This is a genomic window from Verrucomicrobiota bacterium, assembly GCA_019247695.1.
Taxonomy (GTDB): Bacteria; Verrucomicrobiota; Verrucomicrobiia; order Chthoniobacterales; family JAFAMB01; genus JAFBAP01.
Window position 1 is genome coordinate 1 of sequence record JAFBAP010000162.1, and the last position, 44,185, is coordinate 44,185.

General features: G+C 61.6%; 36 protein-coding genes and 1 pseudogene. 27 read left to right on the forward strand and 10 right to left on the reverse strand.

Going from position 1 to position 44,185, the window contains the following annotated elements:
* Positions 1-471 precede the first annotated feature (471 nt).
* The 13 genes from queE (at position 472) to JO015_19705 (ending at position 11,353) form a co-directional block, all read left to right on the forward strand.
* Positions 472-1,134 (forward strand): 7-carboxy-7-deazaguanine synthase QueE, encoded by a 663-nt coding sequence (queE, locus tag JO015_19645; protein ID MBW0001315.1) that lies wholly within the window; start codon positions 472-474, stop codon positions 1,132-1,134.
* The gene (queD, locus tag JO015_19650) at positions 1,131-1,493 is read left to right on the forward strand and encodes a 6-carboxytetrahydropterin synthase QueD (GenBank protein MBW0001316.1); all 363 of its coding nucleotides are present in this window, start codon (positions 1,131-1,133) and stop codon (positions 1,491-1,493) included. The genes queE and queD overlap by 4 nt, the downstream gene beginning before the upstream one ends.
* Positions 1,494-1,544: 51 nt before the next feature.
* Entirely contained in the window at positions 1,545-2,474 is a 930-nt protein-coding gene (locus JO015_19655; protein MBW0001317.1) for a hypothetical protein, read from the forward strand.
* A 114-nt stretch (positions 2,475-2,588) separates the two neighbouring features.
* Complete coding sequence (gene gspG / locus JO015_19660; protein MBW0001318.1) at positions 2,589-2,972, forward strand: type II secretion system major pseudopilin GspG; 384 nt, start codon at positions 2,589-2,591, stop codon at positions 2,970-2,972.
* Between the two features lie 22 nt (positions 2,973-2,994).
* Positions 2,995-3,507, forward strand: a complete 513-nt coding sequence (locus JO015_19665; protein ID MBW0001319.1) for a prepilin-type N-terminal cleavage/methylation domain-containing protein — start codon at positions 2,995-2,997, stop codon at positions 3,505-3,507.
* A 45-nt stretch (positions 3,508-3,552) separates the two neighbouring features.
* Positions 3,553-4,029 (forward strand): hypothetical protein, encoded by a 477-nt coding sequence (locus tag JO015_19670; GenBank protein MBW0001320.1) that lies wholly within the window; start codon positions 3,553-3,555, stop codon positions 4,027-4,029.
* A complete protein-coding gene (locus JO015_19675) occupies positions 4,026-4,670 on the forward strand; it encodes a hypothetical protein (GenBank protein MBW0001321.1) in 645 nt (214 codons plus the stop codon). Before JO015_19670 ends, JO015_19675 begins: the two co-directional genes overlap by 4 nt.
* Complete coding sequence (locus JO015_19680; protein MBW0001322.1) at positions 4,667-5,716, forward strand: hypothetical protein; 1,050 nt, start codon at positions 4,667-4,669, stop codon at positions 5,714-5,716. The genes JO015_19675 and JO015_19680 overlap by 4 nt, the downstream gene beginning before the upstream one ends.
* Positions 5,701-6,936: a hypothetical protein gene (locus JO015_19685; protein MBW0001323.1), complete on the forward strand. Its 1,236-nt coding sequence runs from the start codon at positions 5,701-5,703 to the stop codon at positions 6,934-6,936. The genes JO015_19680 and JO015_19685 overlap by 16 nt, the downstream gene beginning before the upstream one ends.
* Positions 6,920-7,447, forward strand: coding sequence for a hypothetical protein (locus JO015_19690; GenBank protein MBW0001324.1), 528 nt, complete (start codon positions 6,920-6,922; stop codon positions 7,445-7,447). Before JO015_19685 ends, JO015_19690 begins: the two co-directional genes overlap by 17 nt.
* On the forward strand, positions 7,440-8,222 hold the full coding sequence (locus tag JO015_19695; protein MBW0001325.1) for a hypothetical protein: 783 nt from the start codon (positions 7,440-7,442) through the stop codon (positions 8,220-8,222). The genes JO015_19690 and JO015_19695 overlap by 8 nt, the downstream gene beginning before the upstream one ends.
* 46 nt (positions 8,223-8,268) lie before the next feature.
* Entirely contained in the window at positions 8,269-10,557 is a 2,289-nt protein-coding gene (locus JO015_19700) for a hypothetical protein (protein ID MBW0001326.1), read from the forward strand.
* A 28-nt stretch (positions 10,558-10,585) separates the two neighbouring features.
* Positions 10,586-11,353 carry a methyltransferase domain-containing protein gene (locus JO015_19705; GenBank protein ID MBW0001327.1) on the forward strand — a complete coding sequence of 256 codons (768 nt, stop codon included), beginning with the start codon at positions 10,586-10,588 and terminating at the stop codon, positions 11,351-11,353.
* Positions 11,354-12,040: 687 nt separating this feature from the next.
* On the opposite strand, the gene JO015_19710 is transcribed toward JO015_19705, so the two are convergent.
* The 3 genes from JO015_19710 to JO015_19720 form a co-directional block, all read right to left on the reverse strand.
* Complete coding sequence (locus tag JO015_19710) at positions 12,041-14,899, reverse strand: transglutaminase family protein (GenBank protein MBW0001328.1); 2,859 nt, start codon at positions 14,897-14,899, stop codon at positions 12,041-12,043.
* 366 nt (positions 14,900-15,265) lie between these two features.
* The gene (locus JO015_19715) at positions 15,266-16,141 is read right to left on the reverse strand and encodes a transglutaminase family protein (protein MBW0001329.1); all 876 of its coding nucleotides are present in this window, start codon (positions 16,139-16,141) and stop codon (positions 15,266-15,268) included.
* A gap of 106 nt (positions 16,142-16,247) precedes the next feature.
* Positions 16,248-18,704 (reverse strand): circularly permuted type 2 ATP-grasp protein, encoded by a 2,457-nt coding sequence (locus tag JO015_19720; GenBank protein ID MBW0001330.1) that lies wholly within the window; start codon positions 18,702-18,704, stop codon positions 16,248-16,250.
* 186 nt (positions 18,705-18,890) lie between these two features.
* Between JO015_19720 and murJ the strand changes: the two genes are divergently transcribed.
* The 7 genes and pseudogenes from murJ to JO015_19755 all read left to right on the forward strand — a co-directional run bounded on the left by murJ (position 18,891) and on the right by JO015_19755 (position 28,406).
* Positions 18,891-20,483, forward strand: a complete 1,593-nt coding sequence (gene murJ, locus JO015_19725; protein MBW0001331.1) for a murein biosynthesis integral membrane protein MurJ — start codon at positions 18,891-18,893, stop codon at positions 20,481-20,483.
* Positions 20,484-20,514: 31 nt separating this feature from the next.
* Positions 20,515-20,698, forward strand: a pseudogene (locus JO015_19730) (hypothetical protein).
* Between the two features lie 122 nt (positions 20,699-20,820).
* Positions 20,821-24,186 (forward strand): maltose alpha-D-glucosyltransferase, encoded by a 3,366-nt coding sequence (gene treS / locus JO015_19735; GenBank protein MBW0001332.1) that lies wholly within the window; start codon positions 20,821-20,823, stop codon positions 24,184-24,186.
* A 103-nt stretch (positions 24,187-24,289) separates the two neighbouring features.
* Positions 24,290-25,186 (forward strand): pantoate--beta-alanine ligase, encoded by an 897-nt coding sequence (locus JO015_19740; GenBank protein MBW0001333.1) that lies wholly within the window; start codon positions 24,290-24,292, stop codon positions 25,184-25,186.
* A gap of 10 nt (positions 25,187-25,196) precedes the next feature.
* Entirely contained in the window at positions 25,197-26,798 is a 1,602-nt protein-coding gene (gene nadB / locus JO015_19745; protein MBW0001334.1) for an L-aspartate oxidase, read from the forward strand.
* Between the two features lie 110 nt (positions 26,799-26,908).
* Entirely contained in the window at positions 26,909-27,835 is a 927-nt protein-coding gene (locus tag JO015_19750) for a hypothetical protein (protein MBW0001335.1), read from the forward strand.
* Positions 27,836-28,025: 190 nt separating this feature from the next.
* Positions 28,026-28,406: a hypothetical protein gene (locus JO015_19755; protein ID MBW0001336.1), complete on the forward strand. Its 381-nt coding sequence runs from the start codon at positions 28,026-28,028 to the stop codon at positions 28,404-28,406.
* A gap of 449 nt (positions 28,407-28,855) precedes the next feature.
* On the opposite strand, the gene JO015_19760 is transcribed toward JO015_19755, so the two are convergent.
* From JO015_19760 to JO015_19775, 4 genes are all read right to left on the reverse strand, one after another.
* A complete protein-coding gene (locus JO015_19760) occupies positions 28,856-30,124 on the reverse strand; it encodes a permease (protein ID MBW0001337.1) in 1,269 nt (422 codons plus the stop codon).
* Between the two features lie 62 nt (positions 30,125-30,186).
* On the reverse strand, positions 30,187-30,471 hold the full coding sequence (locus JO015_19765) for a metal-sensitive transcriptional regulator (GenBank protein ID MBW0001338.1): 285 nt from the start codon (positions 30,469-30,471) through the stop codon (positions 30,187-30,189).
* Between the two features lie 120 nt (positions 30,472-30,591).
* On the reverse strand, positions 30,592-31,170 hold the full coding sequence (locus JO015_19770; protein ID MBW0001339.1) for a Uma2 family endonuclease: 579 nt from the start codon (positions 31,168-31,170) through the stop codon (positions 30,592-30,594).
* A 130-nt stretch (positions 31,171-31,300) separates the two neighbouring features.
* Positions 31,301-32,665 carry a hypothetical protein gene (locus JO015_19775; GenBank protein ID MBW0001340.1) on the reverse strand — a complete coding sequence of 455 codons (1,365 nt, stop codon included), beginning with the start codon at positions 32,663-32,665 and terminating at the stop codon, positions 31,301-31,303.
* Between the two features lie 2 nt (positions 32,666-32,667).
* Between JO015_19775 and JO015_19780 the strand changes: the two genes are divergently transcribed.
* Positions 32,668-33,204, forward strand: a complete 537-nt coding sequence (locus JO015_19780; protein MBW0001341.1) for a nitroreductase — start codon at positions 32,668-32,670, stop codon at positions 33,202-33,204.
* A gap of 11 nt (positions 33,205-33,215) precedes the next feature.
* On the opposite strand, the gene JO015_19785 is transcribed toward JO015_19780, so the two are convergent.
* Positions 33,216-35,069 carry a threonine--tRNA ligase gene (locus JO015_19785; GenBank protein ID MBW0001342.1) on the reverse strand — a complete coding sequence of 618 codons (1,854 nt, stop codon included), beginning with the start codon at positions 35,067-35,069 and terminating at the stop codon, positions 33,216-33,218.
* A gap of 145 nt (positions 35,070-35,214) precedes the next feature.
* On the opposite strand from JO015_19785, the gene JO015_19790 reads away from it, so the two are divergent.
* A complete protein-coding gene (locus JO015_19790; protein ID MBW0001343.1) occupies positions 35,215-36,456 on the forward strand; it encodes a glycosyltransferase family 9 protein in 1,242 nt (413 codons plus the stop codon).
* 191 nt (positions 36,457-36,647) lie between these two features.
* On the opposite strand, the gene JO015_19795 is transcribed toward JO015_19790, so the two are convergent.
* Both JO015_19795 and JO015_19800 read right to left on the reverse strand, forming a co-directional pair.
* Positions 36,648-36,968 carry a hypothetical protein gene (locus JO015_19795; GenBank protein MBW0001344.1) on the reverse strand — a complete coding sequence of 107 codons (321 nt, stop codon included), beginning with the start codon at positions 36,966-36,968 and terminating at the stop codon, positions 36,648-36,650.
* Between the two features lie 77 nt (positions 36,969-37,045).
* Positions 37,046-38,572 (reverse strand): YifB family Mg chelatase-like AAA ATPase, encoded by a 1,527-nt coding sequence (locus JO015_19800; GenBank protein ID MBW0001345.1) that lies wholly within the window; start codon positions 38,570-38,572, stop codon positions 37,046-37,048.
* Positions 38,573-38,706: 134 nt separating this feature from the next.
* Between JO015_19800 and JO015_19805 the strand changes: the two genes are divergently transcribed.
* The 5 genes from JO015_19805 (at position 38,707) to JO015_19825 (ending at position 44,033) form a co-directional block, all read left to right on the forward strand.
* Positions 38,707-39,813, forward strand: coding sequence for a hypothetical protein (locus JO015_19805; GenBank protein ID MBW0001346.1), 1,107 nt, complete (start codon positions 38,707-38,709; stop codon positions 39,811-39,813).
* The gene (locus JO015_19810; GenBank protein ID MBW0001347.1) at positions 39,803-40,333 is read left to right on the forward strand and encodes a hypothetical protein; all 531 of its coding nucleotides are present in this window, start codon (positions 39,803-39,805) and stop codon (positions 40,331-40,333) included. Before JO015_19805 ends, JO015_19810 begins: the two co-directional genes overlap by 11 nt.
* A gap of 215 nt (positions 40,334-40,548) precedes the next feature.
* Positions 40,549-40,785, forward strand: coding sequence for a hypothetical protein (locus tag JO015_19815; GenBank protein ID MBW0001348.1), 237 nt, complete (start codon positions 40,549-40,551; stop codon positions 40,783-40,785).
* A 401-nt stretch (positions 40,786-41,186) separates the two neighbouring features.
* Positions 41,187-42,974, forward strand: coding sequence for a DEAD/DEAH box helicase (locus JO015_19820; protein MBW0001349.1), 1,788 nt, complete (start codon positions 41,187-41,189; stop codon positions 42,972-42,974).
* Between the two features lie 15 nt (positions 42,975-42,989).
* Positions 42,990-44,033 (forward strand): hypothetical protein, encoded by a 1,044-nt coding sequence (locus tag JO015_19825; protein ID MBW0001350.1) that lies wholly within the window; start codon positions 42,990-42,992, stop codon positions 44,031-44,033.
* Positions 44,034-44,185 lie beyond the last annotated feature (152 nt).

Consider the following 44,185-nt stretch of genomic DNA (forward strand, 5'->3'; position numbering starts at 1 on the left):
AAGAGTTCACACGGTCACACGGCGGGCACAGCGGGGGTGGCGGGCACAACGACAGAGTTCACACGGCGAACACGGCGAACCACGGCGAACACGGCGGGAAGAGGAAAGGGAAAGAGTTCGGAGTTCGGAGTTCGGAGCGGCATCATTGGGGGCGAGTTGCCGGTGTCAAGCTCCTGTTCCGTGGATCCTTTTCTGCGTTCTCTGCGTGTTCGGCGGATGATTCTGTCTTTCCGCGGTGTGAACGTGCCCCTCGGGGGAGATCGGACCTGGCTCTACGACCCCTCCGAACTCCGAACTCCGAACTCCGAACTTCTTCCCCCTCTTCCCGCCGTGTTCGCCGTGGCTCGCCGTGTTCGCCGTGTGAACTCTGTCGTTGTGCCCGCGTTTAGCCGCCGTGGCCGCCGTGTGACGGGCGCCCATCGCTAATCCTTGTGGCATGCTTTCACTTGTGGCATTTGTGGCATTCCTTCTGTGGACGACGCGTTAAACAAGACTTTGACGGTAAACGAGATCTTTCGGTCCATTCAGGGCGAAAGCACCTGGGCCGGCTTGCCCTGCACCTTCGTGCGTCTGACGTTCTGCGACCTGCGTTGTTCCTACTGTGACACGACTTACGCGTTCTACCGCGGCGAGAAAACCTCACTGGCTGCGATTCTGGAACGGGTCCAACGGTTCGGGGTCAGGCTTGTGGAAATCACCGGGGGCGAACCGCTGCTTCAGAAAAACGTGCATCTGCTCATGACTGCGCTCTGCGACCGTGGCTGCCAGGTCTTGCTTGAGACCAGCGGAGCACACGACATTTCCCGTGTCGACGCGCGGGTGCACCGCATCATGGACCTGAAAACCCCGGGGAGCGGGGAGGTCCACCGTAACCGGTTGGACAACATCGCGCACCTCACCCAGCGGGACGAGGTGAAGTTTGTGATTGGTTCACGTGAGGATTACCTGTGGTCCAAACGGATGGTTGAGGAATATACCCTCGCGCAACGCTGCCGGTGCGTGTTGTTCTCGCCTGTTTTTGATCGCATTGAGCCGCGCCGGATCGTTGAATGGCTGCTTGAGGACGGGCTGCCGGTGCGCTTTCAGTTGCAGCTGCACAAGTTCATCTGGGCTCCGGACACACAAGGAGTATGAGAGCGCGGCTTACGAAGATCTTTCATTTCGAAGCGTCACACGTTCTTCCGCAGGTTCCTGCCGGTCACAAATGCGGCAGAATGCACGGCCACAGCTTCAAGGTGGAAGTGAGCATCGAGGGCGCTGTAAACCCTGCGACCGGCTGGATTTACGACCATGCGGTCATTTCCGAGGCGATGAAACCGTTGGTTGAACGGCTCGATCACGCCTGTCTCAATGATATTCCCGGCCTGGAGAATCCCACGATCGAACTGATGGCAGCCTGGTTTTGGGACAAGCTTGCCGGCCCATGCCCCGGGCTCTGCGAGATCGTCATTTACGAAACGCCCGCGGCACGATGCGTGTACCGGGGCGACTAATTGTGGGTTTTAGCTTTGCGGCGGCGCGCCGGCCTGCTAAGAACGGCGCCGATGGCGGTACGGACAGTTCTTTTTGCCCTGGCCACTTTTTGTGGTCTCCTCGCGGTCGCACGAGCCGATTTCTTCAATTTCGACCCGACCTCGACGGGGCACGTTACGTACCCGAGCTGGGTGCCTCGCCGGCCGGTTGCCACCGCCCGGGAACACGCCGAACTCTCCTTTCCCATCCAGCCGGTGCCGAACGATTACGACCTCGTCCTGACGGCAGTGTTCCAGGAGGAACTCGGCGCATTTCTCAGCGTGTACTGGCAGGACCGGGATGGTAACCGTCAACTCCTGTGCTCAAACCTGTTCGAGAACATCAACCTTCTTAATCAGCGAACGCTCCTCATCAGCCGGGCGATCATGGGAGGACCGGGCAAGGTGATCCTTCAGTCCAGCCATCGCGTTCTGAACGTGCTCCGCGTCCGTCTTGAGTGGGCGCGTCCCGGAGTGGTGCGTCTGGTCGACAGCGTTCCAAACGGTGCGCTGATCGCCACGGGCGAAAAATTCTATGCGGCTGAAGAAGTGGACGGCAGCCCGCTCACCGCCGTGGCGGACAACTGGGAGGGTGCCACCCTGACCACGTCGGTTACCGACCAAGCCGAGCGGGTCGAGCAAGGGGTCGTTTTCCCGGTCGGGATTGACGCCAAGGTCAGGCGCGCACGCGTCGAGGTGCTCGTCAACGGCCTGCCGCTGGACGGTTCCATCCGGCTCTGGGTGAACCGTCAGTTGGCCGGGATCTTGTCTGTGGAAGTGCCTAATCTGAACGACCCCGGCTATTCCCCGGACGGTACCTTTGTCGGGTGGCGAAAAGCCGTTCTGTTGCTACCGCCGGGTCTGCTCATCGTCGGCGAAAACACCTTCCAGTTTGAAGGTCCGACCGACCAGCCGCTCGCAATCCGCGATTTCCTCCTGCAGCTTGCGTACGCCCCCAATTGACTTGTACCCATCCCTATTTGGATCTAGTCTCCGGGCGGTTGTATGATAACTCCTTGCTCCTCGTGCCGGGCACATCGGCTCGGTTCCTCTCGCTGGTCCGCAGGTTATACCTTAATGGAAATCATGCTCGTCGTCGCGATTATCGCGGTGATCGCCGGCGGCGTGATCATTAAGATGTCGGGTGCGCTCGACGTCGCGAAAATCCAGCGGGCAGAACAAGACATCGCCAACATTTACAGCGCCTTGAAACTGTACGAGGCCCGCAACAACCAGATGCCGGACCAAGGCCAGGCTCTGGAGGCGTTGGTCAACCCGCCCAGTACCGGCACAGCCCCCCCTAATTGGGTCCGGTTGATGGACAGCCTGCCTGTGGACCCCTGGGGTACGCCTTATCAATACCGCAACCCGGGCAAGAGAGACCCATCCGGGGTAGACGTCTTTTCGTTCGGGCCGGATCGTAAAGAGAGCGGCGACGACATTTATCGCCGCGTGCAATAGCCACCGAAAAAGGCGTCACGCGATGCCGTCTGCCCGCCGCCAACCACTCTCCCGAAGACGTCTGCCGCGAGCCGGATTTACCCTGCTTGAGGTATGCGTGGTGCTGTTCATCGTTGCGGTGATCTTTGTGGTCGCTGCCGTGCCGGCCACCCACCTTTTTAACGAGGAGAAACTTCTCGCGCCGGTTCGCCAGCTCCAAAGCTGCGCCAAGGCCGCCCGGCTGCGGGCGATGACCAGCCACCAGACCTGCGTGATCCTGTTCGGCGACAACGGTTATGAACTCGCGCTGAGTGATCCGGTTACGGCACATCCCACCGTCGTGCGAGGGTACCAGCTGCCGCCCAACGTCGACTTGCGGTGCCAGGCCCCCGCCGATACGGAATTTCATTCGGTCGCCGATCTGCACTGGTACTTCGCCCCGAACGGCCTGTGTGAACCACTCAAGTTCCTGCTCCAGCAAGGCAAAAGCTGGGTTCGCTTTCGTGTTGACCCGCTGACGGCCCGCGTCCAGGATCAGGAAAGCTTTATCGATTAACGACGGGATAGCTTTTCTGCCATCCTCGTTGTGAAACCTGCCCTGATGCCGAGCCGACGCGTTCACTCTCACCTGCACATTTGTCGAACCAACCCTGACGTGCCGCCGTTTCTCCCCGGCCCGGGACGGCGTTCCAGGCCGGGCAAGGCGGCGTTTGTGCTCTGGGAAATGATGCTGGCGTTAATGATTTTCTGCGTGGTTGCCGTCTCGCTCACCACCGCCCTGCGCCAGGCGATCGACACCGTGATCCTCCTGCGTGATGACGCCCAGACCCGGCATGACTTTGAAAACCTGTTGAACGAGGCGGCCGTGATCAGACTGCAACCCGGCAAGGAGGATCTGGTCGTGGGTGACGGCCGCATCCATTACGAGCGTGAGGTGGTGCGGTTGCAACCGAAAACCATCCATGGTGAGTTGGTGCCGAACCTCTACGACGTCACGATTCGCGCCACCTGGCAGGCGGGCGGCCAGACTCGCACGAACCAGGTCCGATCGGTCATTTACCAGCCTGCGTCGGGATGAGGACCGTGCCAGCCATCCACCCATCCCGTCGATCGGCTCCGCAAGCCGGGTACCTGCTGCTCGAGGTCCTGCTCGCGCTCGCCATCCTGACCATAATCACCGCCCTCGTGTTCCGAATCATCCAGACCACGGTGCGCACCACGCGCGAGGTGACCTACCTCGAGTCATTGCAGGAGCGCGTCGACGGCATCAGTGAATTGCTGCGACAGAATTTTACCAATCTGCCTGCCGCAGCGCAGTTTCAGACCAAGACGATTCAGTCGGGAACGGAACTGGTCTTCCAGCACGTCGCGTTTCAGTTTGCGACCACCCCGGGGATTCCCGCCTACGGTACCGTCGCCCTCTGCGCGCGGCCGCAGGCGGACGGCCGTTTGTACCTGGCCTTTTACCAGGAGCCGGAAGACGCTCGCGAACGCCTGATCCAGGCCAATCAGGAGAATGATATCCGCTGGACTCCGATCCTTGGTGACCTCGACCAGGTTGCATGGAGGTTCTTTGACCCCCAAACCCGCGATTGGCGTGCGGACTGGCCTGCCAACGGCTCCCGGCCCGCGCTGGTCGAGTTAACTTTCCGGATCTCCGGACAAAGCCAGGTGCACCGGTCCATTTTTAACTGTCCGACAGCCCCGGTCCTGCCATGAATCATTCCTCTTTGCGCCGACCCTCAGCCCCATCTCGCCGGACTTCCTCCGGGCGCGAGGCGATGATCGACGCGGGACCGTTCCAGGCGCGGAACCAACGCGGCTCGGCGTTGCTCTTGGTCCTTTTTACGATCCTCCTCATCTCGAGCCTCATCATTTCGGCTGTGGAATTTGTGCGTCATGACGTGGACGAATATGCCGTCCTGAACCGGCGCTTTCAGTCCCGGATCCTGGCGCAGAGTGGGGTGGCTTTCGCTTTGCCTCCGCAGGTGCGCAACGAAGATCGGGACCTGTTGGAGCAAACCCGCAAGGACGGCGGAAAGTTCGAGGTGATCATCGCGAGCGAGTCAGCCCACCTGAACATCAACTTTGTCCTGCAAACCAACCGCGACTACCTGCTGCAGGCGGTCTTTCGCAAATGGGGCCTGACCTCGCGCGAGATCGACCCGGCCATCGCCGGCCTGCACCATTACGTTCAGGACCTAAACGACTCCGATGCCAACGCGGGTGGACTCCAGCCTTCACTGGCCCCGAACCCGGCACCCACGCCCGCCCAGAGTGCCGGTCAAAACGGCCCCGGAACGTCCGCGGCCGCCCAGCAGCAGTTCCGGCCGTTCACCGCGGTCGAGGAAATGAGCCTGGTGCCGGAGTTCGCCCCGGTCATGAAACGCCAACCCGACTGGGCGCAATCATTCACAGTCTACGGGGACGGCAAGATCGACGTAAACACGGTTGATCAGGACACCCTTCAGCTTGTCACGGGCGTATCGGCCGCTCAGGCCGACCAGTTCGTGAAGTATCGCTGGGGCCGCGACGGCAAACCGTTCACCGCCGACGACCAGATTTACCGCAGCCTTGAGGACGTCCGGGTACACCTCGGAATGAGCCCGCAACAGTTCCAGGCGGTGCAGGACATGCTGGCGCTGACCAGCGCGGTGGACCGGATTGAAAGCCGTGGTATGATTGCGGATTTCACGACAACTATTACTGCTATTGTAAATCGAAACTCCGTACCGGCTGGGGTCCTGTTATGGCAAGAAAGGTAGATCGCTCTCAAACCTTTCTCGTTCGCGCCGGGCCGGGCGGTGATGATGATTGGGAGCTGTGGACGGCACCCCAGGGTAGAACGCCGCACCTGGTCCAGCGGCTGAAGAGTCCCCGGGAAGCGCCCGGTCCGACGGTGGTGGCCCTGCCCGCGCAGCAGGTGCTGAGTTTTCCTTGCTGGGTATCGACCGATGATCGCGGGCTTGCGGGAGAAGTGTTGCAATTGCGGCTGGAGCAATCGGGCCTGGTGCAGCGAACGTCGACCGGTGTGCCCGCCGATTTCCGGCTGCTCGCAGTCCGGGACGGCCGGTGCCTGGCGGTCGCTACGGTCCTCCAGTCGGACCTGCCCGAGCACCTCGTTTTTGAAAGGGCGGTCCGTTTCGAGCCGTCCGCCTTTACCCTGCCCCTTTCGCAGGACCGGGTTACGCTCTGGCGGGAAGCCGGTCGCCTCACGTTTGCGATCACGCGGGGAGACGACCCGGTGTACCTGCAAACGGCGAGCGGTACGGAGTTGAACGCGGAGTTTCTCCAGGAGCTTAACTGCGTGTTCCTGCAGCTGGAAGGCCAAGGTTTGATCAACCCGTTGGCGGGGGCGGTGCTCTGGGGCGATTTCACCGACGACGAGGTGCAGGTCCTGCGAAAACGCTTCGCATTTCGCGTGACGGTCGAGCCGCTGCCGGCGCCTCGGTTGCCTAAGCCGCGTTCGCGGCTTTTGCCGGCGCAGGTGGAAGCTTTACACGCCCGCAAACGGCGGCGCGACCGGGTGCGCCGGCTCGTGACCGGGGCGCTGATCTTATACCTGGGGTTGGTGGCCTCCCTGATCGGCTACATCTGGTGGGAGCGACTTCAGGTTAAGCAGTTGCAGCTTTCGCTCGCTGCCGGCGCGCCTACCGTTCAGGCCATTGAGGGCACGGCGGATCGTTGGCGTAACCTGCAATGGGCGGTGGATCCGCAGGTTTACCCACTCGAATTGCTCAATCAGATCTCGAGCCTGCTGCCTGCGCAGGGGATGCACCTGGCCTCATTTGAGTTGCACAAAGGCAAAGTGACGATCCGCGGCGAAGCCAGCACGGCCCCGGCCGCGTTCAAGTTCGCGGAGGACGTCAAGGGTAAGTCCGAGTTGCAGATGTTCACGTGGCAGATGCCCAGCCCGAGTCTGCGTCCGGACGGGCGTGCGGAGTTTACCATCGAGGGGGAGCCAAAGTTTGCGAAACCTAACTAAATCCGAGCGCCGGCTGAGCGCCTTCCTGGGCCTGTCCGTTTTCGTGATGCTGAATTTTTACGGGATCAGCTACTTACTGGACGAGCACGCCGGCCTGGCTCAAAAGATCACCGAACTGCAGGGACAGCAACGATCGAATGACCTCTGGTTGCGCGAGCGCGGGCTCTGGCTGGCCCGCAAGGAATGGCTGGATACCAAACAGCCGCACGTCACGACCGGTTCCGCCGCCCAATCGGAGTTGCTCGAGTCGCTGACCAGGTCCGCCAAGGATCACGCCCTGACGATTGACGAACAGAGCTTCGGCGAAACGAAGAACACCGCGGATTACCGCTCGGTGGCGGTCAAGTTGAAACTGACTGGAAAACTCGAGGACGTCGTGAAATGGCTGGTGGCGGTCCAGCAGCCCGAGCAGTTTCAGGCGGTGACGAATTTTGTTTTGAAAAGCACGGATGCGCCCCCTAACGTCAACCTCGAGTTGGAGGTCGCCCGCTGGTATGCCCCGAATGTATGAGTCTCAGTACGCCGTAAAAACCTCGCCCGAATCGGGAGTCCCGAAGGAGCGCGGCACCGGCGTCCGTTCCGGCTGGGTTCTCGCGGTGGTGGCAGCGGCCGCATCGGCGTTGGTGCCCGGGGTGCTCGCAAATGACCAGGTTCCGGCCGGTTTTTCGGCCAGCCGCTACGCCCGGCTCTGGGAACGGAACCCCTTTACGCTGGTCACGCCGGCAGCCCCGCAGGCGACCCCGTCCGTTTTCGAGAAGTTGGCGCTCGTGAGCTGGTTTCGCGCCGGGAAAGACACGGTGGTCTTCGTTCAGAACACCGAGACCAACGAGGTTCAAAAGATCACGACGACTCCTAACGCTCAGGGCCTGCGCCTGGTCGAGATACACCCCAGCTCCAATCCCCAGGGGGCCGAGGTCGTTCTTGCGGATAATGCCCAGCAAGGCACGATCCGGTTCCGGATGGACGCTCAGCCTGCCGTCGGCACTCCGGGGGTGCAGGGTGCGCCGCCCGGCGTGGCCGGGCAACCGGTGCAGCCCGGGGCGCCGGGGCAACCGGGTGTACCGGTGCAGCCGGGACAGGGCCGTAATTTCCCGCCGTACAATGCCGGGGCGGTGGCCAATCAAACCCTCAACACGATGCCTCCGGGTCAGGGAGCCGGCAACCCCGGCGCTTATCCGCGCGGTCCCACGGTTAACGATTACCGGCGCCGGCGCGTCCTGCCCACACCGAATTACAGCGCGCCGAGCCCGCCGCAGGTCAACCCCAATGGCGTCCGGGCACAGTGATCAAAACGTTATCCCGGTCTAAACCCACCCATCCCCCTCTTCACGCATGCTGCTGCCACGCCTGTTCCTCCTGTTGTCCCTCGCTGCCGCCGGTTTGAGTTTTGGTCAGCAGCGAACTCCTTTACAACCGGGCGCACCGGAGGCAGCGGGCGACGAAGCAGCGGCCAACGAGCCGAAAACGTCGTACCAGGCCGTCAATGCCAGCATTGATTCCGTCCTGCAGCAATACGAAATGCTGACCGGCAAGATCTTGATCCGGGACAGCAATCTTGCGGCTAACGCCTTGCCGCTGACCATATCGGTACCGACCCCGGTGCCGCGGGCGGAACTGGCGCGGCTGATCGAAGCCTCGCTGCTTCTGAACAATTACGCCCTCATCCCGGCCTCCGAGCCGAACACGATGAAGGTCATCAACGTTAACACCGGAAAGAACCCGCGTAGCGAGGGCGTTCGCCTCTACTCCAGTCCGGAAGGGCTTCCTGAAGACGATCAGGTGATAAGCTACTATATGAACTTCCGGTACGTGAGCGCCAACGAGGCGCTCACGATCTTTCAGACGCACATTCTGCCCCGGGCGTACACCGCGTTTGTGCCGGTCAGCAGTTCCCAAGCGCTGATCATCACGGAAAGCACGAGCGTGATCCGGCAGTTAATCACCCTCCAGCAGCTCATCGACGTGGCCCCGACCAAGACGGTAACGGAATTCGTTCACCTGGTCCGGGCCGACGCGGAACGGGTCGCCGAAACGCTGAACAAACTGCTGGGCGCGGAAACCGGCCGCCCGGCCGGTGCGGCCCCGGGACCGCAGCAGGGGGCTGGGGTTTCGCCGATCACCAATCCGGAAGGCGGGTTACTCGGTTCGAACGCGCAGCTGATCCCCGACACCCGCACCAATCGCATTCTGATCGTATGCCGGCCGCACAATTTGGCTTACCTGCGTAGGCTGGTGGTTGAATTTGACCAGGCTGCCGTCTCATTTCGCCCGCTCGAGTACCGGCTGCGCTACGTCTCAGCCGGGGAAGTCCTGCCCGTGCTGGCCGATCTGCTGAGCGAAGACCAGGGCAAAAACGGGCAGGGCGTCACTCCGGGCCAGCAGCTTCAGCAGAATCAGTCGCAAGGAGGCCAGAATCGCGGGGCGAATCTGTTTGGGGGCACGACCAACGCCAATTACGGCGGTTATAACCCGGTCAGCGGTTCGGCCGGTTCGGTCGGAGCAGGCCAGGACCTGCTGCAGGAACCCAACGAACAACTCGGCCCGCAGGCAGTCATCGTCGGCAAAACCCGCATCATTTCAGATTCCAAGGATAACAAGATCCTCGTGATCGGCCCGCCTGAAAGCCTGTCAAAAGTCGAAGCGATTCTGACGAGGTTGGATCGGCGGCCGCAGCAGGTGTACCTCGCCACGGTGATCGGCCAGCTGCAGCTGACCAAAGACTTTGAGTTCGGCGTGGATTTCGCCCAGCTCTACCGGCACATCTCCGGGAACGGCACGGGGGTGGCCTCCTCGAATATCAACACCACCGCGGTGTCCAACGGGAACACCATCGTCGAGCCGTCCTCGCTTTCCAATGTAGGCAGCCTGGTGACGAACGCCATCGGCGGCGCCGCATCCGGCCTGGCCATCTACGGCAAGATTTCCGACGCGGTGGCCGTGCTGATCAAAGCACTCGATAACCGGGGCAACTTCAAGGTGCTCGCACGGCCGTCTATTTACACCGCGAACAATAAACGCGCCGTGATCTCGAGCGGGCAACGGGTGCCTGTACCCGAGTCGACCCTGTCGAATGTCAACACCAGCACGGTGACGAACACGAACCAGACCGCCGCGGTCTCCGCCACGATCACGTACGAGGATGTTGAACTCCGGCTGGAAGTGATCCCGCTGATCAATTCCAACGGCGAAGTCACGCTCAAGATCGCCCAGATCAATGACTCGCTGGGTAACACCGTGAATATCTCGGGAAATAACGTGCCTGAGGTTAACAGCCAGCGGCTGACGACCACGGTAACCATCCCGAGCGGTGCGACCGTGGTGCTGGGGGGCTTGATCCAGGAAACTACCCAGAAAAACGACAACGGCATTCCCTACCTGGATCGCATTCCCTACCTGGGGAACCTGTTTAAAACTCATGGCGAGGTACGGAACCGTTCCGAGCTTCTGGTGTTCATCCAGCCTACGGTGGTGAATGACGACACGCAGACGTTGCGCGCGAGTATCAAGGAAGAACGCCGCACCCGCGTCGGCCAGGATACCTATAACCTGGCGCATCCGAGCGATTACGCCGCCGGCCCCGTCGATGAGCCGACGCCGAGACGCAATCTGCGTGGTAAGTGACCAGAAAACTTCACCGGCAAATGGTGTTGTGAGCGGCTGGGATCCGGACCTGTACCTTCGCTTCGAGGCTTACCGCACCCGCGCGGCCGCCGATCTTTTAAGCCGGGTTGAACTTGAGGAACCCCGCTTCGTCGTGGATCTGGGTTGCGGCCCCGGCAACAGCACGGCCCTGCTCGCAAAACGCTGGCCGTCGGCCGCCATCACGGGCGTCGACAACTCGGCTGCGATGCTCGGGCGCGCCCGTGCGGCCTATCCGGGGATTAACTGGATCCAGGCCGACCTCGCCGGCTGGCGCCCGCCGGACCGTCAGGATTTCATTTTCGCAAATGCCTCCCTTCAATGGGTGCCGGATCACCGTCCGCTCCTGCAGGGCTTCTGTAACTCGCTGCGTACCGGCGGCGTCCTCGCTTTCCAGGTGCCTTCCATCCACCACCAACCGGCGGCGGAAGTCTATCACCGGTTGGCCGATACCCCGCCGTGGCGTGCCTTCCGTGTCCCCGATGAACGGCTGACCGTCGAGACCCCCTCCTTCTACCACGACGTTCTGGCATCCTGGTGCCGTCACGTCGAGATCTGGGAAACGGTCTACCACCACCTGCTCGAGAACCATGAGCAGATGGTGCTCTGGTACCGGAGTACCGGCCTGCGCCCCTTCCTGGAGAACCTGCCGGATGAAGCCGCGCGCTCAGCTTTTATCGGCGAACTGGTCAACCGTTACCGTGCACGTTTTCCCGCGCTGGCCGACGGGCAAGTCCTGTTTCCCTTTCACCGCCTCTTTGTGCTCGCCACCCGGTAACGGGTTCGGAGTTCGGAGTTCGGAGTTCGGAGCGGCATCCTGGGGCGTGGATGCGAACGTCAATCTTCGAGTTGCCCAGGTCTTCTTAATCTGTGTCAATCTGTGTAATCTGTGGATGTTTTCTCTTTTCTGCGTCCGTCTGCGTGTTCTGCGGATGATTTAATCTTTCCTCCGTGGTCGCCGTGGCCCGCCGTGTTCGCCGTGTGAACTCTTACGTGGTGCCCGCCACACCCGCTGTGCCCGCCGTGTGATCAGTTTTGTACCAGAACGATTTTGACAATGCCGGCGGCGATGATCAAACTGGCCACCTTTGCAGCGCCAAGGCCGTTTGTGCTTATTGTTTATCCCCCCTACCAGAGGTAATTAAAACTATGTCGCGGATTATCTTTTTGATAGCGTCAGCAATTTCACTGGTCGCGTGCACACACGAGGAAGTCTACAACACCACCCCGCCGCCATCGACCACTACGACCGTCAGGCGCACGACCACCGTAACGCAACCCGCGCCTGCCACGACGACCACCACTGTCGTGGCGCCGCAATAACGGTTTGCTGCTGGAGCGGAGGTGCCCGGTCGCGCCGCCGGAGGCGCACCCGGGGTGGTGTGCCGAATCCTGGCCTGGCGCAGGAACGCCGGGCTGACTTGAGGCTGCGTCGGGGGATAGGGAGGGGGCCAGGCCGCTGTTCTTACCCGAAGAGCGACTCCTCAATCCGCAAGTCGTAAGTGTAAGCCCCGGGTGCAGCCGCTTCCGCCGGCCGCCCGGGCCGGACGGAAGCTTCTTCCGGCGGGACTTCGTGGGCCGCCGAACCGTCGTACCGCCAGGCTTTCACGATCCGTTGGTCTTCGCGAGACACCACCGCCAACTCCAGCGGTAATTGCACGGCCAGACGCATGTGCAAGGAAGGGTAGAGCGCTGACTTGCGGAACCGAAACGCGGCGACCATGTCGCGCGCGTCCAGCTTTCGGAACGCGATTTCACGGTGATTCACATAGAGGACGTGCTGGTTGACCCAGTCGGTTTGAGCCACCGCTTCCCACCGCTCCATTGACCCGTCGACAAAGCGGCTTGTGTTACCCCCTGCAGTCGGAACCTCGGCCAGCAGCGCCCATGCTTCGAGCGCCCTGCGCATCGTCATCGTCGAGTCCGGTTCCAGCAGAATCGGAAAGCGCCACCGCCAGATCTCTCGGAAAATGTGCGGATCAAATGCGATGCCGTACTGGGCAAGGTCGCTCAAGACGCCGGTGAGATCCTGCCACAGGAAGGCGGGCAAGAGGTACTGGTCGTGCAAGCGGTAACCCCAATCTTCCAGCGGCGCCCGGAATGGCCGGTCATGGAGGTAGCAGAAAAGGGCACGCCAAAGCAGGGCGATGGCCGACGACCACTCGGGATGGGGCAGACTTTCCAGGGCACGGAACTCCAGCAGGCCGCGCGCCCCGGACGGAAACTGCCAGAATTTGTCGAAGCTTATCTCGCTTCGATGCGTGTTGCCGGAAAGGTCCGTATGCAGGTGGCGCACCAGTTCGTGAATTTCCTGGCGCCGATCACCGCTTTCCAGGTTTTCGAGCTGGCGGTAGGCGAGTTCCAGGTCCAGCAGCAGCTTTCCGCTTTCGTCGGGACGCGGCGCCTGGGATGAGGGACCGACGTATTGGCCCGTGAACAGGTAAGCTAACGCGGGGTGATGCTGCCAATAACGAAGGATGGAGGCCAGCCAGACCGGCCGCGTAAAGAACGGATTCTCCTCGAGGGAGGGCCCGCCGAAGAGAAGGTGGTTGCCGCCCCCGGTGCCTGCAGGGATGCTGCCCGGGCGTGCCGTCGTCAAACCGAGTTCAACGGCAATTTCCTGCAGCCGTTCCAACCACTGCCGGTACTCAACCCACGTCGGACAGGGCGGCAAATTCACTTCGAGGACGCCGGGATCAGCCGCAAACGAGATGACTGACCAGGAAGCCGGCAGATCGGGAGGTATGTAGCCTTGCCAACGGACCGGGACGGGTGCCGCGCGGCTGATGATTTGTAGCAAGCCCGCAAAAGGTTCGGGCAGCAGCGGGGGCAGAAAAATCGCCAGGCTTCCGCCTTGCGGCTCGATGACCAGGGCACGCTTTCTGATCGTGGAAGGCAAGTCGCCGAAAGGAAGGCGCAACCCTGCCGGTCCATCCGCCGCCGTTAACGTCAGCTTCGGCACACCCCAGTTTTCACCCGTCCACGCGTCGCCGGTGTGATCGAGGGGTAGAACCCAGGCGTGCGGACGGTCGTCCGGCCCGGCGTGCGGATCCACCGCCGGCAGCCAGGGTCCGCTTACGCCCAGGGCATCGCCGATCGTTTGGCGGAACCGCTCGATCTCCTCCTGGGGTAATGCCGGAGACTCCCCGGAACAGGCCCGTTCAGGCAACGATCCTGCGGCCGCCGGATGGTCCATACGGATCACGTTGATCGCCCAACGCGGATTGACCTCGCCCGGGTAAATCTTTCCAGGCGTGTAAAGGACCATCGATTCCGGCCATACCTTCTCCGCGATGATGTTCGCAAACCGGTACGCGTACTCCAACTTTTCCGGTCCGACCGCTGCGTACGACCATTCCGGGCCTTCAGCCTTTTGCGGAATGAAGGTCGGTTCTCCGCCCATGGTAAGTTGAAGGCCGGCCCCTGCGAGGTTGGTCTCGACCCGGTGCGCAAGCGTTGTCAGATTCGATTCGGTAACCAATTGTATGTCCAGTTGGGCATCAAACACGCACGCAACCCGTTCTTGGCCGTAATAACTGCCTTCGATGGCCGCCACATCGATCATATTGACGCCTACCGCGGTCGGAATGAAGCGTTCATCGCAGAAAAATCCATTGGTAGGATCCAGCCCGACCCAGCCTGCGCCCGGCAGGTAGACCTCAATCCAGGCGTGCAGGCCGCGTTCGGCACGCCGGTCGGCCACCTCGACCTCGAATTCGCAAAAAAACCCGCTGACCAGCCGCACCGCCAGGCCCAGTTTGCGGAGCAGCACCGCACAGAGCAGCGCGGTATCCCGGCAGGCCCCGCACCTCAGCTCGAGGACTTCCTTCGGAGACCTGGCCTGCCCCTCGGGACGCACTTCATAGGCGATCCCGCGATGGAACGTACGCAACACGTCCAGCAGCATTTCCACCGTGCCGTGTTTGCCGTTTAACGACCAGATCTCATCCGTGTTGGCGTCGTCCTCCGGCCTGACCGTCCGGAAAGGGCCCAGCACCTGCCTCTCGTCTTCACTGTATTTGAACGGGAACTCAACGGCATGGCCGGCCAGCAGAAAATGAAAAGGATTGCGCGGCCCGATTTCCAGTTCGAGCTGCACACCGATTTCGAGCAATGAACCCGGGCTCTGCAGAACGCATTTCGCGATCAGATTATCAAAGAGATCCCGCCGGTACTGGACGTCGGCAGGCAGGTTCACGATCGTCTGAAGCCGGTGCGTCACGAGCGCCTGGTCCGTCCTTGGCAACAACCGGACGGTTTGCGGTGAAAAACTTACCGCTTTTACGTACCGGTACCGCATCACGTTCGAGATCTGGACTCGCATGGCCGCAATAAGAAGAATGCCGCGAATGCCACAAGCGGAAAAATGCCACGGCAGAAAATGCCACAAATGCCACAAGTGAAAAAACGCCACAAATGAAGAAGCGGCGGGTAACGCGTAACGGGTAACGAATAGGGAGTGGCGGGTGTATCTTGGGGAAGCGCCGCCCATGTCAAGTCTCTCGTTTCTCTTCCCGTGTGCGACGCTAATGCGTGTCAATCTTGATTACCCATAGGATCTGTGGACCTCTTCTCTGCGTATTCTGCAGACATTTTCGCTTTCCCGCCACCCGCCACCCGCCACCCGCTACCCGTTACGCGACACCCGACACTCTCTTCCATTTGTGGCATTTTCCGCCGCGGCATTCCTTCACCGGAACAGCCTTTTCACCTTGACGCGTACCTTCAGCACTTGCCGGCCCGAGCTCTTGAACGTGCCGCGGATCGGCGATGCCTCGCGCGCGTCGCGGCCGAACGACACCGCGATGTGCTGCTCGCCGCACCACCGGTCGTTCGTCGGGTCTAATGCCACCCAGGTCTGGCCCGGGACAAGGATTTCAACCCAGGCGTGCGTGGCGACCGATCCCACCAGCCAGACCCGTCCTTTGGCCGCTTCGCTCGGCGGGGTCGTTTCGATGTAGCCGCACACGTACCGCGACGGAAGCCCCGCGGTCCTCGTCACGCTGAGCATCACGTGTGCAAAATCCTGGCAGACGCCCGCGCGCTGTTTCCAGATCCTGCCGAGGTCGGTCGAAAACTCGGTCGATCCTGAGTGGTACTTGAACTGGGCGTAAATTGCGTGGTTAAGCGCTTCTAACCCTGGGCCGAGCGCGGCGTTACCGCCCAGGTAGCGTCTTGCCCACTGCGTTGCGTCACGACCGATCTTCACCATGCCGGTCGGCTGCAGGTAGTCATACGTGAACGGCAGGGCGTGCGTCAGAATCTGCCGCGCCTCCTGGATCGGGATTTCCAGGCCGGCGGCGGGGAGCCGGGCCGGGAGGGTCTCGACCACGGCTTCGCTCCTCACCGTCAGTCGCGAGTGCCGGTAAGGAACGGAAACCACGCTGGTCTCATTTCCAAAGTAATCCTTGTAACTGGAAGACCTTGCGTCCGGTTGCAGCTGGATCCGGTGGGACTCGAGCCGCTGGTTCTCCCGTTGGGGCGGCGTCAGCCGCAGTTCGAGGTGCGCTTCAGCAACCGGTGCGGTGTATCGATAGTCGGTCACGTGAGTCACCCGAAAGCGCATAAGCGGGCAACATTACCCTATCCGGCCGAAGCGAAAACCCCTAGTTTGGGGTCCGGCCGTGGAAAGGGGGTGCGTGCGCGGCCTCCGGCTTCGCGTTTCGGGGTCTCTAACTGACGATGGTTTCCTGGTTGGCGACCGTGCTTTGGTGGCTCAGGAAGTTATCGGAGATGATCACGTGCAGCTCCCGCACCGAGCTCAGCAGGTCGTAAACTAACTCCCGGAGCTCAGCCAGTTCCGCGCGTCGGGCGACCCGGATCTCGGCCTCCGAACCCTGGGGAAAATAGCGATACCAATCGATCCCGCGGATGCGCTGGACCAGGTTCTCAATGAACTCGAGGGTGACCTGCGCCGCGCGGGAGGCTCGCGGCAAAGAGGCTTCCACCAGGCTGGCGCAACGTTCCAGGCAGAAGATTACTGACTTGGGCATCTCGCGGTTCTGCCAGATTAGTTCCTGCACGGGAGCCGGTTCGGAGCGCAACTGGTAAATGCGCCGGTAGGCGTCACGACACCCGATCAGGCGGAGAAACGCCGACAACTCGATCTCCACGGGGGGCAGGCCGCCCGAGCGCTCCGACCGTTCGGCCAGGGAGCGGACGATGCTGGTGCTTGCGTTGGCGGAAGCCACCGAGCGTTCCACGTACTGCCCGAGTTCGCAAAAACGCCAGCCGTCATCCAGCAGCATCGACTGCTGTGCCGTGGCAAAAAACTGCGGGATCAGCCCGGTCACCGCTTCAGCGGAGCGACGGATGCTCCGCCGCGCCAGTTGCTCACTGGCCCGTTCGCGCCAACGGTTGCGATCCGAGAAAACGCGCAGAGCCACCAAAGGCGACCAAGCCTCAGGGCTGATCACTTCGCGCAGGGTTTCCGCGTTCATCAAGCTTATTCCGACCATCCCGCTGACCGAACCGGCATCGCGGGCGTCGAGCATCATCCGGTAACGTTCGGCCACGTTGCCGATGGTGCGCCGGCCGCGCCGCCCGGGGAGATCGAGCGGCGGCAGGAGCCGGTCCCAAACCGGACGGTAGAGTTTGCGTTCCGCCGAGGTCAGTTCCTCCATCTCGAGCGTTTCGATCACGGTGATGATCCTGGAGACGTCCAAGGCGCGCTCAAGGTAGCGGCCCATCCAGTAGAACGCTTCGGCTACACGGCTGGTTACCAGGCGGCTCGGCAATAGCTTTGACCGGTGAAACGCGCCGGGCCCCAGTTCGGTCGACGGTTCTTCCCGCAAAACCCACGTGTCCTTGCCGCCGCCGCCATGCTCACTTTCCGTGCGGCCGGACTCGCTCGCCGCCACCCGCGTCAGCGCGCCGTCAAAGACGTGGAAGCCGTTCGCAGTCTGGACACCGTAGATCAGGTGATCCTGGCTCCGGCGAACCCGCCGCCCGTTCGCAAAACAGAGCGTCTCGACGGTGTCCATCAGCGGTTGCGCCACGTACAGGTGAGGGGCGCGCCGGACTTCCAGAAGCGTCGTCTCGTGCAGGCTGGGGGTCATGGTCTTCTCGCCGACCAGCGTCCGAACCTGGAACCGATCAAGGTTGTCCAGCACCATTTCCCGCTGGTCCAGGTCGCCCAGCCAATACGTCGACAGGGTGGGGAGGAGCGGCCACTCACCAAGGTAGTAGCGAATAATCGCGTTCGAGAAATGGAGGAAGCCCCGGTCGTCGGCCAACTGCGCCCCGACGCTGTTGATCATCGCCAGGTTGCCTTGCCGAAGGCAATTGACCAGACCGGCCACGCCCGCCCGGCTATCCACCCGAAAGACCAGCGGGTCCAGCCACGGGTCGGCCAGACGGCTGTAGATCACGTCAACGCGTTCCAGCCCGGAAACCGTTTTCAGAAAGAGGGCATCATTAAGCACCACCAGGTCGTTACCCTGCACCAGGGGAATGCCCATGCGGCGCGCCAGGAAGCTGTGCTCGGAGTAGACGGCGCTGCCGGTACCGGGGGTAAGCAGCACGGCTGCAGGATCAGGCCGGGGCGCCACGCTTCGTAGCCGGATCAGGATCTGCGTCGGGACATCCGCGATGGACGCGACCGAGTAATCCTGAAAGAGTTCCGGGACAACTCGCGCGAGCAGGCGCCGGTTCTGGATCATGTAGGAAAGACCCGAGGGATGGCTGAAATAGTGGCTTTTGACGACCAGGCGGCCCTCCTGATCGCGCGCCAGACACAATCCGCTCAGGTGCAGGTAGGCGCCGTGGGTCGGCTTCAAGCCGGTCGCCGCGTGCTGGTAATGCGGGCTGCCGAGCACCAGCGGGATCGGCAGCACGCCTTCGCGCAGAATTTCACGCGGCCCGTAGAGGTCCTGCAACAGCGCCTCAAACGCCCGCACCCGTTGTTGAAACCCGCGCACGATCAGGCCCCACTCCTCTTCGGTGAAGATCTGGGGCAGCAGGTCGCAGAACCACGTATTCTTAAGGCCGCTTCCGGGCACCTCAAACGTCATGCCCAGTTCGCGCATCGTCGCGTCTAACCGGTCCTGGAGTTCCCGCAGGTTGGCGGCGGTGGGCACCCGCTCAAGGAGCAGTTGGTAAACCGCCCGCGGCTTGCCATCTACACCCATCACCTCATTCCAACGTGAATGGTTTGCTACAGCTTTGCCGCCCATTGAACCAGAGGGACCTAACGGGACCGGGCCTTGGATGCAAGTCCGGAGTTGCTTGTTCGGTTGCGGCCGGGTGGGCACGGTCCCTGAGAAATAGTTGATCCGGGGGCCTGTTACCGTTATCAGCTTCCGATGGCAGTGGCGATGCAAGAGCGCCAGTCCGCGACCAAGGCGGCCGGCGTCGTGAGTTTGGCGGTGATGTTAAGCCGGGTGCTTGGGTTGTTGCGGGACCTCCTCTTCGCCGCCCTGTTCGGAGCGGGCCGCAACATGGACGCGTTCATCATCGCGTTTCGTGCGCCCAACCTCCTGCGGGACCTGTTTGCCGAGGGCGCCCTGTCGACGGCCTTTGTCACTACCTTTTCACGCAAGATTGCCACTCAAGGCGACCCCTCCGCCTGGCGTCTGGCGGGCAAAATGGCCACGCTCACCGTCGTTTTCATGAGCCTTATTTCACTCGCCGGGGTGGTTTTTGCCGACCCGTTGATCGGGGTGTTGGCGCCCGGTTTTGATCCGGCCAAGCGCGCGCTTACGGTCCTGTTGGCCCAGATCATGTACCCCTTCATCCTGCTCGTGTCGCTCGCCGCTCTGGTCATGGGCATGCTCAATGCCAAGAATCGTTTCGCCGTGCCGGCCCTGGCCTCCAGTTTCTTCAACCTCGGCTCTATCATCGGCGGGATCAGCCTCGGGTACGCGCTGGATCCCCATTTCGGGAATCGTGCCCTGGTCGGCCTGGCAATCGGCACACTCATCGGCGGCCTGCTGCAGCTCGCGGTTCAGCTGCCCTCCCTCAAGCAGGTCGGGTTCAGCTTCAAACCGGATTTCCGGTGGCGTGATCCCGGCGTCGGCGAGGTGCTTGCGCTGATGGCGCCCGCCGTCATTTCCAGCAGCGCCGTCCAGGTGAACGTCATGATCAACGGCATGTTCGCTTCCCAGCTCGGTGACGGGCCGGTGAGCTGGTTGAACAATGCGTTCCGCCTGGTCCAGTTGCCGATCGGGGTGTTCGGCGTCGCGATCGCCACCGTTACGCTGCCCATGGTTTCGCGCAGCGCCGCCCTGAAGGACAGTGGGGCGTTCCGGGCCACCCTGGCGCGGGCGTTGCGTCTGGCATTCTTTCTGACCATCCCGAGCACCGTCGGTCTCATCGTGCTTGCCCATCCGATCATCCGGCTCCTGTATGAGCGTGGCCGGTTCCTGCCCCACGATACGTTTGAGACGGCATCGGTGCTCCAGTTCTACACGGTCGGACTCGTCGCCTATTCCGGCATCAAGGTGCTGGCGCCCGCCTTCTACGCCATCAACCAGCGCAATACGCCGATGTTTGTCAGCTTTCTGTCCATTGGTGCAAACCTGCTCCTGAACTGGACTTTCACGTTTCGACTCGGGTTCGGCGAGCGCGGCCTCGCCCTTTCCACCGGGTTGGTCGCCGTCACGAATTTTGTGATCTATTACCTGATGATGCGGGCTCATGCGCGCAGCCTCGAGACGGCCCGCCTGTTCCAGAACGTCGTTCGGGTGACCACTGCCGCCCTCGGCATGGGTGCGGTTTGCTGGCTGGGCAACCGCTGCCTGATCTCGGTCGCGCAGGGTAGAATCCTGCAGCTCGGTGCGCTGGCTCTGGTCGTCGCCTCCGGGGTGGCCGTCTTCCTGGGCTTGACCTTCCTGTTTCGGATCGAGGAAATGCACGACATCGTCGCCCTGCTGCGACGCCGCTGGCCCCGCCGGTTACAACGGGCGTAGCGCCCTGCGCGAGTCCCGGCACCACCCCTCGATGGGCGACCAAAGGCGGTACCCGGTTCACCCCGGGCGTGACCATCGGCGCGGTGGCCGCACTCGCTATGCGGATGAGATTGAAATGCGCCCAGGCCGGGGTCCCGGAACGCATCGACGCCAGCTGGAAAATAAATGTTCCGGCCGCCCCCGGCCTTTGGGCGCGCTCCGCTAAAAACTCCTGAAAACTCCTGGATTGGGCTGAGGCCCCACATAGATTCCGTCCGGAGCATCGAACCATGGATTGGCTCAGACACGAAAGTCATCCACGTGTGGTGCCCTAATTTCGCATCAGCTGAACGGCCCTATGCAGATCCAAGCAATAGCAACACAAACCCCGGAAGTCACCAAGCCGGCCGCCCCACTGTGGTACAAGGAAGCCCTCATTTACCAGATCCACGTCAAAACGTTTGCCGACAGCAACAATGATGGGATCGGAGATTTTCAGGGACTTCACAGCAAGCTCGATTACCTGAAGAATCTTGGTATCACGGCCATCTGGGTGATGCCGTTCTATCCTTCGCCGCTCAAAGATGATGGCTACGACATCTCCGACTATTTCAGCGTCAACCCGTCCTACGGTACGGTGGACGATTTCAAAGCGTTCCTGGACGCGGCGCATGCGACGGACCTGAAGGTAATCACCGAACTGGTCCTCAACCACACGAGTGATCAGCATGCCTGGTTCCAGAAATCCCGGCGGGCCGCGCCCGGTGACCATTGGCGCGATTTTTACGTCTGGTCGGAGAATCCGGACCGGTACAAAGAGGCGCGCATCATTTTCAAAGACACGGAAATTTCCAACTGGACCTACGACCCGGTCGCCAAGGCTTATTTCTGGCACCGCTTTTACTCGCACCAGCCCGACCTGAACTACGACAACCCGGTTGTCCGGACCGAGATGCTGAAGGTCGTCGATTTCTGGCTGGAAATGGGCGTCGACGGTTTGCGGCTGGACGCGGTTCCGTACCTCTTCGAGCGGGAACATACCAGCTGCGAAAACCTGGTGGAAACGCACGAGTACCTGCGCCAGCTCCGGACCTACATCGATTCGAAGTACGAAAACCGTATGCTGCTGGCGGAAGCCAACCAGTGGCCGGATGATGCCGTGGCCTATTTCGGACGCGGGGATGAGTGCAACATGGCTTTCCATTTTCCGATCATGCCGCGCATCTACATGTCGCTGCACATGGAAGACCGGTACCCGATCGTGGACATCCTGGATCAGACGCCGAAAATCCCGGACAACTGTCAGTGGGCCATGTTCCTGCGGAACCACGATGAGCTGACCCTGGAGATGGTCACTGAAGAGGAACGCGACTACATGTACCGCGTTTACGCAAGGGACCCGCGGGCCCGGATCAATCTCGGGATCCGCCGCCGGCTTGCGCCCTTGCTCGGAAACAACCGTCGCAAACTCGAACTGATCCACGCCATCCTCCTTTCGATGCCCGGAAGCCCGATCCTGTATTACGGCGACGAGATCGGGATGGGGGACAACATTTACCTCGGCGACCGTAACGGGGTGCGCACGCCGATGCAGTGGAGCGCCGACAAAAACGCCGGGTTCTCACGCGCCAACCCGCACTCCCTTTACCTGCCGGTCAACATCGACCCCGAATTCCATTACGAGGCCGTCAACGTTGAGGTTCAGGAAACCAACCTTTCCTCACTCCTCTGGTGGATGCGCCGCATCATCTCGATCCGAAAGCGGTTTCCGGCGTTCGGGCATGGCGACTTTCAGATGTTGGCGCCGGCCAACTACAAGGTGTTGGCGTTTACCCGCACCTATGAAAGCCAGACCGTCCTGGTTGTCATCAACCTGTCGCGCTTTTCCCAATCCGTGGAGCTCGACCTCCATCAATGGGCCGGGTGGACCCCTGAGGACACGTTCGGACACGGGCGTTTCCCGGTCATCCGCGACACCCTCTACCCGATCACGCTCGGGCCCAACACCTTTTTCTGGTTGGTCCTGACCCCGCCGGCAACCCAGGTCGCCGACAAGGAATGGCTGGTGCCCACCATCGGTTACCGCGGCCAGCCTGACTGGTGGGTCACGCCGGCCGGCCAAAGGTATATTGAAACCGATCTGACCCGGTACATTCGCGGGACCCGCTGGTTCCGGAGCAAGAGCCGCCAGATTCTCAACAGCGCGCTCGTCGACGTGGTGCAGATATCCGAACAGAACCGGACGCAGTTGCTTCTGATCGCCATCAATTATTCGGAAGGGGCGCGCGACCTCTACGCGTTGCCGACTAAACTGGTCTCCGGAGAAGAGGCGCGTAAGGTTCAGGTGGAATACCCGATCGCCGTCATGGCCAGACTGGGCTCCGAAAATGACCTGCTCGTCGATGCCATCGCCGCCCCGAGTTTCCACCGGGAATTGCTCGACCTGGTAGCGCTTACCACGTCCTTGAAATGCCGCTCCGGCCGGCTGGTGCCTACCGCCTCGCAGCGGCTGCGGGCGCTGCTCGACGAATCGCCCGTTCAAACTTCCCGCACCTTGAGGGTAGAACAGAGTAATAGTTCTATCATCTACGACGACAAAATCTACCTCAAGCTGTTCCGCAAATTGGACGAGGGCCTCAACCCGGACCTGGAGGTAACTAAACAACTCACCGAGAAGTGCGGGTTCGAGCACGTCCCGCCCTACCTCGGCGACTTGCAGTACGTCGCCTCGGGCCAGGAACCGGCAGCCCTGGTCATGCTTCAGAAGTTCACGCCCAACGAACAGGATGGGTGGTCCCATACGTTGGAAGCGGTGAACCGGTACTTCGAGCGGGTCCTGGGCGAACCGACTTTGCCGCCGCCGCCGGCCTTGGGAATCTGGGACCAGATTCCGACTGAACAGCTCCATGTTCTGGAAGGCGTTTACCTTGAAACGGTGCGGCTCTTGGGACAACGCACGGCCGAAATGCACCTCGCCCTCGCTTCCGATACCGAGTCGCCGGAATTCAGGCCGGAGCCGTTCACCCTTCAGCACCAGCGTTCAGTGTTTCAGTCGATTCGGAGCGAGACGAAACACACGATGACGATGCTTGGACGTGCGCTGCCCGGTTTGGACGAGCATGCCCGCCAGCTCGCGGACCTGGTGCTCACCCGCTCGGCGGACCTGGCCGGTTTTCACGACTACCTGCTGCAGCAGGAGCCGATCGAGATCTACAAAATCCGCATCCATGGGGATTACCACTTGGGCCAGGTGCTCTACACCGGCAAAGACTTCATCATGCTGGATTTCGAAGGCGAACCGGCTCGAACCCTGGGTGAGCGCCGGTTGAAACGGTCAGGCTTGATCGACGTCGCGGGAATGCTGCGTTCGTTCCATTACGCGGCGCATTATGGCCTCGTCGAGTCGCGCACGATCCGCCCCAACGACCGCGGGATTTTGGAAGGTTACGCCGACCTGTGGTCCGCCCGGGCCGGCCAGGTCTTCCTGGGCGCCTACCTCGATCGGGCGGGTGACGCGGTCTTTGTGCCCGGAGACCGTGCCGATTTGAAAGCTCTGCTGCGCAGCTATCTCGCTCTTAAGGCGATGTACGAGCTGCGTTACGAGTTGAATAACCGGCCGAAATGGGTAGCCATTCCGCTCCGGGGCCTGCTTAACGTCCTCGAAGAAAGCGCCGGGACCGTGCCCCCGGCCGCACCGGTCGGCGAACCCGTTTCGCAGACCTGAACCGGCTGCCTGCAGAGCCCTCACTGAGGCCGGGCCGCTTGCCCCGGCCAAACGATGGAGGAGCGAGCGGGCGCCGCCCCCTGCCGGCGGCCCGCTTGCTTCCATGCAGGATTTGCGCCCCCGTGGTTCCTGCGCATGTTTGGCTGGTCCAGTGCGCCTCATCAATTCTCCCGCTGACCTTCAGCACCTTGTCCGCGGTCTGCCGCGTCCGCTTGCGTTCGTGCCCACAATGGGCGCTCTTCATGACGGTCACCTTGCCCTAATTACCCGCGCAAAAGAAGTTGCGGCCGGCCGAGGTACGACGATCGTAAGCATCTTCGTCAATCCTATCCAGTTCGCGCCTGACGAGGATTTCCAACGTTATCCCAGACCCTTCGAGCAAGACTGGGAAAAGTTAGTCCGGATCGGGTGCGACCTGGTGTTCGCGCCTCCGGCCGACGCCATGTATCGGCCGAATGCGTCCGTCTCCATCCATGAAACTTCCTTGAGCCGGACCATGTGCGGCGCATCCCGGCCGGGACATTTTGACGGGGTCTGCACCGTGGTCACCAAACTGTTCCACCTTGTCCAGCCGGATTTCGCCGTCTTCGGTCAGAAGGATTTTCAGCAGCTCGCCATCATCCGCCGCCTCGTGCGAGACCTTGATTTTCCGGTCCGGATCATCAGCCTGCCCACCGTGCGCGAGGCGGATGGTCTGGCCATGAGCTCCCGCAACGCCTACCTCTCCCCGGAAGAACGTGCCCAGGCGCCGAGCCTGCATCAGGTCCTCGAGGCTGCCGCGGCCCGGGTTCGAGAGAAAACGGTTCTCAGCCCGGATCAGCTCATTAAATGGATGCGCACGGCCTTGGAAACCGCAGCACCCCTCGCCAAAATCGATTATATCGCCGTTGCCGACCCCGCAACGCTCGAGCCCAGGCAGGACCTCGACGGCCCCCTCGTTCTGGCCCTGGCCGTTTACCTCGGCCGAACCCGCCTGATCGACAATACCCTGCTGGAGTGAATCAATGTCAATGCAGGACTACGACTTCATCATCATCGGCAGCGGCATCGCCGGCCTGACCCTTGCCCTGAAGGTCGCTGCGCATGGACGGGTGGCCATCCTGACCAAACGCCGGCGATCCGACAGCAGCACCGCATGGGCCCAGGGGGGCGTCGCCGCCGTCACCAGCATTGAGGACTCCTTTGAGCTGCACGTCCAGGATACCCTGATCGCCGGTGCCGGGCTCTGCGACGAGAAAGCTGTAAAAACAATTGTAAGTCACGGTCCCGCAGCGATTCGCGACCTCATGGCACTCGGAGTTACGTTTAATGAGCGCGTCCTGGAAAGCGGCAGCCGTGAACTCGACCTCGGCAAAGAGGGCGGCCATTCCAAACGCCGCATCCTGCACCATGCGGATGCTACCGGGCGCGAAATCGAGGACAGGCTGCTGGCGGCGGTCGACCGCCACCCGGCCATCGAGATCCTCGAGAACCACATGGCCATCGACCTGATCACGACCGGCAAACTCGGGTACACGGCCGAAGATCGGGTGGTGGGCGTTTACGCTCTCGAAGAGTTGACCGGCAAGGTCAAAACCCTCCGCAGCAACCGGATCATACTCGCCACCGGCGGATGCGGGAAGGTGTATCTCTACACGACCAACCCCGCCATCGCCACCGGTGACGGGGTCGCGATGGCATGGCGGACCGGCGCCGCGATCGCCAACATGGAATTCATCCAGTTTCATCCTACCTGCCTTTTTCACCCTCAGGGTAAATCGTTTCTCATCAGCGAAGCGGTCCGCGGCGAGGGGGGAAAACTGGTTGACGCGCACGGCCGTGAATTCATGCACAACTACCACGGAAAGGGCGCATTAGCCCCGCGTGACATCGTCGCAAGGGCCATTGACGCCGAGATGAAACGAACGGGTGCCCCGTGCATGTACATCGACATCACCCACCAGCCTGCCGGCTTCGTCAAAAAACGGTTTCCGACGATCTACGACACCTGCTTGCAGGTTGGCATCGACATAACCCGGGACCCGATCCCGGTCGTGCCCGCGGCCCATTACCAATGCGGGGGCGTAAGGACCGATCTTGAGGGCGCGACGACCCTGCGCGGTCTTTTTGCCGTCGGTGAAGTGGCGTGCACCGGCCTCCACGGCGCGAACCGGCTGGCCAGCAATTCGCTGCTTGAAGCGGTGGTGATGGCGGGCCGTTGTGCCGGTGCGGTGCTGCACCCCCGCCACGCCGGCTATCAACAGGACTTCGACCTGCCCGCATGGGAATCGGGGCGCGCCCAGGACGTGGACGAATTGGTCGTGATCTACCACAACTGGGATGAAATCCGGCGCCTGATGTGGGATTACGTCGGCATCGTCCGTACCACCAAACGCCTGCAACGCGCCAGTACCCGGTTGCGTAACCTTCGACGCGAGATCCAGGAATTTTACTGGGACTTCAAGCCCAGCACTGACCTGCTCGAATTGAGAAACCTGTGTACGGTGGCCAGCCTGATCGTGGATTGCGCGCTGGCGCGGCGGGAGAGCCGGGGATTGCATTTCACCCTCGATTACCCCGAACTGAGGGACGACCGGTTTCTGCGTGATACCATCATCCGCCGTTACGGATAACGAATTTATGCCGTGATATTCTCCGGATTTACGACCTTTCCGATTCCACGCGTCCGGATATTGCGCTTTTCGGTAATTGAGCGCAAAAATCGCTTGCTGAAAGGGAGCCTATGCCCGTAAAAGGCAAGGAATCCAACCCCATGCGGCGGCTATTCTTACTCTCGGCGGTGACGGTTTTGTGTGGCGTAGTTGAAGCGTCTGGCCAGACTCAATACGAGAGCAGCACCGATTTCGCGAAGTACGCCATGAAATTGCGGGAGAATGCCCTCTTGAAGATCGAGCCGAAGGTCATCATGTCTCCCACCAAAACCGTGTTCAACGGGTCCGGCCCGCGCTACCTCACCGGCCCTTCCCTCATGGGCCGCGGCGTCCTGAGCCTAAGTCCCGGCCGGTACCCGTGGAAAACCGGTATCGTCACAACCATTTTCTGGATCGGCGAACACCCGACCGTCAATAACCCCGTTCCGAACGACAAGAGCTCCTGGGACAAATTCTGGACCGCAAACTACGGCGGCTACGACAATCCGGAACCATCGGCCCGGCGCAATTACGTTCCGGTCAGCTTTGTGCCTCGTCAGAACCCATTCTACGTTGCACTGCCGTACAATGATATTGAGGGCAGCCACACCAAGCCGGAAGCTGCATCCGTCATTCCCTGGTTTAAGGAAGCATTCGTCAGGGATGGCCAGACGACGCTTAAAGGTCGCTGGGTGGCCATCCGGCACGGAAGCCGGGTCTGTTACGCGCAATGGGAGGATTGCGGGCCGTTCCGGACGGATCACTGGCAGTACGTGTTTGGAAATGAGCGCCCGCGTCCGAACCTCAACCAAGGCGCCGGCCTGGATGTATCACCAGCCATTCGCGATTACCTGGGATTGGGCAACAAGGACATTTGCGACTGGAAGTTCGTCGAATTCCGCGAGGTTCCAGCGGCGGGTCCATGGGCGCTTTACGGGGACAACAACACGTTTGTGATCCTTCGACATCAAAGTGTCGACCGGTTCGCCCGCCAAACCGCGTTGCGCGGTGATGAGTAGGCGGGCACAGCGGGTGCGTCCGCCGTGTGCCCTTAATCTGTGTCAATCTGTGTAATCTGTGGATGCTTTCCCCTTTTCTGCGTTTTTCTGCGTGTTCTGCGGATGATTTAATTTCTCGGCCGTGACCCCGTACGACGACCGGGAACGAGCCTAACCTTGCCAAGTTACGCCCCGGCTCATAGAAGGAGAAATGCACGCACTCAAAGCCTTAATCCTGATCCTGGCAGCGGCAGCAGCCCCTGTCGCTCTGCAAGCGCAAGACGTGACCCCGAGCCCGAGTCCGGCCAATGGGCCTTCGCCGGCCAAGCGGTTGCACCTGCGCACGGCGGCCCAGACGGCGAGTCCAACGCCCGCGGCCTCCGGGGCGTCGACCAAGAGTTCCCATCGGGCCCCCGCTCCTCAGGCCAGCCAAGCCCCCGGCGGCGGCAACGGCCAAGTCTGGGCTAATTCCGAAACCCGCGTCTATCACAAGGAAGGGTCAAAGTGGTACGGCCGCACCAAGCACGGCAAATATCTGAGTGAAGCCGAAGCCCGGAAAGAGGGTTATAAGGCGGCCAAAGACGAGAAGTAAGCGCCGGCGTTGCACCTATCAGACCGTATAAACGGTCTAGGCCCAACGGGCCGGGAGAACATAGCCCAGGGTTTACCCTGGGAAGGCATTCTCCCCCCGACCTAGCCCTGAAAGGGCGGCAGAACCCTCGAGCGACGCCTTCTGCCACCCCTTCAGCAAATCCAACCCGGCGGGGCGGGCGTTTGTTAGGGAGGGTGTACAGGCCTGACGCCTTAGGAGGGCTCGATCGTGATTTGACGGTTACCCAGGGGGTAAAGCCCTGGGCTATGTTCTTCCGGCCCGTTGGGCCTAAAAACCGGCCCGTTGGGCCTAAAGCGGATTCAACCAGCTAGGGAGCATCCTCCGGCGCCGGCACCCCCAGGCCCGTTTGGTTCAATGGGAGGGCGGCGGCCCGCGCTCAGATTCGTCGTACCGGCTGGGGAGAATGGATGAGTGTGGATGACGGGCTTTCAGTGCCGCGAAGGCAACCGGGGCTCGGGCAAAGGGGATGGCTCGTGACCGTGGCCATGGCGATTGTGCCCAGAGGCATCCTGACCCTGCGAGCCGCGCCGGTGCAGGTACAGCAGGAATGCCCCGAGCGCGATCGCCAACAGGTTCAGCCAGGCAGTATGATTCCATGCAAACGTCGCGTCGGTCGCAGCGCTCGCGGGACGCGGACCCGCCGGCACCAGGTGCAAGGCGTGAAAGAGCGCATCCACCGAAAGACCCGCCAGGACCATCGCCAGGAACAGAACCACGGTAATTCGCAGGGCCGGCCCGTTGCCATAGTACTTACGGTAGATGAGCAACAGCGGGATAACGATCAGGTCACCGTAAATGAAGGACGCAACGCCGCCGAAGCTGATCCCGCCGCTCCAGAGCACGCTGGCTAGAGGAATATTGCCGACCGAGCACACAAAGCTGGCCATGGCGATCAGCGGGCCCACGAATGCATTCTCGACCGCTTGGAGCCACGCCGGGCCGCCCTGCAGGAACAAGCCTTTCCACCAATCTTGCGGTACGAGCGTAGCCAGAAATCCGGCGATCAGGAAACCGATCGCCATTTCTTTCCACAGCATGGACCAGTCCATGACAAAGGCGTGGGCGACAGCTTCGAGCCGGCCGCGCCAATCCGGCCCGGCCGCACCCGCCGGGTGATGATGATGTTGATGGTCATGGCTTTCGCCTTCATCGTGCCCGTGCCCCTGTGCCTGTCCCTGTCCCTGTCCGTGGTCATGCACGTGGTCATGCACGTGGTGGTGGCAGCAATGCCCGTTTGACTCCTCCGCATTCTCAGCGTGCTCCCGTGCCGCCCGCTCCACTTTTGGCGTCAGGAGCCACTTGCCCAGCAGCCAGACCCAACCGACCAGAAAGAGCGCGCCGGCCACCTCGGCCGCCACGAAAAGCGGGCCCATCCACAGCCACAACACTGCGCCCAGCTCGACTACCAGGTTAGTCGAGGCAAACATGAACGCCAGGGCGGGAATTAGCGCCGCACCCTGCCGGAATGCGCTGCGGGCCGCGGCCGTCGCGGCGTACGAGCACGAACTGCTGGCGGCCCCGAGCCCGGTGGCCAGGGCCATCGAGCGCAGGTTAGTCCGGCCAAACCAGCGCGACATGTTTTCTTTACTTACCAGCACCTGCAGGACGCCGGAGACGGCGAAGCCGAACACCAGCGCCCACGCGGTTTCCCAAAACATTGCGGCCGCGTGGTACAGACTCATCCATAACCAGTTCATCGTCTGTTATTCCTTCCCTTCAGTTCTTGAATGAAAACGGGCTCGGTCCGGGGTGAACGAATTCAGCGCAGAAAACGGTCCAGGGCCGTGCGCAGTTCGGCCGTGAGTTGCTCGGTCGACATGGCTTTGGCTTGCGGGTGCGCCTCCGGGCCGCCGGTGACGCAATGCTCAACGTGATTGGACAGCAATTCGACGCCCAGCGCGTCCAGGGCGGAGCGCACCGCCGCGATCTGACTCAACACGTCGAGGCAGTAGCGGTCTTCGTCGATCATGCGCTGGATGCCTTGGAGCTGGCCGCTGACCCGCTTAAGCCGGGCCTGGATTTTGCGTCGGGAACCGGCGTCCATGTCCCCATATATACCCCCCAGGGGTATAATGCAAGGCGAAAGACGTGCGTTGCCCGCTCGGGGAGTTCAGCCGTCCGGGGTCAGGCGTTCGCGTCGATCCGGCAAGCTGCATAACCGTGGTTAGCGGGCGTGAAACACGGAATCCAGGTCAATGGTGACGTCCGGAAATGCCTTCGGCGACGCGCTGCCTCGCTCGAGGAGCGTTTCTTTGTAGCCGCCTTCTTCCAGGCGAAAGACGTGCAGGCAATCTTTCTTGAGGTCGACGACCCAATACTCCGGGATTCCAGCGCTCCGGTAAATTCCCGCTTTTTTGATGAGGTCACGCCGGCGGGTGCTCTTGGCAACCTCCGCCACTAAGAATACGTCCGCCGGCCGCACGTGGTGCTCATCTGTGGCAGCGCCGGTTCGATAAAGCATCAGGTCGGGCTGGGGCTCATTGTGGTTCGGGATCGGCAACGGCGTAGCCTTGTCGGTCTCAAAACGCCCGCGGTCCTGGCGCTCGAAAGCGCGGCGCAGCTGTCTTACTACCCGTTCGTGCCTGGGCCCGATTGGAGACATGGGAACGATCCGGCCGTCCAGCAGTTCGACCCGGGCGTCCTCCTCCAGGAGACCCTCTTCCACCAGCCGGTGATACTCCTCGATCGTGTAGCGGTGTACCGCGTCGAAAGCGAACAGACGGGGTTGGAGATCAGTGGCCATGCCGGCATTCTCTGGCGTGCAGGGTACCACAGCTTTGCAGACCGGCCCAAAGAAGATTACATTTCGCGCCGACGGGACCGAGTTTTCAGCCCTGAAGGGGCGGGGACGGAGGCCACGCCCGGCAAAGCGGCTACTTTCGAACTGCGAGGATCAAAAGCGCGTTCTTCGGGTTCCATTGGTAACCAAAGCTGAACGTCAGCGGTTTTGGCGTGCTCGTGGCATAATACTGGCGAAGGTCGGGTTGATAGTAGTTTTTGAACAGATCGATGGGACCGTTGTACGAACCGAAAAACCGGATGGTCCACTTGTCCGGACCAAAGCTGTGAAGCGGGATACCGGAGTCATCCTGGAGAATCGACGCGCTGGCCTGCAACAGGTAGTTCCGGGCCGCATTAAAGCTGTTACCGTGGAGGAGGTAGGAAGCGGCCTTTAGGAAACTATTGGCCGGGCCGAAGTGATCGCAGAAACGGAGCAGGCCCGAATTTCGCTTCAGCCCTTCGTCCGATAGATCCGCGGTGATGTAATATAACACCTTACGAGCACCCGTTGCGCCATCAACGAATGAGATCCTGGCGCCGCGATTACCGCCGAGCGAGGTGTAATCCAGGTTCAGAATTTCTTTGCCGGAGCGGGCAAGAAAAACAAAGATGATCGGCAGCACGCCTTTGAGGGCGGACTGTTGCGAATAGGCGCGCAATTCCTTCGTCTCGAAGAAGCCGAACTGCAGGAACGTGTTCAGCGCGATTTCGAGGTTTTGAAGCGAATTCTGCAAAGCGTCGGGCGGCAGGGATTGCAGTTGCGGGATGGAGTCGGCCGTTTCCAGGCTGACCAGGATGTAGGCGGTGCAATCCGGATAAAACGCGTCCGGCAGGAGGAAGTCCGGGCCGCTGAAGAAATAGAGGCAGGTCCGGCTTGACCTGGTGGCGGGCGCGAGGAAGTCGGCTTGCCAGTTGCGAATGTTGCTGAGTTGCCGCTGGTCGAGGCGGGCGAACGCGGCGTCCATGGCGTTGCTGTGCGCGATCCAGCGCGGGTCTCTGGTCAATCCAGCCAAGGGCGAATCCGGCGACACCGGCATTCCGGCGAGGAATCGAGCGGCGTCGTTGGCGCTGGATGGCCGGGTGACCGGCCGCGGCGCGGGCGGTTGAGCAGACAAACCCGGAGGTGCCTGAGCCGGCATCGCCCGCAGCACCCGGGGTGATGATGACGAGGGCGGAGCGGCCACCTGCGCCTGGACGGCGCCCACGACCCCGATGCCGATGATCAAAGCCAGGCTTCGAAGGACGAAACGCGCCGCTTTGCCGAAGCGAGTCCGGGCATACGGTAGACGCACAGGTTGCATAAGATAGTTTGTTTCAGGCGGGCGGGGTTCGGGTTTATCCCCGGCGTATTCGTGCGATTTGAGCATGATGATGGGCGGCAGGACGGCGGCGGCCCGGTGAGTGCCCCGAACGCGCAAAAATTCCTGACGGGTCACACCGCCTGCGGTATTCCTCACCTGTGAACATCGAGGACGCAATTTTTTCCCGGCGCACCATCCATCGGTTCAAGCCTGAGGTGATCGAGCCCGGGTTGCTTGAAGAGATCCTCGCCGCCGGGTTGTGGGCGCAGAATCACCGTTTAACGCAACCGTGGCGATTCACCGTGGTCGGGCCGGAGACGCAGCGCGCGCTGGCCGGCCTCTACGCCGCGTTCAAACCCGGCGCGAACCCGGAGGCCGCTTCGGAAAAAATCATGTCGAAGCCGCTCCTGGTGGCCGTGTCCGTCACCCTGGCGGGGGATGCCCAACAGCGGCGCGAAGATTATGGCGCTGCCTGCTGCGCGATTCAGATCATCCAATTGATGGCCTGGAGCCGCGGGATCGGGATGCAGTGGAGCACCAGCCCCTTTACGCGGCTTCCGGAAACGTATGACCTTCTTCATTGCGATCGCGAGAAGGAAGACCTGATCGGCATCCTCTTTTTCGGTTATCCCGCCGAGATTCCCGCCCCGCCGGGCCGCAAACCCCTCCCCGAGGTATTGCGGCGCGTGCCGTGAGGCGGTTCCCTTCACGGGAGACGTTCCCGGATCGAGGTCAGAATGTCAGTCACGGCGGCCTCTCGGGGCCGGGCACCGAGATTTCCTTTCCCGTGAACGCGTACGCTGATCGAGTTGGCTTCAACGTCACGCTTTCCGAGCACGAGCATGGTATGAACCTTCATCTGCTCGGCCCGGAGAATCTTCCCGTTTACCTTGTCCGCGGAAAGGTCGAGTTCCGTCCGGACGCCGTGCCGGCGGAGCTCCTGGTAAATGGATTTAGCATAACCCACGACCGCATCTTCCGTAGTGATGGGCAGGATTCGGACCTGTTCGGGATTAAGCCAGAGCGGAAAATTACCCGCGTAATGTTCGATCAGGAACCCGATAAAGCGCTCATGCGTCCCGAGTGGCGCCCGGTGGATGCAGAGGGGAGTTTTCTCGACGTTCTCACGGTCTTTATAGACGAGCCCGAAGCGCGGCGGAACGGCGAAATCGACCTGGTTTGTGGCGATGGTGAACTCGCGTCCGATTGCACTCCAGATCTGCACGTCGATTTTCGGCCCGTAGAAGGCGGCTTCATTCGGGACCTCGATGTGATCTATGTCTGAGCTTCGCAACACCCGGCGAACCATGTCCTCCGTCTGCAGCCACAGCGCCGGCTCATTGACGAATTTCTCCCCGAGACGCCTTGGGTCGTGCGTCGAGAAGCGCATCAGGTACCTTTCGATCCCGAAAATCTTGAAGTACTTAACGTACATCTCGTTGACGGCCATGAACTCCTGCTCGAACTGCTCGGGCGTACAGTAGATGTGCGCGTCGTTCATCTGCATGCAGCGAACGCGCATCAGGCCAAATAGTTCGCCGCTCTGCTCATAGCGGTAGCAGGTCCCGTATTCGGCCAGGCGTAACGGCAGGTCCCGATAGCTCCTCGGCACCGCGGCATAGAGCTTGTGGTGGTGAGGGCAGTTCATCGCCTTCAGGTAATAGCGATGTTCCGCCGCATCGGGATCGTCGCGGGTTTCCGTGAGCTCCATCGGCGGAAACATCGAGTCTTGGTAGTAGGGCAGATGGCCGCTCCTGCGATACATGCTCTCCCTCGCGATGTGCGGCGTTCTGACGCGCTGATACCCCGCCTCAAACTCAGTGTCTTTCGCGAGTTTCTCAAGCTCCTCGATGATCGCGGTGCCGCGCGGCAGCCACAGGGGTAAACCGGGCCCGACGTCGTCCGGATCGAACGTGAAGAGTTCAAGTTCGTGCCCGAGTTTGCGGTGGTCCCGCGTTTTCGCCTCTTCAAGCATCGTGAAGTAGGCATCCAGGTCGCGCCGCGTTTTGAAGGCCGTGCCGTAAACCCGCTGCAGTTGCGGATTCCGCTCGTCGCCCTTGTAATAGGCGCTCGCCAGGCCGGTGAGCTTGAATGCCCCGATATTTCCGGTGCGCGCAACGTGCGGCCCAGCGCAGAGATCGGTGAAATCACCGTTACGATACAGGGAGATTTCCTCGTCTGCCGGGATCCCGTGGATGATGTCCAGTTTGAATTTGCTCGGAACCGAGCGGGCCGCCAAAGAAGCCAGGCTTCCCTCCTCGGCCAACCGGACGGCTTCATCGCGGCTGACGACGATACGTTCGAAAGGGTGGTTCGCCTTGATCTCCTTCTTCATCTCCTCTTCGATGCGAGGGAAATCCTCCGGCGTGATGCGGTGATCCAGCTCGAGATCGTAGTAAAACCCGTTTTCCACGGGCGGCCCGGCAGCGAATTGGGCCTCCGGCCAAAGGCGCAAGATCGCAGTCGCAAGCACGTGCGCGCAGGAGTGGCGAGTGCGGTACAGTTCGTTTGCCGGGTCGTTCCGCGTGGTCGTCTTTTGTTCAAGTGTTTCTTCAGCCATGTACTCCGGTAGACAAGAATCGCGTAAGCATAGCACAACGCATGCGCGGCGAGGGCGCGATTTCACGCCCGCGGAGGAGGGGGTGCCGCCGTAAAAAAGTTGTTCGGTCCATTTGCAACTTACGCCTAAGCAAGTAGGCGTATCGTTGTTTGAAAGGACCGCCGGCATCTTCTTGAAACTTGAATCGCTTCAGTCACGACATTTTTCCCGTATCCTCCTGATTAAACCGTCGGCGCTCGGCGACGTGGTCCATACCGTCCCGCTGCTGCCGAAATTGCGGACCCGTTACCCGGACGCACGGATTGACTGGTTCATCACGCCGGAAAACGCTGAGCTGGTGCGGCATCACCCGGCGCTCTCGGGCGTGGTCCTTTTCGATCGGAAAAAGCTCGCGCGTTTCGGCCGGGGCTGGGACGCGACCCTGGAGTCGTTCCGGCTGCTTGCCGGGTTGCGCCGTGCCCGCTACGAGCTGGTCATCGATCTTCACGGGCAGATGCGCTCGGCCCTTTTCACCCTTGCCACCGGCGCACCCGTGCGCATCGGGTTCGACCGGCCGGTCAGCCGGGAGCCCACCGAGTCGGAGCATCACGAGCTTCGTAACGTCCCCCAGCGGGGATGGGCCGGGGCGCGAGAGGGGTCGTGGGTGGCGTACTCGCATCGCATCCCGATCGAGACGCTCGACGTTCACGCCATCGAACGCTACCTGTGGCTCGGGCCGATGCTCGGCCTGGATGACGCGCCGCCGGACGAGCGCATTTATCTGTCCCCGGCAGCTGAGGCGGACGCGGAGCGTTTGCTTGGCGGTTTGGTCCGGCAACGCTTTGCCGCCCTGGCGCCGGGTACGATGTGGGAAACGAAGCATTGGCTGCCGGAACGCTTCGCGGAGGTCGGCCAGTGGTTTGAAGGGCAGGGCGTCGCGGTAGTCGTGCTAGGAACCAACCAGGACCGCGAGCGGGCGAAGGTTATCGTCGAGCGTTGCCCCGGCGCAGTCGACCTCTGCGGGCGGACGACCCCGGGCCAGCTTGCAGCCATCGTGAAGCGAGCCGCCGCCTGCGTGACGAACGACTCCGGCGCCATGCACCTGGCCGTGGCACTCGAAACGCCGGTCGTCGGTGTTTTCGGCCCGACCAATCCCGTCCACATCGGTCCTTACGGCCAACCGGAAGCGGTGGTGCGCGCCGGCCTGCCGTGCTCACCGTGCAATTTCCGCAACCTGTCGCAGTGCCCGTTTGGTCACGCGTGCATGCACCAAGTCAGCGGGGCCATGGTCATCGAGCGACTCGAGTCGGCGCTACGGGAGAAAATGCCACCGGGTGTCGAGTGCCGGGCGTCGAGCGTCGCGTGCCGGTCACACGGCGGCCACAGCGATCGGGCGGGCACGACGTAAGAGTTCACACGGCGACCACGGCGGGCCACGGCGACCACGGCGGGAAGAAGGGGGGAAAGCGTTCGGAGTTCGGGGTTCGGCGTTCGGGGCGGAAGAGAATGCCACAAATGCCACAAGCGGAAAAATGCCACAAATGAAGAGGCGCCGGGCGGCATGGCTTCCCGCCGTGGTCGCCATGCCCGCCGCACAGCCTAGTGCTTCCAAAAGGTCATCAGGATGTTGATAAGAATGCCGATGAGAGTGGCGAAAAAGAACCACATCATTTGGAATTTAAAGGCATGGAGCTCTTTATGTATTTCCGTCCGAAACCCGGCGAGCTCTTGATGTATTTCCGCCCGAAACCCGGCGATCTCTTTCTGGAATTCTCCCCGAAGCTCCGCGAACATCCGATCGAGCCGGTCAATGCTCGGTCGTTCCTCGATTGCCGTGCTCATTACTTTGACGATATGCTTGGCGTGCTCAGATTCAATACCTGCACCCTCGAGCTCCTCGACTGCGCGTTGAGTGTCCACTCTCTGCTTCCTTTCTATCATCCTCGCTCGGACGCGAGCCCCGCTTGGCGGGCGGCGTGAAGGCAGCGCGACTTTTCCTACCACAACTGCCGGTCAAGGGTGCGGTACTGGACCGCTTCGGCCAGGTGGTCAGGTCCGATCCGGTCGGCGCCGGCCAGGTCGGCGATGGTGCGCGCCACTTTGAGGATGCGGTCGTAGGCGCGCGCGCTCAGGTTGAGCGCGCTCACCGCCCGGCGCAGCAGTTCGGTGGCGTCGGGTTCCAGGGCGCAATGTTTTCGCAACAGTCGCGGGCCCATGCGGGCATTGGCTGAAACCTGGGGTTCGCCGGCAAAGCGTTGTTGCTGGCGCAACCGGGCGCGGGTAACCCGTTCGCGGATGTCCGAGGAGCCTTCGCCATCCTCGACGGTGGTCAGGTCTTTGAGTTCCATGGCCGGTACGTCGACGTGCAGGTCGATACGGTCCAGCAGCGGCCCGGAAAGCCGGCTCCGGTATTTAAGCACCTGGGCCGGGTTGCACCGGCACTCGCGCCGGGTATCGCCGTAATGGCCGCAAGGGCAGGGATTCATGGCCGCCACCAGCATGAACTCCGCCGGGAAAGTCATGGTGCCGGCTGCGCGCGAAATGGTGACCCGGCCATCCTCAAGGGGTTGGCGCAACACCTCGAGGGTCGAACGGCGAAATTCGGGCAGTTCATCCAAAAAGAGCACGCCGTGGTGCGCCAGGCTGACTTCTCCGGGCGAGGGGTGGGCGGTGCCGCCCAGCAATCCGGCGTCGGATATGGTGTGATGGGGGCTACGGAAAGGCCGTTCCCAGACGAAGGGGCGTTTGCGGTCCAACAATCCGCAGACGCTGTGAATCCGGGTTGTCTCGATGGCCTCGGCCAGGGTGAGCGGCGGGAGGATTGAGGGAATGCGCTTGGCGATCATCGATTTGCCCGAACCCGGAGGGCCGATCATCAAAAGGTTGTGTTCGCCGGCCGCCGCCACTTCGATGGCCCGTTTGACGTGGGGTTGGCCTTTCACTTCGCAAAAATCGACTTCGCACCGGGACGCCGGGCGCTCACGCATGGCGACGGCGGGGGTGAGTTCCCGCTCGGCCCGCAGGTAGAGTACCACCTCGGTGAGCGTGGCGGCGCCAATGACGTCAATGCCGTCGACCATGGCTGCTTCGTCCGCGTTTTGAACCGGCAACACCAGAGTGCGCCGGCCGCGCCGGCGCGCCTCGAGGGCGATGGCCAGTGCGCCTTTGACGGGGCGGAGTTGCCCTGAGAGGGCCAGTTCACCGGCAAACAAGAACGATCCCAGGTCAGGCAACCGGCTCTTCTCGTTGAGAACCAGCAGGCCAAGGGCGATCGGCAGGTCGAAGCTGGGTCCTTCTTTGCGCAGGTCCGCCGGCGCCAGATTGATCGTGATGCGGCCTTCGGGCCCGCGCAAGCCGCTGTTGTGAATGGCGCTGAGCACACGATCCCTGCTTTCTTTAACCGCCGTGTCCGGCAGGCCGACCACGGCGATCCTGAAATCGTTGCCCCAACTGGCGTGGACCTCGGTTTCGACCTCGAAAGCATCGACGCCCACCACGGCCGCGGAATAAACTTTGGAAGGCATAAAATAGTATAACAAGAATCTGTTATGTTATAATATCGTCGCGGCGCAAGGAAATTTGCAAGCCGGCGCGCCCAGAGGGCCGTGCGACGCCGGCATCGAAAAAGGGCTATCCCCGGGATGAGGCGCTCCCAGAGGTGGAAGGACGAGCGGCAGAGCGAAGCTGGAAATTCCGCGTCGACGGGACCGGCCGGCGCCGGGCGTCGGCCACCCATTCGGTCTCCGGCACGGGCACCGACACAATGCAGATGCGGATGATAGGGGTCGAGGCGCTCTCAAAAGGGCTCCAGGCAGGGGCCGGATCAGGGGTGGAGGACCTCGGGGGCTTGCTCTCCGGCGCCGCCCGATTTACCGGCGTGGGCACCTTCCTGGGCCTGCTCTTCACGCCGAACACGACGGGCGAAAGGCCCCGGCCGGAAAAGGCGCTCAATGATCCGACGTGGTTTCCGGCGGAGGTCACCGATGGCGAGTTGGACCAGTTTGCGGCCGATGCGCAAGCCTCGGGCCGCGAGGCGGCCCGACAAGCGCTGGTCAATTCCTGGTTAAGCCGCACGGGGGATGACCTGGTCAACTGGGGTATCCGGACCGGCAAGACCTTTCCGCAAGAGGTGCCGGCCGGCGAGATCGTGGCCTTCTACGGCCGCAAAAAGGCTGAAACAGAGGCCAAGAAAAAGGCCGAAAAGCAGGCGGGGGACGACAACGACGGCGGCAAAGTTGTCGGGACCGAACATCCCCATTGCGGTGAGTGGGGTAAGTACGGCGAGCTCGTGAAGAAAAACGAGCGGGCCAAGCGAGCCAACCCCGACGTTTTCCCGCAGGAGGCCCACCACCTGCCCTCCTTCGCGGCCATGAGGCTTGAGGCTGAACGGGACTTTAACGGGGACAAAGATCTGAATCCCCGTCAAGAACGGGAACTCAAGAACGACCTACTCGCGCTAGACCTGCCAACTCCCGTTCACCGGAACACGGATACATGTGGCGGGAAGCAGCATTCAGTCGGACCCGATGGCAAGACCACGGTGCAACGCGACTCGGAGGACCCGCGCAAAGCATGGGAAAAGGATAAAGAGGATGTCGAGCGATTAAAATTTCCTCGGGGCCAGGAAAAATGCCGTGCGACCACGCACGCCAGCCTCAAGGAGATGGACGGTGAATCAACAAAAGAAAAGATCGATGGGATCAAGAAGGACGTCGCCGAAAAGTACAAAGACGTTCAAGCCACGCCAAAAGGTAATGGAAGCTGACGAGCATATGGTGCACGCACAAGAAATCATGGACTTGATCGGTCGCTCCGGGCTGGACCCGCGCGTGGCCGGCCTCTTGGAGCGACTCGGCTTTAAACAGCCGCTGATCGGGTCGGACCGCAGCGACCCGCAGCTGGATGTCGATGAGGAACTCGGCAGGACCTTCGTCATTCTGGATGACACGGTTGGCACGGATTTTTTGTTTAAGTTTGCGGAGGCGCTGCCCGGCACGTCAGGCCAGCCATTCATGGAGGGCGAGCCCGTATTGATTTCGGTCTTTTTCTACTCGAAGGCCGAAAGCGCCCTGAAGGGCCTGCCGTTTGGGTTGTCGTTTAAGGACGATTGGGACCGCTGCAGGGCCAAGGTCGCTCAGCCGCCCGCCATCATCGACGACCAGATAGTCTGCGACATCTGGACCGATCACCCGGTCTATCGACTCAGCCTCGACTACAGCCGCGATACGGCGAGGCTGATACAAATACCACGCCCAATGCCGGGCGCACGGCCGCTAGTGGGATGACGCGGTCCCATTGATGGGATGGAGGATTGCCGAGCGGGCGCAGAGAGCTCAGCGGCAACGCCGCCGGCCGGAATCAACGGGCCGGGATTCGTATTCTAACCTGCTCATGCTCAACAACTTATACAGCTCACCCGTTTGGGTGAGAATGACTTGCGAGCCTCGCCGTGGATTTGGCATGGGCCAAGCAATAACCGCAGCCCATCAAGCCTTCGGTTATGAAATCCATTGCGTTCTCCAAGTGCAGCCCGCGATTCCTCGCTTTCTCGGTCGAGGCGGCCTCGAGCCTGTCCATGATCCATCACTGGCAGCGAAGCGCGGCCATCGTTCATTTAGCCTTGTCCCGAACTGTGGCAGGTGCCGGCTGCTGCAGGGAGTTCGGTCACACGGCGGGCACGGTGGAAGCGAATCACACCGCGCCACGGCGGAACACGGCGACCACGGCGGAAAGATAGAACCGTCCGCAGAAGGACGCAGAAGGACGCAGAAAGGAGGAAAGCATCCACAGATTACGCAGATTACACAGATTAAGGGCACACGGCGGGCACAACGTAAGAGTTCACACGGCGACCACGGCGAACACGGCGGGAAGAAGGGGAAAGCCAGGCCGGCGCTTCTTCATTTGTGGCATTCTCTGCCGCTCCGAACCCCGAGCCCCGAACTCCGAACTCTTTCCCCCTCTTCCCGCCGTGTTCGCCGTGGCTCGCCGTGTTCGCCGTGTGAACTCTTACGTTGTGCCCGCCATACCCGCTGTGCCCGCCGTGTGACGGTGTGAGGGCGCTAAACGCTTTATGATCGTCGGGATCCGTGTACGCTGTGCTTGATTTCTGCAGACCTTGCAGAACCCAAGCGCCCGATGAGCAGCTCCAGGCAACCGGACCTTAAGACTCAACCGCAAAACAGTTCTTCCGACGCCGGCCAACCTGCGTTCCCCTCGGTTCCCGAGGTGCGACTCGAGATCGCGGCGGCGCAACTGCCCGTGTACGATCGTTCTCAGGCGTATTCAGGCACGGAATCGTTTCGTAGGCTCGAGCGTGCGTCCCTGATGTGGGTTTCGAATCAGTCGGATGATTTGCTCTGCCTGCCCTATTGCACGATCGATCACCTCGAGTATCAGCTTCGGACGGCTTTGCGAGTCACGGGCGCTCTGCGTGGGCGGGCGCTGTTATCCGACGAGGTTGGCCTTGGCAAGACGATTGAAGCCGGGCTCGTGCTGAAAGAGTACCTCACGCGCGGCATGGTGCGCCGGTTTCTCGTGCTCACGGTCCCGTCCTTGGTAGATCAGTGGGCCGAAGAGTTGGAGAGCAAGTTTTCCCTCTCGTCAGTCACGACGAATCAGCCGCAATTCCGGAACGATCCGGAAAGATTTTGGAAGGAGGAGAATGCGATCATCGGCTCCATTCATACCTTCAAACAGGATACGCACCTGGCTTTCGCGGTGCACCGGCCGTGGGACATGGTGATCGTGGATGAGGCGCATCACTTGCGCAATCGCACATCGAAAGCCTGGGAAGCCGTGAATGCGCTTCAGCGCCAGTTTCTTCTCCTGCTCACCGCCACCCCGGTTCAGAATTCGATCGAGGAACTCTATAATCTGGTCACGCTGCTGAGGCCCGGGCATTTGCCTTCCCCGCAGGAATTCCGCCGCCGGTTCGTCAATCGGGACCGGCCGTATGAACCGCGTGAACCCGAACAACTCCGCCAGCTGCTCGGGCAGGTGATGATCCGCAATACCCGGGCGAATGCCGGTATCCGGCTGCCGGCGCGGCGGGCTGAAACCGTGGTTTACGAGCCGGGCTCCGGCGAGCGTGGTTTTTGGGATGAATGGGAGCGCGAACTGCGTGCCGCCCTTCAAGGTATGAACCTGGCAAAAGCCAGTTTGTGGGGCCGGCTGCTTCTGCAGGCGGCGGGCAGCAGCCCGGCGGCATGGTTGGATGCACTCGAAAAATTCCCTAAACCGGATTTGGTGAAACGGTGGAGAACGAAGGCGCTGCTGAAGCAGAGCTGGGAACGAAAGAGCGCCGCCCTACCCGCCTTAAGCCGGACCGAGGGCGGCGTGGTGATTTTCACCCAGTTCCTCGCCACCCAGGATGCGTTGGCAGGAGCATTGGCGACGGCCGGAGTGAAGACGTGGCTGCTGAACGGCCAGACTCCGGCAGCCCAACGGCAGGGCCTCGTCGATTCGTTTCATGAGCAGGGCGGCGCGCTGCTGCTGACCAGGAGTGGAACCGAGGGCCGCAACCTCCAGTTCTGCCACCGGTTGGTGAACTTCGATCTTCCCTGGAACCCGATGGAGATCGAACAGCGAATCGGACGCCTTCACCGGATCGGCCAGGAACGGGTAGTTGAGATCTATAATCTGGTGCAGGCCGGCACCCTGCAGGCGCACCTGCTTGAGATTCTGGAAGGAAAGCTGAACTTGTTTGATTTGGTGGTCGGCGAGACGGGGCTCATCCTGGGTGAACGTTTCACGAGCGAAGATTTCGAGGAAGAAATCTTCCGGCGCTGGCAAAACGCTGCAGACGACGACGTTGCCGGGGCGCTCAAGACGCTGGGGGATGAACTGAGCCGCGCCCGCTCCGGTTTCGAAGAGATCAAGCGCCTCGATGAAACCCTGTTTGCGCACGATTACGAAAGCACTTAATCGTCCGGCTCCGAGATGAAGTTTTCAAAGATCCCCGCGCGCGCCGAGTACCTGATCGATTTCTTTGAAGAAGGCCTCTCGTCACTGGGTGCGATCTGCGAGCGTTCCTGGCACGATCGCCTGGAGGTCCTGGCGGAAGGTGAGACTGCACGGCTTTGGCGAAACGAAGGCGACTTCTTTTCGGGTGAACTGCATTTTTGCAACGGCGGTTTGCCGGAGACGGGGAATCCGGAAACGGAGGTTTTTCCCGGCAGCCCACTAACTTTTAAGCTGGTCGAAGCGATTTGGACCCATAACGCGGTCCATTCCCGGGCCTGCCTCTCAACGGGAGGGATCCTGAGGCCGCCGGCGCAGGACGTGGCGCAAAAGCTTTGGCAGGCGCAGTTCGGTCCCTGCGCAGCCTGGCGATTAACCACCCCGTTCCGGCCGGCCTGGAGTTTCTCGTTGGTCATTGCGCTGCGCTGCGAAATTCAGGCGATCGACCAGAGCTGGAGTTGTCATCGCCTGGCGTTTACTCTGCCCGGCGGCGAACGTGATGCCTCCCTGGAGTCAACGCTCGAGCAAATGAGCCCTACGGAAACCGCGCCTGAAGGGCCGGACTGGCCGGCGGAGGATGGGTTTACCGTATCCGACTGGATCGGACGGGCGCTCGTCAACGAGCTGGCACCGGAGCTCTCCAAAATCAAGGAACGGCAGCAGAACTTTTTACGGCGGGAGCTGAGCCGCATCGATACGTACTTCGACAACTATTCTCGTGAGCTGCATAGCCGCATGGCGCGCCAGCGCAAAGAGGACGCCATTAAACGTTATGCCGAGCGCCTCGAGGCTACACGCGTCGAACACAACCGGCGGCGAGCCGACCAGATCGAGCGTCACACGATCCATCTTCTGCCCCACGTTGACGCTGTGTTGACGGTGGCGGAACCTGCACTGGTCGCAACGGTCAGCTGCCGGGCCGGCCGCGCGGAACGAAGTACCCGGGCAACTTTTATCCCGCGAGCGCGCCGCTGGCATTTGGCAGAGAATGCCACAAATGAAGAAGTGGCGGCTAACGGGTAACGGGTAACGGGTTCGGAGTTCGGGGTTCGGAGTTCGGAGCGGCAGCATGGAGGTGGTTGCGAGTGTCAACCTTGGAGTTGCCGCCAGGTCCTCTTGATCTGTGTCAATCTGTGTAATCTGTGGATGGATCCTCTTTTCTGCGTTCTCTGCGT

Excerpts from the sequence above, each read along its gene's own strand:
- queD (MBW0001316.1), top strand. The coding sequence starts at position 1,131 with ATGAGAGCGCGGCTTACGAAGATCTTTCATTTCGAAGCGTCACACGTT.
- JO015_19655 (MBW0001317.1), top strand. The coding sequence starts at position 1,545 with ATGGCGGTACGGACAGTTCTTTTTGCCCTGGCCACTTTTTGTGGTCTC.
- gspG (MBW0001318.1), top strand. The coding sequence starts at position 2,589 with ATGGAAATCATGCTCGTCGTCGCGATTATCGCGGTGATCGCCGGCGGC.
- JO015_19665 (MBW0001319.1), top strand. The coding sequence starts at position 2,995 with ATGCCGTCTGCCCGCCGCCAACCACTCTCCCGAAGACGTCTGCCGCGA.
- JO015_19670 (MBW0001320.1), top strand. The coding sequence starts at position 3,553 with ATGCCGAGCCGACGCGTTCACTCTCACCTGCACATTTGTCGAACCAAC.
- JO015_19675 (MBW0001321.1), top strand. The coding sequence starts at position 4,026 with ATGAGGACCGTGCCAGCCATCCACCCATCCCGTCGATCGGCTCCGCAA.
- JO015_19680 (MBW0001322.1), top strand. The coding sequence starts at position 4,667 with ATGAATCATTCCTCTTTGCGCCGACCCTCAGCCCCATCTCGCCGGACT.
- JO015_19685 (MBW0001323.1), top strand. The coding sequence starts at position 5,701 with ATGGCAAGAAAGGTAGATCGCTCTCAAACCTTTCTCGTTCGCGCCGGG.
- JO015_19695 (MBW0001325.1), top strand. The coding sequence starts at position 7,440 with ATGTATGAGTCTCAGTACGCCGTAAAAACCTCGCCCGAATCGGGAGTC.
- JO015_19700 (MBW0001326.1), top strand. The coding sequence starts at position 8,269 with ATGCTGCTGCCACGCCTGTTCCTCCTGTTGTCCCTCGCTGCCGCCGGT.
- JO015_19710 (MBW0001328.1), bottom strand. The coding sequence starts at position 14,899 with ATGCGAGTCCAGATCTCGAACGTGATGCGGTACCGGTACGTAAAAGCG.
- JO015_19715 (MBW0001329.1), bottom strand. The coding sequence starts at position 16,141 with ATGCGCTTTCGGGTGACTCACGTGACCGACTATCGATACACCGCACCG.
- JO015_19720 (MBW0001330.1), bottom strand. The coding sequence starts at position 18,704 with ATGGGTGTAGATGGCAAGCCGCGGGCGGTTTACCAACTGCTCCTTGAG.
- murJ (MBW0001331.1), top strand. The coding sequence starts at position 18,891 with ATGCAAGAGCGCCAGTCCGCGACCAAGGCGGCCGGCGTCGTGAGTTTG.
- treS (MBW0001332.1), top strand. The coding sequence starts at position 20,821 with ATGCAGATCCAAGCAATAGCAACACAAACCCCGGAAGTCACCAAGCCG.
- JO015_19740 (MBW0001333.1), top strand. The coding sequence starts at position 24,290 with ATGCAGGATTTGCGCCCCCGTGGTTCCTGCGCATGTTTGGCTGGTCCA.
- nadB (MBW0001334.1), top strand. The coding sequence starts at position 25,197 with ATGCAGGACTACGACTTCATCATCATCGGCAGCGGCATCGCCGGCCTG.
- JO015_19750 (MBW0001335.1), top strand. The coding sequence starts at position 26,909 with ATGCCCGTAAAAGGCAAGGAATCCAACCCCATGCGGCGGCTATTCTTA.
- JO015_19755 (MBW0001336.1), top strand. The coding sequence starts at position 28,026 with ATGCACGCACTCAAAGCCTTAATCCTGATCCTGGCAGCGGCAGCAGCC.
- JO015_19760 (MBW0001337.1), bottom strand. The coding sequence starts at position 30,124 with ATGAACTGGTTATGGATGAGTCTGTACCACGCGGCCGCAATGTTTTGG.
- JO015_19765 (MBW0001338.1), bottom strand. The coding sequence starts at position 30,471 with ATGGACGCCGGTTCCCGACGCAAAATCCAGGCCCGGCTTAAGCGGGTC.
- JO015_19770 (MBW0001339.1), bottom strand. The coding sequence starts at position 31,170 with ATGGCCACTGATCTCCAACCCCGTCTGTTCGCTTTCGACGCGGTACAC.
- JO015_19785 (MBW0001342.1), bottom strand. The coding sequence starts at position 35,069 with ATGGCTGAAGAAACACTTGAACAAAAGACGACCACGCGGAACGACCCG.
- JO015_19800 (MBW0001345.1), bottom strand. The coding sequence starts at position 38,572 with ATGCCTTCCAAAGTTTATTCCGCGGCCGTGGTGGGCGTCGATGCTTTC.
- JO015_19810 (MBW0001347.1), top strand. The coding sequence starts at position 39,803 with ATGGAAGCTGACGAGCATATGGTGCACGCACAAGAAATCATGGACTTG.
- JO015_19815 (MBW0001348.1), top strand. The coding sequence starts at position 40,549 with ATGAAATCCATTGCGTTCTCCAAGTGCAGCCCGCGATTCCTCGCTTTC.
- JO015_19820 (MBW0001349.1), top strand. The coding sequence starts at position 41,187 with ATGAGCAGCTCCAGGCAACCGGACCTTAAGACTCAACCGCAAAACAGT.
- JO015_19825 (MBW0001350.1), top strand. The coding sequence starts at position 42,990 with ATGAAGTTTTCAAAGATCCCCGCGCGCGCCGAGTACCTGATCGATTTC.